At 33.0% G+C, this 53,025-nt stretch carries 49 protein-coding genes, 1 tRNA gene and 1 pseudogene (1 of these 51 cut by a window edge); 20 read left to right on the forward strand and 31 right to left on the reverse strand.

All coding sequences use genetic code 11. The features are described 5' to 3' along the window. The 5 genes in view from FNW38_RS08135 to FNW38_RS08155 are tightly spaced (at most 40 nt apart) and all read right to left on the reverse strand, a layout consistent with a single transcriptional unit that may run on beyond the window. On the reverse strand, nt 1–1,752 hold the 5' portion of the coding sequence (locus FNW38_RS08135; protein WP_143387381.1) for a chloride channel protein. Its footprint begins 33 nt before the window's first position; 1,752 of the gene's 1,785 nt are visible here — the first part of the coding sequence; its start codon is at nt 1,750–1,752; its stop codon lies beyond the left edge, outside the window. A gap of 37 nt (nt 1,753–1,789) precedes the next feature. Then, on the reverse strand, nt 1,790–2,464 hold the full coding sequence (locus tag FNW38_RS08140) for a DNA alkylation repair protein (protein WP_143387382.1): 675 nt from the start codon (nt 2,462–2,464) through the stop codon (nt 1,790–1,792). A gap of 40 nt (nt 2,465–2,504) precedes the next feature. Beyond that, entirely contained in the window at nt 2,505–4,190 is a 1,686-nt protein-coding gene (ggt, locus tag FNW38_RS08145; RefSeq protein WP_143387383.1) for a gamma-glutamyltransferase, read from the reverse strand. A gap of 33 nt (nt 4,191–4,223) precedes the next feature. Further along, nucleotides 4,224–5,909, reverse strand: a complete 1,686-nt coding sequence (gene ggt, locus FNW38_RS08150) for a gamma-glutamyltransferase (protein ID WP_143387384.1) — start codon at nt 5,907–5,909, stop codon at nt 4,224–4,226. After that, on the reverse strand, nt 5,906–6,490 hold the full coding sequence (locus tag FNW38_RS08155) for an acyl carrier protein phosphodiesterase (RefSeq protein WP_143387385.1): 585 nt from the start codon (nt 6,488–6,490) through the stop codon (nt 5,906–5,908). Before FNW38_RS08155 ends, ggt (FNW38_RS08150) begins: the two co-directional genes overlap by 4 nt. A 119-nt stretch (nt 6,491–6,609) precedes the next feature. On the opposite strand from FNW38_RS08155, the gene glmM reads away from it, so the two are divergent. Then, nucleotides 6,610–7,998: a phosphoglucosamine mutase gene (glmM, locus tag FNW38_RS08160; RefSeq protein WP_143387386.1), complete on the forward strand. Its 1,389-nt coding sequence runs from the start codon at nt 6,610–6,612 to the stop codon at nt 7,996–7,998. A gap of 115 nt (nt 7,999–8,113) precedes the next feature. On the opposite strand, the gene FNW38_RS08165 is transcribed toward glmM, so the two are convergent. The 5 genes from FNW38_RS08165 to FNW38_RS08185 all read right to left on the reverse strand — a co-directional run bounded on the left by FNW38_RS08165 (nt 8,114) and on the right by FNW38_RS08185 (nt 13,923). After that, nucleotides 8,114–8,518, reverse strand: a complete 405-nt coding sequence (locus FNW38_RS08165) for a cupin domain-containing protein (RefSeq protein WP_218043720.1) — start codon at nt 8,516–8,518, stop codon at nt 8,114–8,116. 355 nt (nt 8,519–8,873) lie between these two features. After that, nucleotides 8,874–9,173: a hypothetical protein gene (locus FNW38_RS08170; RefSeq protein ID WP_143387388.1), complete on the reverse strand. Its 300-nt coding sequence runs from the start codon at nt 9,171–9,173 to the stop codon at nt 8,874–8,876. 734 nt (nt 9,174–9,907) lie between these two features. Continuing rightward, entirely contained in the window at nt 9,908–12,445 is a 2,538-nt protein-coding gene (locus FNW38_RS08175; RefSeq protein WP_143387389.1) for a TonB-dependent receptor plug domain-containing protein, read from the reverse strand. Next, nucleotides 12,432–13,346, reverse strand: a complete 915-nt coding sequence (locus FNW38_RS08180) for a FecR family protein (RefSeq protein ID WP_143387390.1) — start codon at nt 13,344–13,346, stop codon at nt 12,432–12,434. Before FNW38_RS08180 ends, FNW38_RS08175 begins: the two co-directional genes overlap by 14 nt. 61 nt (nt 13,347–13,407) lie before the next feature. Next, nucleotides 13,408–13,923, reverse strand: coding sequence for an RNA polymerase sigma factor (locus tag FNW38_RS08185; protein ID WP_143387391.1), 516 nt, complete (start codon nt 13,921–13,923; stop codon nt 13,408–13,410). A gap of 258 nt (nt 13,924–14,181) precedes the next feature. Here FNW38_RS08185 and FNW38_RS08190 point away from each other — a divergent pair, with 258 nt between their 5' ends. The 3 genes from FNW38_RS08190 (at nt 14,182) to FNW38_RS08200 (ending at nt 16,835) form a co-directional block, all read left to right on the forward strand. Beyond that, the gene (locus FNW38_RS08190) at nt 14,182–15,225 is read left to right on the forward strand and encodes a hypothetical protein (RefSeq protein ID WP_143387392.1); all 1,044 of its coding nucleotides are present in this window, start codon (nt 14,182–14,184) and stop codon (nt 15,223–15,225) included. Nucleotides 15,226–15,319: 94 nt separating this feature from the next. Continuing rightward, the gene (locus tag FNW38_RS08195) at nt 15,320–16,090 is read left to right on the forward strand and encodes a membrane metalloprotease (RefSeq protein ID WP_143387393.1); all 771 of its coding nucleotides are present in this window, start codon (nt 15,320–15,322) and stop codon (nt 16,088–16,090) included. Nucleotides 16,091–16,244: 154 nt separating this feature from the next. After that, complete coding sequence (locus tag FNW38_RS08200; RefSeq protein WP_143387394.1) at nt 16,245–16,835, forward strand: porin family protein; 591 nt, start codon at nt 16,245–16,247, stop codon at nt 16,833–16,835. A 158-nt stretch (nt 16,836–16,993) separates the two neighbouring features. On the opposite strand, the gene FNW38_RS08205 is transcribed toward FNW38_RS08200, so the two are convergent. Next, nucleotides 16,994–17,593 carry a hypothetical protein gene (locus FNW38_RS08205; RefSeq protein WP_143387395.1) on the reverse strand — a complete coding sequence of 200 codons (600 nt, stop codon included), beginning with the start codon at nt 17,591–17,593 and terminating at the stop codon, nt 16,994–16,996. Between the two features lie 215 nt (nt 17,594–17,808). Here FNW38_RS08205 and FNW38_RS08210 point away from each other — a divergent pair, with 215 nt between their 5' ends. Next, entirely contained in the window at nt 17,809–19,296 is a 1,488-nt protein-coding gene (locus FNW38_RS08210) for an aminotransferase class V-fold PLP-dependent enzyme (protein WP_143387396.1), read from the forward strand. 103 nt (nt 19,297–19,399) lie between these two features. Here the strand turns inward: FNW38_RS08210 and FNW38_RS08215 are convergent, their stop codons facing one another. Continuing rightward, nucleotides 19,400–20,269: a lysophospholipid acyltransferase family protein gene (locus FNW38_RS08215; RefSeq protein WP_143387397.1), complete on the reverse strand. Its 870-nt coding sequence runs from the start codon at nt 20,267–20,269 to the stop codon at nt 19,400–19,402. 115 nt (nt 20,270–20,384) lie between these two features. On the opposite strand from FNW38_RS08215, the gene FNW38_RS08220 reads away from it, so the two are divergent. After that, complete coding sequence (locus tag FNW38_RS08220; protein ID WP_143387398.1) at nt 20,385–21,023, forward strand: rhomboid family intramembrane serine protease; 639 nt, start codon at nt 20,385–20,387, stop codon at nt 21,021–21,023. A gap of 54 nt (nt 21,024–21,077) precedes the next feature. Continuing rightward, nucleotides 21,078–21,770 (forward strand): SIMPL domain-containing protein, encoded by a 693-nt coding sequence (locus FNW38_RS08225; RefSeq protein ID WP_143387399.1) that lies wholly within the window; start codon nt 21,078–21,080, stop codon nt 21,768–21,770. A gap of 99 nt (nt 21,771–21,869) precedes the next feature. Here FNW38_RS08225 and FNW38_RS08230 read toward each other — a convergent pair. From FNW38_RS08230 to FNW38_RS08255, 6 genes and pseudogenes are all read right to left on the reverse strand, one after another. After that, nucleotides 21,870–21,950: transfer RNA gene (locus tag FNW38_RS08230), tRNA-Tyr, on the reverse strand. A gap of 173 nt (nt 21,951–22,123) precedes the next feature. Continuing rightward, nucleotides 22,124–22,510, reverse strand: a pseudogene (locus tag FNW38_RS08235) (TlpA family protein disulfide reductase); the annotation flags it as partial. A gap of 18 nt (nt 22,511–22,528) precedes the next feature. Beyond that, complete coding sequence (locus tag FNW38_RS08240) at nt 22,529–23,296, reverse strand: DUF4369 domain-containing protein (protein ID WP_143387401.1); 768 nt, start codon at nt 23,294–23,296, stop codon at nt 22,529–22,531. Nucleotides 23,297–23,490: 194 nt separating this feature from the next. Next, nucleotides 23,491–23,730, reverse strand: coding sequence for a hypothetical protein (locus FNW38_RS08245; RefSeq protein ID WP_143387402.1), 240 nt, complete (start codon nt 23,728–23,730; stop codon nt 23,491–23,493). Between the two features lie 181 nt (nt 23,731–23,911). After that, on the reverse strand, nt 23,912–24,352 hold the full coding sequence (locus tag FNW38_RS08250; protein WP_143387403.1) for a KTSC domain-containing protein: 441 nt from the start codon (nt 24,350–24,352) through the stop codon (nt 23,912–23,914). Between the two features lie 172 nt (nt 24,353–24,524). Then, the gene (locus tag FNW38_RS08255; RefSeq protein WP_143387404.1) at nt 24,525–24,770 is read right to left on the reverse strand and encodes a hypothetical protein; all 246 of its coding nucleotides are present in this window, start codon (nt 24,768–24,770) and stop codon (nt 24,525–24,527) included. A gap of 91 nt (nt 24,771–24,861) precedes the next feature. Between FNW38_RS08255 and FNW38_RS08260 the strand changes: the two genes are divergently transcribed. After that, the gene (locus tag FNW38_RS08260; RefSeq protein WP_143387405.1) at nt 24,862–25,428 is read left to right on the forward strand and encodes a hypothetical protein; all 567 of its coding nucleotides are present in this window, start codon (nt 24,862–24,864) and stop codon (nt 25,426–25,428) included. On the opposite strand, the gene FNW38_RS08265 is transcribed toward FNW38_RS08260, so the two are convergent. Together FNW38_RS08265 and FNW38_RS08270 are read right to left on the reverse strand one after the other, a co-directional pair. Continuing rightward, the gene (locus FNW38_RS08265) at nt 25,425–25,820 is read right to left on the reverse strand and encodes a response regulator (protein WP_143387406.1); all 396 of its coding nucleotides are present in this window, start codon (nt 25,818–25,820) and stop codon (nt 25,425–25,427) included. The genes FNW38_RS08260 and FNW38_RS08265 overlap by 4 nt on opposite strands. Further along, nucleotides 25,817–28,657, reverse strand: coding sequence for a PAS domain S-box protein (locus FNW38_RS08270; protein WP_143387407.1), 2,841 nt, complete (start codon nt 28,655–28,657; stop codon nt 25,817–25,819). Before FNW38_RS08270 ends, FNW38_RS08265 begins: the two co-directional genes overlap by 4 nt. A gap of 376 nt (nt 28,658–29,033) precedes the next feature. On the opposite strand from FNW38_RS08270, the gene FNW38_RS08275 reads away from it, so the two are divergent. From FNW38_RS08275 to FNW38_RS08305, 7 genes are all read left to right on the forward strand, one after another. Next, complete coding sequence (locus tag FNW38_RS08275) at nt 29,034–29,186, forward strand: hypothetical protein (RefSeq protein ID WP_143387408.1); 153 nt, start codon at nt 29,034–29,036, stop codon at nt 29,184–29,186. Nucleotides 29,187–29,196: 10 nt separating this feature from the next. Next, the gene (locus FNW38_RS08280) at nt 29,197–29,427 is read left to right on the forward strand and encodes a hypothetical protein (protein WP_143387409.1); all 231 of its coding nucleotides are present in this window, start codon (nt 29,197–29,199) and stop codon (nt 29,425–29,427) included. A gap of 30 nt (nt 29,428–29,457) precedes the next feature. Further along, complete coding sequence (locus tag FNW38_RS08285) at nt 29,458–29,841, forward strand: YchJ family protein (protein WP_143387410.1); 384 nt, start codon at nt 29,458–29,460, stop codon at nt 29,839–29,841. Nucleotides 29,842–29,949: 108 nt separating this feature from the next. Continuing rightward, nucleotides 29,950–31,068, forward strand: coding sequence for a vWA domain-containing protein (locus FNW38_RS08290; protein WP_143387411.1), 1,119 nt, complete (start codon nt 29,950–29,952; stop codon nt 31,066–31,068). A gap of 41 nt (nt 31,069–31,109) precedes the next feature. Beyond that, entirely contained in the window at nt 31,110–32,573 is a 1,464-nt protein-coding gene (locus FNW38_RS08295) for a sigma 54-interacting transcriptional regulator (RefSeq protein WP_143387412.1), read from the forward strand. Nucleotides 32,574–32,745: 172 nt separating this feature from the next. Further along, complete coding sequence (locus FNW38_RS08300) at nt 32,746–33,339, forward strand: 2OG-Fe(II) oxygenase (RefSeq protein ID WP_143387413.1); 594 nt, start codon at nt 32,746–32,748, stop codon at nt 33,337–33,339. Between the two features lie 201 nt (nt 33,340–33,540). Next, entirely contained in the window at nt 33,541–34,113 is a 573-nt protein-coding gene (locus FNW38_RS08305; RefSeq protein ID WP_143387414.1) for a DUF6642 family protein, read from the forward strand. 26 nt (nt 34,114–34,139) lie between these two features. Here FNW38_RS08305 and FNW38_RS08310 read toward each other — a convergent pair whose 3' ends face one another. Beyond that, nucleotides 34,140–34,700 (reverse strand): 2'-5' RNA ligase family protein, encoded by a 561-nt coding sequence (locus FNW38_RS08310; RefSeq protein ID WP_143387415.1) that lies wholly within the window; start codon nt 34,698–34,700, stop codon nt 34,140–34,142. Nucleotides 34,701–34,917: 217 nt separating this feature from the next. On the opposite strand from FNW38_RS08310, the gene FNW38_RS08315 reads away from it, so the two are divergent. Then, a complete protein-coding gene (locus FNW38_RS08315) occupies nt 34,918–35,772 on the forward strand; it encodes an EamA family transporter (RefSeq protein ID WP_143387416.1) in 855 nt (284 codons plus the stop codon). Between the two features lie 74 nt (nt 35,773–35,846). On the opposite strand, the gene FNW38_RS08320 is transcribed toward FNW38_RS08315, so the two are convergent. The 5 genes from FNW38_RS08320 to mnmE form a co-directional block, all read right to left on the reverse strand. Beyond that, the gene (locus FNW38_RS08320) at nt 35,847–36,989 is read right to left on the reverse strand and encodes a saccharopine dehydrogenase family protein (RefSeq protein WP_143387417.1); all 1,143 of its coding nucleotides are present in this window, start codon (nt 36,987–36,989) and stop codon (nt 35,847–35,849) included. A 272-nt stretch (nt 36,990–37,261) separates the two neighbouring features. Next, nucleotides 37,262–38,362: a Fic family protein gene (locus FNW38_RS08325; protein WP_143387418.1), complete on the reverse strand. Its 1,101-nt coding sequence runs from the start codon at nt 38,360–38,362 to the stop codon at nt 37,262–37,264. 250 nt (nt 38,363–38,612) lie between these two features. Continuing rightward, a complete protein-coding gene (rhuM, locus tag FNW38_RS08330) occupies nt 38,613–38,768 on the reverse strand; it encodes a RhuM family protein (RefSeq protein WP_235890174.1) in 156 nt (51 codons plus the stop codon). 342 nt (nt 38,769–39,110) lie between these two features. Further along, nucleotides 39,111–39,968, reverse strand: coding sequence for a glycoside hydrolase family 130 protein (locus FNW38_RS17755; RefSeq protein WP_235890175.1), 858 nt, complete (start codon nt 39,966–39,968; stop codon nt 39,111–39,113). Between the two features lie 1,127 nt (nt 39,969–41,095). Further along, nucleotides 41,096–42,490, reverse strand: coding sequence for a tRNA uridine-5-carboxymethylaminomethyl(34) synthesis GTPase MnmE (gene mnmE, locus FNW38_RS08340; protein ID WP_143387420.1), 1,395 nt, complete (start codon nt 42,488–42,490; stop codon nt 41,096–41,098). A gap of 179 nt (nt 42,491–42,669) precedes the next feature. On the opposite strand from mnmE, the gene FNW38_RS08345 reads away from it, so the two are divergent. The 3 genes from FNW38_RS08345 (at nt 42,670) to FNW38_RS08355 (ending at nt 46,486) form a co-directional block, all read left to right on the forward strand. Then, entirely contained in the window at nt 42,670–43,500 is an 831-nt protein-coding gene (locus tag FNW38_RS08345) for a universal stress protein (protein WP_143387421.1), read from the forward strand. A gap of 161 nt (nt 43,501–43,661) precedes the next feature. Further along, on the forward strand, nt 43,662–44,495 hold the full coding sequence (locus FNW38_RS08350; RefSeq protein ID WP_143387422.1) for a universal stress protein: 834 nt from the start codon (nt 43,662–43,664) through the stop codon (nt 44,493–44,495). Nucleotides 44,496–44,713: 218 nt separating this feature from the next. After that, nucleotides 44,714–46,486: a MutS-related protein gene (locus FNW38_RS08355; protein WP_143387423.1), complete on the forward strand. Its 1,773-nt coding sequence runs from the start codon at nt 44,714–44,716 to the stop codon at nt 46,484–46,486. A 306-nt stretch (nt 46,487–46,792) separates the two neighbouring features. Here the strand turns inward: FNW38_RS08355 and dnaN are convergent, their stop codons facing one another. The 5 genes from dnaN to FNW38_RS08380 all read right to left on the reverse strand — a co-directional run bounded on the left by dnaN (nt 46,793) and on the right by FNW38_RS08380 (nt 51,682). Continuing rightward, nucleotides 46,793–47,911 carry a DNA polymerase III subunit beta gene (gene dnaN / locus FNW38_RS08360; protein ID WP_099715409.1) on the reverse strand — a complete coding sequence of 373 codons (1,119 nt, stop codon included), beginning with the start codon at nt 47,909–47,911 and terminating at the stop codon, nt 46,793–46,795. Between the two features lie 103 nt (nt 47,912–48,014). Further along, on the reverse strand, nt 48,015–49,700 hold the full coding sequence (gldG, locus tag FNW38_RS08365) for a gliding motility-associated ABC transporter substrate-binding protein GldG (protein ID WP_143387424.1): 1,686 nt from the start codon (nt 49,698–49,700) through the stop codon (nt 48,015–48,017). After that, nucleotides 49,700–50,425, reverse strand: coding sequence for a gliding motility-associated ABC transporter permease subunit GldF (gldF, locus tag FNW38_RS08370; protein ID WP_143387425.1), 726 nt, complete (start codon nt 50,423–50,425; stop codon nt 49,700–49,702). The genes gldG and gldF overlap by 1 nt, the downstream gene beginning before the upstream one ends. A gap of 66 nt (nt 50,426–50,491) precedes the next feature. Continuing rightward, nucleotides 50,492–50,788: a putative quinol monooxygenase gene (locus FNW38_RS08375; RefSeq protein WP_143387426.1), complete on the reverse strand. Its 297-nt coding sequence runs from the start codon at nt 50,786–50,788 to the stop codon at nt 50,492–50,494. A 66-nt stretch (nt 50,789–50,854) separates the two neighbouring features. Beyond that, nucleotides 50,855–51,682, reverse strand: coding sequence for an SAM hydrolase/SAM-dependent halogenase family protein (locus tag FNW38_RS08380; RefSeq protein ID WP_143387427.1), 828 nt, complete (start codon nt 51,680–51,682; stop codon nt 50,855–50,857). A gap of 182 nt (nt 51,683–51,864) precedes the next feature. Between FNW38_RS08380 and FNW38_RS08385 the strand changes: the two genes are divergently transcribed. Further along, a complete protein-coding gene (locus FNW38_RS08385) occupies nt 51,865–52,815 on the forward strand; it encodes a PhoH family protein (RefSeq protein ID WP_143387428.1) in 951 nt (316 codons plus the stop codon). Nucleotides 52,816–53,025: the final 210 nt, after the last annotated feature.

Consider the following 53,025-nt stretch of genomic DNA (forward strand, 5'->3'; position numbering starts at 1 on the left):
GTAGGCTTCCAGCGCTATAGATTTAGAAATAAAACCGTAGTATTTCTCATCTTTGAGTACTGGTAGAAAAACAACTTTCGCCTTTTCAAATTTATTCATTACAGTTTCCATACTATCCTCTGGTGAAATTATTTCTATAGGCGGAATCATAATTTCTTTTATCAAAGTAAATTTTACCCGATAAGGATTGAAAATAATTTCTCTGATAGTATTAAAATGAACGATACCTACCATTTTTTTGTCTTTATCTACGACAGCAAAAATAACTTGATTTGAATGTGAAATTAAATCAACTAATTTCTCTAGATTTTCATCCGGAGAAACAGTTAAATAGTCAGTTTGAATGATGGCGTTAGTATCTAATGTTGAAAGTATATTTGTGTCTTTATTACTGGTAAAAGCATGTCCTTTTTTGGCTAAATTTTTCACGTCCATAGAATGCTTTTCAAATCGTTTTGAAATGGCAAAACTGATAGAGGAAACTATCATAAGAGGAATCATTAAGTTGTAACCTCCCGTAATTTCTGCTATTAGAAAAATGGCTGTTAATGGTGCATGAAACAATCCACTTAAAATTCCTGCCATTCCTACCATTGTAAAATTACTTATAGGTAATTTGGTAATCCCTGTTAGATTTAGAAATTTGGAAAAGAAAAAACCAACATAAGAACCCAAAAATAGGGAAGGAGCAAAGTTACCCCCGTTTCCCCCGCTACTTAAGGTTATTCCAGTTGCAAAAACCTTTATCATCATGGTGCAACCCACAAAAAGTAAAAGTGCCCAACTGTTATTTCTGAAACTGCTGAATAATGTGTTTTCAAGTAATTGCCCAGGATTATTTTCAGATAAGGTTTTAATACTTTCATAACCTTCTCCAAAAAGTGTTGGGAAAATAAAAATAAGAATGGCTAAAATGGAAGAACCAAACAGTGCTTTCTTGTAAGGACTGAGTTTTAGCCGAGCAAAAAAATGTTCTACCCTTTGAAAATTTCGAGAATAATAAACCGAAATAAATCCAGTAAATAATCCCAGAAGCACGTAAAAAGGGATATTATGATAGTTAAAAGTTTGTTGTTGTTTAAAAGATAATAAAATGGTCTCATCTAAAGCTATAACAGAAACTAAAGCACCAGTAGCTGCCGCAATCATAATGGGAGTAAATGCTGAAATGCTTACATCGACCAATAGGACTTCAATAGCAAACAATACTCCGGCAATAGGCGCATTAAAAGCTGCGGCAATTCCTGCGGCAACACCACAACCTATCAATAAAGTTCTGTCCTTATAACTTAGATTATATTTTTTGGCATAATTGGATCCAAAAGCGGCACCAGTAATTACAATAGGACTTTCTAAACCTGCCGAACCTCCTAATCCAACTGTTAGCGAACTGGTTACGATTTGGGCATACATTTGTTTTTTGGGAATAATACTCGCTTTTTTGGCAACAGCATATAAAATTTGTGAAGTTCCTTTTTGGATTGTTCCTCCCAAAACTCTTTTGACAACAAAAACGGTAAGCAAAATACCAATTATTGGCAAAATACTATTGATGAAACCCAATTTTAAAATTCCACTAACATAAGTAGCAAAAGAAAAAACCCAGTGCGCAAAAGTTTTTAAAACAATTACAGCAAACGCTGCAGAAATTCCAACTAAAACAGCAGATAAAAAGATAAACTGCTTTGGAGTTAATAAGGATTGCGCTAAAGCAATTACGGTTTCTAACTTGGATATATATTTTTTGAACATTATAATTTTTTAAAAGGGGTGCAAAACTACTACTATTTTAAGGGCAACAAATATTTTTCAAGGCTTCTTTTTTGCTTAATGGTTTTAAATTATTGTTAGCAACAAATTGCTTCACCGCTTCAGGATTTGACTTTGCATATTCCCGTAAGGCCCAGCCAATTGCTTTTTGAATAAAAAATTCCTTGGAATGCGTTTGTTTTAAGCATTCAGAAAATAAAAAATCGGAATTTGTTTTTTGTTTGTAATTCAATTGGAATAAAATAGCACTTCTATTCAACCACATATTTTCTGACTTTGAAAATCGTTCTAATGTGTTTTTGGTTTCCAATGGAAATTCTAATAAATATTCTCCTAAAATGTACTTTGCAATTGTATCCACACTGTCCCACCAAGAATTAGTGAGTATCAGTTTTTCAATCAGTTGAATATCCTCAAGGTTATAATTTCCTTTTAGTTCTTTTATCAAAATTTCAATAGCGCAATAATGAAATTCGCGTTCTTGTTTTGAATATAATGATAAAGCAATTTGTCTTGCGTTTGCCGCAACTTCTTGCTTATTTTCTTTCCAAATTTCTTTGAAAATGCGTCTTCGTTCCTCCGTTTTAATTCCAAAAAAAGGAAAATTATTTTTCATGTATTTTGCCATAGCAAAAGCATTTTCCGGATTTTTATTTGCTGCAAAAGCGTTTTCTAATGCTGTAATAAAATTCATAAATATTAAATTTGTCGTCATCCTGAGCGCAGTCGAAGGGCTAAAATCCTACGGCTTTATCATCTCCTCTAAAATCGGCTCCTCCTTCTAAAGTTTGATTTGGCAGAACCAAAATTGCATCTACTTTTCCTATTACGGGAGTTGTTTTTTCATTGATTTTATATCCTTTTGATTTTAAAATATCGAATGTTTTAGTGTCGAATGTATTGGGTTCAAAAGTAATTAAATCGGGTAACCATTGGTGATGAAAACGTGGCGCATTTACCGCTTCCTGCATGCTCAAACTGTATTCATAAACATTTAAGATGGTTTGTAATACCGATGTGATTATCGTAGAACCCCCTGGCGAACCAACCACCATAAATAATTTTTCGTTTTTCTCCACTATTGTGGGCGTCATAGAACTTAACATCCTTTTTTGAGGCGCAATACTATTGGCTTCATTTCCTACTAATCCAAACATATTAGGCTCACCAGGCTTAGTGCTAAAATCGTCCATTTCATTGTTTAGGAAAAAGCCCAATGCATCACAATAATATTTAGAACCATAACCTGCATTTAGCGTTGTTGTGGCTGCAATTGCGTTACCAAATTGATCCACAATAGAATAATGTGTAGTTTCGGTACTTTCATTATAATTTACATTCCCTTCTTTGATATCCGATGAAAGGGTGGCTTTATCAAAATTAAAATTAGCCATTCTTTGTTTTAAATAGTCATCAGCCATTAATGCTTTAAGTGGAATCTTTACAAAATCAGGATCGCCCAGAAAATAACTTCGGTCTGCATAGGCTCTTCTTTCGGCTTCAACAATAACTTGTATAGATTTGGATGAATTATGTCCCATTTTTTCTAAATCGTAAGGAGCAATCATTTTAAATATTTGAGCCAAACATATTCCGCCACTACTAGGTGGTGGCATCGAAATAATTTTTAGATCTTTATACTTAAAAGTAAGTGGTGTTCTCCATTTGGCTTCATATTTAGCCAAATCTTCCATAGTAATTATAGCTCCTTTTTCTTGAAGGTATTGGACTAATATTTTTGCGGTTTCTCCTTTGTAAAATTCATCTCTGCCATTTTTAGAAATTCGTCTTAATGTGGCTGCCAGAGCAGGGTATTTAATCGTATCATTTTCTTTAAAAACAGTTGACAGTAGTGAATTGACTCCGTTTATTTTTATAAGTTCATTTCGGTATTCATTCAGACGTTTTTCTTGTTTATTAGTAACAATAACTCCGCGTTCCGCTAATTCAATTACGGGTTTCAATATTTCTTCGATAGGCAAGGATCCTAATTTTTTATGTACTTCAAATACGCCTGCAATAGTTCCCGGTATTCCAATAGCGAGGGCTGTAGTTGTACTTTTTCCTTTAATAACATTTCCTTTATCGTCAAGAAACATGTCTTTTGTGGCTGCCAATGGCGCTTTTTCGCGATAATCCAAAGTTCCAGTTTCGCCATTTGCTTTTCGATATACCATAAAACCACCACCACCAAGATTTCCTGCGTATGGATAGGCTACAGCAAGAGCTAATTCAGTTGCAACCATTGCATCAAAAGCATTTCCTCCTTTATTCATGATTTCAACACCTATTTTTGAAGCTTCTTCACGAGCCGAAACTACCATTGCTTTATCAACAACAAGCCCGGTAGGCTTTACCATAACACTTTGAGTTTTACAACCAACACAAAAAACACTCAATAGAATAATAATTTTTTTCATTCGGATAGTATAAATTAAACAACAAATAGACTTTTAAAAACCAACGGCTTTATTGTCACCTCTTTTATCTGCGCCACCTTCAAGCTTACTATTTGGTAACACTAAAACTGCATCTACTTCACCAATTATTTCTTTGTTTTTTTCATTGATCAAGTATCCTTTTTTCTTTAAATTCTTTAATAATTCTTTATCGAATGAATTAGGTTCAAAAGTAATCTCATCTGGTAACCATTGATGATGAAAACGGGGTGCATTTACAGCTTCTTGCATGCTCATGCCAAATTCATACACATTCAATATCGTTTGTAAAACCGATGTGATTATAGTAGAACCTCCAGGTGTTCCAACAACCATAAAAAGTTTTCCGTTTTTTTCTACAATGGTTGGAGACATGGAGCTCAGCATTCTTTTTTCGGGAGCAATGCTATTGGCTTCAGTTCCTGTAAGTCCATATAAGTTTGGAACTCCTGGTTTGGCACTAAAATCATCCATTTGATTATTCAAAAAGAAACCCAATTCATCGCAATATATTTTAGAACCATAATTATCATTTAAAGTAGTCGTTGCCGAAACGGCATTTCCGTCGGTATCAACAATAGAATAATGAGTAGTTTGTTTGCTTTCATAACCTTTGATTTCTCCGTTAGCAATATCCGAAGATTTTGATGCTTTGTCGAATGAAAAATCACTCATTCTGCTCTTTAAATAAGTTGGGTCGACTAATTCTTTCATTGGAAGTTTAACAAAATCAGGATCTCCCAAGAAATAATTTCTGTCGGCATACGCTCTTCTTTCTGCTTCAGTAATCAGCTGAATCGCTTTTGGACTATTATGCCCCATTTGTGAAAGGTTGAAAGGCTCAATCATTTCCATGATTTGATTCAGACAAATACCGCCACTGCTCGGGGGAGACATCGATATAATCTTTAAATCTTTATATTCAAATGTTATTGGCGTTCTCCATTTGGCATCGTATTTATTTAAATCTTCAAATGTCATATTTCCTCCTTTTTTAGCAAGAAAAATAACTAACTTTTGAGCTGTTTCTCCTTTGTAAAATTCATCTCGACCGTTTTTGGCAATTCTTTTTAGTGTTGCTGCCAAAGCTGGATACTTTATAGTGTCATTTTCTTTGTATTCTTTTGAAAATAGGCTGTTTGGCCCATTACTTTTAATGAAAGAAGCTCTATAAGCAGCTAGGCTTTCGGCTTGAAATTTAGTTACTATAACTCCTTTTTCTGCCAAGGCAATTACAGGTTTTAGAATTTCGCTTATTGGTAAAGAACCATATTTTTTGTGTACTTCAAATATTCCTGCAATCGTACCCGGAATACCCGAAGCCAAAGCTGTTTCTCTACTTTTACCTTCTATTACATTTCCTTTTTCATCCAGAAACATATCTTTAGTAGCAGCCAGTGGCGCTTTTTCTCTATAATCTATAGCACCTGTTTCGCCATTGGCTTTTCTAAAGACCATAAAGCCACCACCGCCAATATTTCCTGCTTGTGGATAAGAAACTGCCAGAGCCAACTCTGTCGCTACCATCGCGTCAAAGGCATTTCCGCCTTCTTTCATGATTTCTACGCCTATTTTTGAAGCTTCTTCACGTGCCGAAACAATCATGGCTTTAGGAGTTACTAAACCTGTTGGTTCAACTATTTTTTCATTCGATTTGCAACCTAAAACGGCAAAAGCAAGAAGTAGTATTATTTTTTTCATAAAGTAATTATTTTATCATTTGAGTAAATTATTAATTCTTCAAAAAAATTGGTGAACTCATTTTCAAAATCCAAATAAAATTCAGAAAGTTCATTGGTAGCAAATCGCATTTTAGATTCGTTTTTGGTACGGTGATCCATTTGCGTCAAAATTCGATTAATTCCCTCCACTGTTTGATAACTCACCAACCAATTGTGTTGGATCATGTACGGCATTATTTCTTTGGTTCTGTCTGAAAGAATATTTTTATTATCGTGTAAAGATTGATAAAAGCGTTCTACAAATTTTTCTAGTTTTTCATCAGAATAGTTCTGCCAGTTTTTCGCCAAAAAATGGTCATAAAAAACATCCACAATTACACCGGCATAATGATGGTAATTTTCATGTAGGCGTTTGGTACTTTGTCTAAAAATGGGATGTGCATCTGTAAAAGTGTCAATGGCACGATGCAGAATGATTCCTTTTTGTATTTCTAAAGGATAACTTTCAAAATGTTTTCCACGAATTCCATCGGCCATGAAATTGCCAATTTTGATTAAATCATTGTCACCGGAAAGATAGATGTGTGCTAAAAAATTCATTCGCCTAATTTAGGAATTTAAATGATGAATTTTGAATTCTAAATGACTTTTATAAACCGTCAATTATTATATTTGTGAGCAAATTAAAATTTATAATTCAAAAATTAAAATAATAATCAATGACTTTAATAAAATCAATATCAGGAATTCGTGGAACAATAGGAGGTAAAGTAGGTGATAATCTGACACCTGTTGATGCAGTTAAATTTGCTTCGGCGTATGGAACTTGGTTGAAAAAATATATTGGAAAAGAAAAAATCACGGTTGTTGTAGGTCGTGACGCCCGTATTTCGGGACCAATGATTCACAATTTGGTGGTAAATACTTTAATTGGTTTAGGAATTGACGTGATTGATTTGGGGCTTTCGACAACGCCAACCGTTGAAGTGGCTGTTCCTCTTGAAAAAGCGGAAGGCGGAATTATCCTTACTGCTTCGCACAATCCAAAACAATGGAATGCCTTGAAATTATTGAATGAAAAAGGAGAATTCCTGAATGGTGCAGAAGGACTTAAAATTCTTGAAATTGCTGAAGCGGAAGCTTTCGATTTCTCGGATGTGGATGATTTAGGAGCCATTATGATTAACGATGCGTACATGGATATTCATATTGATGAAGTATTGAATTTACCATTGGTGGATATTGATGCAGTAAAAGCGGCTAAATTTAAAGTGGTTGTTGATGGCGTAAACTCTTCTGGAGGAATTATTATCCCAAGATTATTGGAATTAATGGGCGTTGAAGTGGTAGAATTATACTGTGAACCAAACGGACATTTTCCTCATAATCCGGAACCTTTAAAAGAGCATTTGACTGATATTTCAGAATTGGTTGTCAAAGAAAAAGCACATTTAGGAATCGTGGTTGATCCTGATGTTGATCGTTTGGCTTTCATTTGCGAAGATGGAGAAATGTTTGGGGAAGAATATACATTAGTGGCTTGTGCCGATTATGTTTTGAGTAAAACCACAGGAAATACAGTTTCTAATATGTCTTCTTCTCGTGCATTACGTGATGTGACTAACAAGCATAACGGAAACTACGAAGCCAGTGCAGTAGGTGAAGTGAATGTTGTAGAATTGATGAAGAAGAATAATGCCGTAATAGGCGGAGAAGGTAATGGCGGAATCATTTATCCTGAATCGCATTACGGTCGGGATAGTTTGGTGGGAGTAGCCTTATTTTTGACGCATTTGGCAAACAAAAAAATGACAGTTTCTGCTTTACGTGCTTCGTATCCGGAATATTATATGAGCAAAAACAAAATTGAATTGACACCTCAAATTGATGTTGATGCCATTCTTGTTGCCATGACGGAAAAATATAAAAACGAAGATATTACAACTATTGATGGTGTGAAAATTGATTTTGCTAACGAATGGGTACATTTAAGAAAATCGAACACGGAACCGATTATTCGTATTTATACCGAAGCGGCTTCACAAGAAAAAGCCGATACATTGGCGTTAAGGATTATTGATGAAATAAAAGCGGTGGCTGGAATTTAAAGCGACTATTTTTTAAATTAATGACCCTTTCAGAGTATCACCTTTGAAAGGGTTTTGTTTTTAATAAACAGTTATTTTCTAAGAAATGATTGCTTGTTCATTTTTGCAAATTAAATTATTTTTTATTCCTTGGGTCATCGGCAGGGTTAACGTAGATGATTCCCCAAGGCCCCATACCATGTAATTGAATGATAGATTCTTCCTTAGTGAAGGCATAATGACGAGTACCAGTTTTCATCATTGCAAATCCCCCATTCGGAATTTTATTCGCTGTTTTTTCATCAAATTTTTCCCCGAGTCCCATATATAAAGATCCTTCAAGAACAGTTACATGCTCGTCGGCGGGATGTGTATGTGGCATTATCATATAATTAGCCGGAATTTTAATGCGCATGGTGAATAATCCTATTGCCTTTGGATCACCATCTATCACTGCTGCTTTTGCTCCAGGCGGTAAAGAAGATGGAGCATCTGCCCACTTAATGTCATCGGGCATAACCATGATATGGTCGGCAGGCATTTTCATGTCTTGAGCCTGAACCTGTGTGACTACGCTGAAGGTACCCAATAATATCAAGACAGCTATTTTTTGTTTTACTTTCATTTTCGTTGTTATTTTTGGTATCGTTTTATTTTAAAAGAGGGATTCCGTAACGTCTTAGAGATCAAGAACTGGTCAAATGAAATTACGATGGTTCTTGTGTCTATCCATTCGCTATGTTGTAATTTTGATCTTGAAAAGAATCTAAAAATACAAAGGAAACCTTATGGATAGGTTTACATTTTTGTTAGACGATACAAATTCTAATAATTAGAGATGAACTGTCTTAATTGAGACAGTCCATCTCATTAGCCTTTAACTGTCTGATTGGAGTTCAATGAACTTGATTGCCGGAATATTCATAATGGAGCGGCGATACAATTGGTTGGGTTGGCGTAATCCCATTCTTAGCAAGAATAGGCATTAACGTTTGTCCAAATTCATTAAACTTATCTGCATTTTCCCAGACATCCACCACTTTCAGACCTTTATCAGTCTGAGCACTCACATGATGTATCAATCCTTTCGGATTTTCATGACCTGCTGCACGCAGATCTTGCCATACCTGATCGTATTGTTTTGACGTCATGTTAGGAAAGTCAAATTGAACCATTACTTTTTTCATGTTTTCCATTTTGTTATTTTTTTATTCTTCTACTCGTTTGGCTTTTCGATGACGCCCCGTTTTTTTAAGTGGCTTCTGGTCTCCACTTTTAAATGTTATAGTGCCAGCTTCGGAAGTCAAGAACTCACTAGACAATCTTGTGACTAGTTTTTATTTTTGTCTAGTTTTTAAATTTTCCCGTGACATCAGCGCTTAATTGCCTTATCATTCTATTTTGCATAACGAACCTAAAGTGAAGGTTTTTTGGAAGCAAAATATCGATTACATATACTGTTAAACACATTTTAAACCTAATGTTTTTCGATAATAAAAACCTAAACAAAAATACGATTATTTTATATTTAAGGTATTGATTAGTAGGTAAATATGTTATTTTTTATGATTTAATTGCTTTAAATAAAAAAAGCATTATTAAAACATTGTTAAGTAAAATGTTCCTGTGAAAGCAAACATAATTGACTGTAATAATGTGTTCTCAATTCAACAAAAAAATGAATTTGTCTCAGAATCAATTAATAATGACTACAGCCGAAACAGTATTATAACTTATAAAATCAAAGGTGGAATCTATACTGTAGCACTTATAAAACAACAAGTATATGATTTGGTTTAGCGAATAATTGAAGATTTAAAAGTTTCAGCAAGGATATAGAAAACAATATTCTTTTTAATAAATAACCCTTTCAGAGTGTAGCATTTTAAAAGGGTAGAATTATAAATCAGCTAAACATTAAGATGAAATATTAAAAATTCACTCTGAAACTTATATTTGGCGTTAAGCCTAATGATTTGTTATCTACTTGAATAGCATCATTCAAATCGTTTGGGTTCACTTTGTAATAACGATTGATAACATTATCTTGATTGGTGGCATTAATTACACCGGCAGTAAATGAAGCTTTAATAAATTGCGACAGATTGAAATTGTAATTTAAGGAAGCATCTAAACGCATGAAATTATCTAGATTTTCACTGTTTGGAGAATCGTAGCTGACCATAGTATTATTCCCGTTTTGTACCGTTTCATTACCTTCAATTGGTTTTGTGTAGGGTTGACCATTTCTCCAAATACCGCCTACAGATATTTTTAGATTTTTAAATATATCGTAATAAAAACCTAAAGATACTGAATGCCTTATATCTACATTATTAGGAAATGTAGAAGGGGTAAAAGTATTAAATTCATAGTCGTTTGTACTAAAAGTGTAACTTATCCAAACGCTATATTGATGAGCCGCTTTATTGGCTAAAAATTCCAAACCTTTAGCAGTGTAACTTCCATTAGCATTATTAAACTGAAAGCTGTTATAAAAACCCTGATTAGAAGCTGTAATACCATCTATAATTTTGTAAAAACTTGTAACCTCAATATTTAGTTTATTTTGGTTGAATTCTACACCAAAAGACCCTTGTTTACTTGTGGCAATGGGTATGTCTTTATCGGTGACTAAAACCCAACGCCTTTTTTCAACGCCTAAAAAATCATCTTCAAAATCTACAATTTGCGTAGTAGATTGATTCTTAAATTCGCCTTCTAATTTTAAAGCAAATTGATTTGATAATTTTTGTCTAATGTTTATTCTAGGTTCCACCAAAAATTTTTCAAATTTTTGGAAATAATTCAAACGCAATCCAACTCTCAAATAAGTGTTGTTTTTATTGTATTCAACTTCAGAAAATAAGGCGTGATTCAATAAAACATCTTTTTTAGTGCTGGAGTAGAATGGATTACTAACGGTAGTTTGGTTTAACATTCCAGTCTCATTAAATTGATAGCCAAACAAGAAATTTAGGTTATCATTAGTTTTGTAATACGTATTTAGTTTTGCTCCTGTTTCCAGAACTTCATTAGCTTCCGTTAAGCGCTGGTCTGTTTCCACTCTGTAATCGGTAGCGTCAATGTTATATCTGGAAAAGTAAGTAACGAAGTTTGTACTTAATTTGGGATTCCATTGTGCTTTCCAATTTCCTCCATAACCAATATTTTTTTGGGATAAATTGCTGGTTTTAGATTCGGTTTCATTTGAGTTTACGGTTAAACGTTCCGAATAATCTAAAGCGTTATTGATACCAATAATGTTGGCTCTGAATTGATGTTTTTCATTTAAATCGAAAAGTAATTTAGCGGTATAATCATAAAAGTAAAAATCAGATGAGGTATCATTTTTATCACTATCCGCATTGATGTCGCTATCTTGAAAACTTCGTTCAAAATATTTGGTGTAGGTAGGTGATTTAAACAAATCGGTAATAGAACGACGTCCTGAAATATGAAGTTCTAATTTTTCAGTTATTGGGATTTCTAAAAATGCATCAGCACTAATTAAGTTAATTCCTCCGCCACCAGAAAATGTATTGGTTACAGCATCTTTAGTATGCATGTTTATAGTACTGGAAACACCATCACTGTATTCAGCACTTGTTCCATTTTTACTAACAATAACTTTGTTGGTTAGATTGGGGTTGTAAGCAGATATTAATCCGAAGAAATGACCGGAATGGTACATTTTAATATTATCCCAAATCACTAAATTTTGATCGTTAGTTCCTCCACGCACATTGATATTAGCAATACTTTCATTAGTACTTTCAACGCCAGGAAGTGCTTGTATGGATTGTAAAATATCTGGTTCTATTAATCCGGGAAGAATCCCAAATTTTTTAGTATTTAAAACAGTACTTCCATCTAAATATTTTTGTAATCCAGGAGTTAAATAGACACTTATTAAAACCTGATTCAATTCTTCATTTTTTGTAGAAAGAACAATTTCTTTGCAATTATTTTGTGTTGAAAACAACTCATTTGCTGAAAATTGTCTGGATTGAAAACCCAAATAGGAAACTGTTAGTGTTGCATTTATAGGCACATTCTGTAAATTGAACTTACCATTTTCATTCGTAATTGAACTTATTGCAATGTTATCTACAACTACTGAAGCGCCAATGAGAGGAATTTTTTTTTCGTCGGATAAAACAATTCCACAAACGGATATTGTTTTGTTTATCACTGAAACGGTAACATATCGATTATCTAAGGCTTTGAAATTTAAAAGTGTTTTCGAGTTTAGATAATCTATTGTTTCTTGTAATGTAAATGAAGTATTTGGTTTTGTAATTGCAATAGCAGCTACATCTTCAACGGCATACGAAAACTTAATATTAAATTGTTTTTCGATGGAAACAATAACCTCAGTTAAAGGTATTTTTTTAGCTGTATTTTGTCCATAACAAATACTTCCAAAGCAAAGTAACAGAGGAATCAGCCATCTATTTAACATCATAGTTGTAAAATATAACGGTTTTACCTTCAATTTTGTAACTTAATTTAAGCGGAATCGTAACAGCTTGAAGCGCTATTTCTTTATTAGTATGTGTAAAACTTCCTGTAAACAGCTTTGAAGTATCTACATCTTCTACTTTAATTTTCAGATCATATTGACGCTCCAGTTCTGCTATAACCTGATCTAATGGAATTCTATTAAAACTCGATTCTTGTTGTATCCACGAAGGATTTTTGGTATTAAAATCTTCAACATTTTCAATAGTGCCATTTATAACTCGGAATGTTTTACCAGGAGGTAATTTAACGGTTTCATTATTGTAAGTCACACTTACCAAACCTTCATAACAATTAACTTCAAAATAGTTTTTGCGTTCTTTTACATTAAACTGCGTTCCTAAAACTTTAACGACTCCGGCAGTTGTATTTACACTAAAAGTTTGTCCTTTCTTTACTTTAAAAAAGGCTTCTCCTTCTAACGTTAAATCTCTTTTATCAGACCATTTTTTTTTATTAAAAGTTAATTTTGAAGCCGAGTTTAATATCACTTCAGAATTATCCGGTAGCGTAAACGTTTTTGTTTGTGCTATTTGAGTTTCAAAAGATTTGGTGTTATTATAAAACAAAAAATACGCTGAGGTTAACAAAACAACCAGAACAGCAGCAACTCTATAGAATGTCTTAAAGTTTAGTGTTCTAACTTTTGTTTTCTTTTTAGAATGGTTTCGGGCCTTAAAAGCTTCTAAGGCAGCGTGGGCATCTACTTTTGGAGTTTCCAATTGTGATGCATAATGAGCAATTTTTTCAAGTGTTTCAAAATCTTCAGATTGTTTTAAATCTTCAATTTCTTTGCTTGAAAGCTCATTATTTAACCATTTTAATATCTCTTTTTCGTTTTTCATTTTATATCTCTATGTTTATAAGACAACTAACTTTTAAATTACCCTACAGCTAAAGGACTAATTATATATTCTCTATTTGGGCTTTTAATAGTTGCAGTGCTCCAGACATTCTTTTTTCTACGGTTTTTTGAGAAATATCTAGTAAGTCAGCTATTTCTCTGTACTTTTTTCCATCTATTCGATTCAATAAAAAGACTTCCCGCTGCACTTCACTTAATGATGCGATAGCTTTTGTAAGTTTTTGTTTGAATTCTTCTTCTTCGAATAAATATTCGGGGCTTTGATTATTGGTGTCTAAATTAGGAGCTTCTTTAGCATACCTTAATACGACTTTTTGATGCTTTATGTTATTTAGAAATAAATTATTAATGCTGGTGAACAAATAGGTTTTTACTTTACTAAAGTCAATTTTGGAACAATTTTCCCAAATTTTAGTAAATGCATCTTGCACTAAATCTAATGCGGTTTCGTCATCACCACATTTGTAATAAGCAAAATTATTTGCTGATTGCACATGCTTTAGGTAAAAATCTCTAAAGTGATTTTCGTCGCAAAGTTTACTGTTTTCGTCGCTCATTTAGTATTAATTCATTTTTTGTAGGTTGTAAAAGTAAATTATTTTTTCAAAAAGCGGTTGGGTTAATTATAATTGCTTTTTTTTTAAAATTATTTTAAATAGTAATTTATTGATTTGTAGGTTTTTGTGAATTTATTTGTAAAATTTTATATTTTTTTTAAAATTTAAGGAGGGTAAAAAGAAAGGTAGTTGTCTTACTAACAGAAAGGCGTTAAAAACATCGCTTGCAAATATAAAAATACATTAAATTTGAAAATTATGAAAAAATTAAAAATTATTACTGGAATTGCATTGATGGCTATCTTAGGATTTACATCATGCCAAAGTGAAATTGATGACGTACAAGGAGAAAATCCAAATACAAATTCTGCCAACTCAACTACTGCTAGCAATCTAAAACGTACTTCGATGTACGATGGTTCATTTGATGATTTCTTGGATGGAGCATCATGTTCTTCAATTTTATTGCCGGTTACCGGTAAAGTAAATGGTGTTCAGGTTTCCATTTTAACCCAAGCAGATTACTTACAGGTTATTTCTATTTTGGGACAGTTTAACAATGACCAGGATACCGTAGTGTTACAATTTCCTTTAAGAGTTAGATTAAGTAATTATACAGAGACCACTGTTAATAGCCAAACAGAATATAATGCTATACTTAATGCGTGTACATCAGCAGAAACTTCTGGTCAAGATGCCATTTCTTCTGTAAATATTAGCTTCCCAATTACAATTTTAACGTATAACTTGAGTTTACTACAAACAGGAAGTGTTGTCATTACATCCGAACAACAGTTATATACGTATATGTCTAATGTAAGTAGCACGGAATTATTTTCAGTAAACTACCCCATTTCAGTGACGATTAGTGATGGAACGAAAATAACGGTTTCAAGTGATGCTGAATTGCAATCAACTATTACTGCATCTCTAAAAACAGAAGCAGCGATGGCAGAAGCAGTTCAAAATTCAAAAAAAATAGAAACTATTTTAGTTAATGGAAAGTTTAAGGTGGATTCATTTGTAAGCGCAGGAGTTAATTCTGCAACTAGCTATAAAGATTTTACGATAGATTTCGCAAATAATTTATCAATAACAGCCATAAATCTATTGAGTACAACTGTAAATGGTACTTATGCGGTAAGCTCACAATTAGATGTTTTTCTAAAACTAAATTTTTCGGGGAATGCTACTTTTAACTTATTGAATAATAATTGGAAAGTAACAAGTTTTACTGCTACAACAATCTCATTGCAAAGTACAACTAATACAGCAGTTACATTAGTATTAAAACAAATATAGGCTAGATCTTAGTTGGTGCTTTTTATAAAAGAACAGCTACATCATGTTAAGTAGCTGTTCTTTTAAAAATAAACTTATAATATAAAAAATCATAATGAAAAAAGTAATTGCTGCACTAACAATAGGTTTGTTCCTATTAGTATCCTGTTCAAAAGATGACGCTATTGATAATAGTGAAACTATAAATCCTGTTACTAATAAACAAACAACCGGAAGTTCTTCGAACGATTTATTATCCGATAAAAAGTTTACGAGTATGGTTATTGAAGTAGTTTATGTAGTAGGATTTGAGCCATCAGCAACAGCGATTAACAATTTTGTATCTTTTCTTGATACAAGAACTTATAAACCCAATGGAATAAGTATCGTAAAAAGAGCAATTCCATCGCCAGGAAAAGCAACTTTTACCGATCAGGAAATTGTAGCAATTGAAGATGCTAACAGAACAAAATACAATACATCAAATCAAATAGCAGTTTGGGTCTTTTTTTCAGATGGAAAATCATCAAGCGACACAAGTACATCAGTTATTTTAGGTACGGCTTATAGAAATACCTCTTTAGTTATTTATGAGCAAACAGTTCAAGGATTGAGTGACAGTCCATTTGAACCCAACAGAAGTTTATTAGAAACAACAGTCATTACGCATGAATTAGGTCATATTTTGGGACTTACCAATTTAGGAACAGCTTTACAAAGTAATCATGAAGATACAACCCATCCAAAACATTGCAATGTAGAAAGTTGCTTAATGTATTGGTCATCAGAAACAGGAAAGGGTATTGAAAATATGGTTTCCGGAGGTTCAGCACCCCAACTGGATGCACAATGTATTGCAGATCTTCGTGCCAATGGAGGAAAATAAAATTTAATTTAAATAATAGTATAATATGAAATCGCCATGATTCAAAATAACAATTGAAAATCATCGAATACCAAAATAAAATGGCATCAATGAGATAAACAATAATGAAGAATGGCGATACCATATTCCAATAAAAAACAAATATTATCTACATATGAAACAGACAAAGACAAAATTTTTAACAATAGCTTTATTCATTGGATTAGCCTCAACAATAAATGCACAGGAGAATACTACCAATAAGTCGAATGGTGGGATAAAAGGAGGATATAATTTAGCAGCTGTAAGTTTTGATGGTGATGGAGAAACAGAACAACGACATAGTTTTCATGTAGGTGTTTATGGCGAGTCATTTATTAGCGAAAGCTTTTCTATTCAACCTGAATTAATGTACTCTCAACAAGGATATGTAATTACAAATAGCAACGGTACTTTTACCCAAAAGCTTAATTATATTAATTTACCAATAATGCTTAAAGCCTATCCTTCTAAAAATTTCTTTTTGGAAGCAGGACCACAAATTGGATTGGCTGTTTCGCATAAAGAAGAATATGACGGACTTTTTAGTGGTTCACAAGAGTACGATCCTAATAGTTTTGATTGGGGATTAAACTTTGGTGGTGGTTTTAAAACAGATTCTGGTATAAGTTTAGGCGTGCGTTACCATTTAGGTTTAGGTGATTTGTATGATGAAGGAAAAGCACAAAATAGAGTTTGGCAATTTTCTATAGGTTTTGATTTATAAACTTGAACGCAATACAATAAAGGCGTCAGCTGAATAAACCCACTTTTTTAATTAATAACCCTTTCAGAGAGCAATACTTTGAAAGGGTTTTGTTTTTGACATGTAGTTTTAGGAAAACTTTTATAATGTATGAGTTACCAAGCTTTTCATTGATGTTTTTATAGTTCGGATTTTATTTTGGGAATGTTTTTAATACTCTCTAAATAGAATTCAATGTTAATTTTTAATTTATTGATACGAGAATAGTCATTTCTGTTAAAAGCGATGTAAAGTCCGGTAAATATTGCTATTAAAAAAATAATTATACTTGATGTTGTGAAAAGATTAAAGGATACTATAGCGATAACAATACAGAATAGTAACCCAAATATTTTTATTGAATTTTCAGGATTAGACTGGGCTGTGTTAATTTCAATAATTTTAGGTAATTGTCGTAATAATGAATTAATATCAGGTTCATAAATTTCATTTTTTTTCAAATCAGCAATCAAATCTTCAACAGTTTTTATTTTCTTATTTTTAGAATAGAGGTAAGGGAATATCTCATTAATAAAATTTTGATTTCTTAAATCTTGAATATTTCCAATCAACATTTTAACTTCATTAGGCAAATCTTTTCTGATGGCGATTTCCTTTTTCAAGGCACTAAAGGATATTGTTGTTAAAGAATCAACATTTTTATAAATATATTGAGTTAATTCTTCTTCAGAGAAGGAATGTAATTTTTCTTCCAGAATGATACTATTACTATTATCCATGATGTGATGTGGTATTAATTTATTTAAAATAGTTAAATATTTCTATTTCTTTTTACAAAAGTATTTCCTTTGTTTAGCATTACTTTACGGGAAACCTCAATAGCAATAAAAATTATTGGAAATTCATAGAAAAAACAAGTGGCACTCAGAAATAACAAACCGCTAAATTCTCAATTTCATAAAATAATAATATCTTTGAGTCAAATTAAATTGCAATGACTACAATCGAAACGCCACCACAATTAGAACTTTACTTCCAAAAGTTCCGTCAGAATATAATAGGAATTAACCAAGAGTTTCAATCACCTTACGGAAAAAAACAAATTATTTATACGGATTGGACAGCAAGTGGTCGTTTGTATCGTCCTATTGAGGAAAAGTTGATGAATGAGTTTGGTCCTTTTGTGGCCAATACCCATACTGAAACTACGGTTTCTGGAACAGCAATGACCAAAGCTTACCATCAGGCTAGACACATTATTAAACATCATGTAAATGCCAATAGCGACGATGTTTTAATTACTGATGGGACTGGAATGACGGGTGTTGTCAATAAATTCCAACGAATTTTGGGATTAAAAGTGCCAGAAAACCTAAAAGATTTTATTAATATTCCTGCCGAAAAGAAACCGATTGTGTTTATTTCGCACATGGAACATCATTCCAATCAGACTTCTTGGTTGGAAACCATTGCTGATGTTGAAGTTATACCGTCAAGTGAAGATGGATTGTTTAGCATAGAAAATCTGGAACTTTTATTAGAAAAATATAAAGAGAGAAGTTTAAAAATCGCTTCAATCACTTCTTGTTCAAATGTTACCGGAATCCAAACACCTTACCATGAGGTTGCTAAAATTATGCATCAAAATAAAGGTCTTTGTTTTGTAGATTTTGCCTGTTCTGGTCCGTATGTAAAAATAAATATGCACCCGGAAGATTCGGAAAGTTATCTGGATGCAATTTTCTTTTCACCTCACAAATTTCTTGGAGGACCAGGAACTTCGGGTGTTTTGGTTTTTAATAAAAAATTGTATCAAAACTTGATTCCCGATAATCCAGGAGGAGGAACGGTAAGTTGGACGAATCCTTGGGGCGAACACAAATACATTGATAATATTGAAGACAGGGAAGATGGTGGAACACCAGGGTTTCTTCAGGTGATAAAAACGGCATTGGCGATTCAGTTGAAGGAGCAAATGGGAATTGAAAACATTTTGAAAAGGGAACATGAAATCGTTGATTTTGTTTTCGAATCTCTTGGAAATATTCCAAATATTAAAATTCTTGCCGGTCAGCATCGAGATAGGTTAGGAGTGATTTCTTTTTTTATTGAAGACTTACATTTCAATTTGGGTGTTAAGTTATTGAATGATAAATTCGGAATTCAAACACGTGGTGGTTGCAGTTGTGCCGGTACTTACGGTCATTTTTTATTGCACGTGGATCAAGAAACTTCTCATAAATTGATTGATGAAATTACTCTGGGAGATTTAATCAGAAAACCAGGTTGGATCAGAATGTCTATTCATCCTACAACCACAAATGCCGAAATTGAATTTGTTTGTAATGGAATAAAAGCATTGGCGGAAAACCATAAAATATGGGCTTTGGATTATAATTATAATCCATCAACAAATGAGTTTGTACACAAACAAGCGCAGCCTTTAGAAGATGAATTGGTAAAAGATTGGTTTTCTTTGTAAAAGCTAAGGTTTTAAAGGAATTAAAAAAATCACTTATCATAAACAATATTGTTTATGATAAGTGATTTTTTTTAACCGAATACTGTTAACTGAGTACTGAGAACTACCTCCTGTGTTTCCATCTTTTATGTGTCCAAAAATAATATTCCGGAGCTTCGAGAATTTGCTTTTCAACTTCCTGAATGAAAGTATGTGTGATTTCAAAATCAGGGATGGATTTGGGATTATCGGTGATAGGAACGAAGGTTGCTTCATAATACCCTCTTTTTACTTTTTTTACTTTTATAAAAACGACACACAAATCGTATTTTTTTGCAATCATTTCGGCTCCCGTATGTACAGGAACTTCAACGCCCATGAAGGTATCCCAATGAAATATTCTATCTAATTTTGGAGATTGATCACTGGCTAATCCATAAATGCATAAAATTCCTTCTTTTTGGTTTTTTGCTATTAAAGGAATAGTTTCTCTGGTTACAACTAATTCAGCATCATATTTTGACCGAATATCTCTTATAAGTTTATCAAAATATTTATTGGCTATTTTTTTATATACTCCAATTCCTCGGAATGATGTTTTATCATTAAGTGTTATCAACCATTCCCAACTTGCATAATGGGAGGCTAATAATACAATACTTTTTCCTTTTTTTTCATATTCTTTTATAAGATCAATATTTGTTATTACAAATCTCTTGTTCATTTCTTCAGAAGATATGGTCATGGTTTTAATCATTTCCAGAAACATATCACATAAATGGTGATAAGACTTTTTTTCGATAACAAGACGTTCTTCAGGACTAAGATAAGGTAATGCTAAAGCTAAATTTTCTCTAACAGTTTTCTTTCGGTAGCCCACTATGTTATAAACTATAAAACACACTGCATCAGATAACCAATAAAATAGGTGAAAAGGAAGAATAGAAACAATCCAAAGAAACGGATAGGCTATAATAAAAATAAGAAATTGCATGCAGATTTTTTTTTTGCAAATATAAGTCAAAAATGAACATCGATATAAATTTTGGCCACTTACTGTGTCGGCATTTGAGAATGACTATATTTACAATTCACAATAAACAGACTTTATGAATACCATTTTAATAGCAATAATTGTTGTAAATGTTTTAATTAGTTACAAGGGTTTTAATGATCTTTCCTTTTTTAGAAAATATGAATTTCATGTTGGAAGTATTCGAGCAGGTGAACATATAAGAATGGTGTCTTCTGGTTTTCTTCATGCTGATATGACCCATTTGATTTTTAATATGTTGACTTTTTATTTTTTTGCACCTGTAGTAATTAGTTATTTAGGCGATTTTTCGTTTGGATTGGTTTATTTTGGAAGTTTAGTTTTTGGAAGCTTATTGACAATGATTTTTCACAAAAATCAATATAATTACAGAGCGGTTGGTGCATCGGGCGCGGTAACAGGAGTTTTGTATTCTGCAATACTATTGCAGCCAGACATGATGTTGGGAATCTTCTTTATCATCCCAATGCCTGCATATATTTTTGGAATCCTTTATTTATTGTATTCTATTTATGGTATGAAAGCCAAGAATGATAATATTGGTCACACAGCCCATTTTGGCGGTGCTGTTGGCGGTTATTTGATTACACTTATCAAAGAGCCTCAATTATTGGTAGATCACACTTTGATGGTCGTATTATTAGCCATTCCAATAGTTATTCTTTTTGTTATGGAAAAAATGGGTAAACTATAATGGCACAACTTTTGAAAGATAATTACAACAAAAAATAATTAAATAAGTATTAAGATGAAAAAAGCACTACTAATTCTATCTATTATGTTTATGACTATGTCTTATGCACAAGAAATTAAACAAGTTCCTCAAATTAGTGTAAACGGGGAAGGCAAAGTAAAGGTTGTTCCGGATCAAGTGACAATATTGGCTACTATTGAAACAAAAGGGAATAATGCCAAAGATGTTAAAAAACAAAATGACGAAAAGATGGAAGCGGTTTTAAGGTTTATAAAAAAAATGAACTTAGATCCGGCGGATTATAAAACCCAACGTGTTTCTCTAAATCCACAGTACGATTATGAAAAAAAGAAACATAATTATAATGCTACGCAAACTATCGAAATTCTATTGAAAGATTTATCAAAATATGATGAACTGATGGAAGGATTGGTAGACGAAGGAATCAACAGAATTGATAATGTAATATTTCAATCTTCAAAATTAGAGCAATATCAATCAGAGGCTAGAAAATTAGCTATGAAAGAGGCTAAATTAAAAGCAGAGGATTATGTTTCTGTTTTAGGACAAAAAGTGGGTCGTGCCATGACAATCTCTGATAATTCACAAACGTATTATCCGCAACCGATTCGATATGCTGCTATGAAAACAATGGAAGTTAGTGATGCCACAGCTCCGAGAGAAACGCTTGCAGTTGGAGAAATCAATATTACATCTAACGTAAGTGTGAGTTTTATTTTAGAATAGAAATCACAATAAAAATAAAAAAGTCCCGTCTCGTTTTTTAGAATGTGACGGGACTTTTTCTATATAAAAAAAACTCTTCAATTGCTTGAAGAGTTTTTGTGGGGAGAGCAGGATTCGAACCTGCGAAGTTTACACAGCAGATTTACAGTCTGCCCTCGTTGGCCGCTTGAGTATCTCCCCAAGGCTCAACAAGCATTGCTTATTGTGCTAACCGGGTGCAAATATATAAACTGTTTTGAAGTTTCCAAACTATATTTAAACTTAATTTTAGTATTATTTTTAAAGTATTGGTATTGAATAAAATAAAAAAATCTCCACTAGGGAGATTTTTTGTTTTATTCGATTGAAGCAACTTATTTTGCTAAAAGCGCTATAATTTTTGCTCTTAATTCGTCGCCTCTTAAATCTTTTGCTACTATATTTCCTGATGCATCAAGAATAAAAGTAGCAGGAATAGATTGAACTTTATATTGTGCAGCTATTGGCTCATCCCAAAATTTTAAATTTGAAACATGGTTCCAAGTCAATTTGTCTTTTGCAATTGCTTCTTTCCATGCTTTAGCATCTTTATCTAAAGATACGCCAACAATGTTAAGTCCTTTAGCATGTAATTCTTTGTAAATAGCTACTACATTTGGATTTTCTCTGCGACAAGGACCACACCAAGAAGCCCAAAAATCAACTATTGTAACTTTTCCTAAACATTCTTTCAGAGAAATTACTTTCCCTTCAGGATTAGGACCTGAAAAATCTGCTCTTCATTTTGCTTCAGCAGTTGGAGCTGGAGCTGGTGCTGGAGGTGTAGCTCCTACAGCTGGCGATTTCATTTCAGTAAGTCTAGCTTTTATGGCTTTACCTGGTTTTGTATTTTTTAATGATTCCTCTAAACTGTTGTATAATTTTTCAGATTTTTTTACATCAGCAGTTGGGTCATTAAGCATTCCTTGAATGATTAAAGCAGAAATGAATGATTTTGGGTGTGATTCAGCATAAGTTACATATTTAGCTTTTGAAGCCGTACCTACTTCTTCTTGAATTTTAGAAAACTCTTTCATCAATCCATTGATAACAACAGTATCTTTGGTTTGTTGAGCAGTATTCATCGCTTGCATATTTTTGGTCTGAAAATCGATTAATTTCTTTTGAACTTTAGTGATTTCTTCATTGAAAGTAACGTATTCGTCATTATTATAAGTTCCAGCTATTTTTGATTTTTGTATGCTGTCTTTGTTTACAATTATGGTAATATCTCCATTTTCTAATATAAAAGGTATTTTTCCTTGTACTCCTTCTACTTGTATTGTGTGAAAAGAAGGTTCTATAGCTTTTCCTTTAATTTCAAATTTACCATTTTCAATTTTTACGGTATCAATTGCAGTTAAACCACTACCATTTTCATTTGGGGTTTCTAGAATTACTGTTTTTCCATTTTCAAATCCAGTTGCAGTTCCAGAAATGGTGTATTTATCTTTGGTACAAGAAGTCAGCATCACAACAGCCGAAAGTAATAAAATTATTTTTTTCATTATTAGTTAATTAAGTTAAGTGTGCAAAAGTATTTAAAATTATAAATTATAAATAATTTTACACCCTAAATTTTTGTTATAATTTTTCATTCTTAATTAGGTATTGTAGTATGTTTTATTTCTACCCATTTTATTCAATAGTTTGAATAAGGTAAATTCATTTATTGAATACATGATTTTTAAAAGGTAAGGAATTATTTTTTGAAAGTAATTTGATTCGATTCGCATTTAAGAATATCAGATTCTGCATGCTCTATTTCATTAATGGTGATTTTAATATCTAGATTTATTCTCCTTAATTCTTTGTGCAAATTAGAACAAATAGGATCAGATTTTAGATTATTATCTATTTGAGACTTTTGTTCTTCTAGAATATCAAGCGTCTCTTTTGCCTTATTATATTGGGATTTGTATAAAATGCAAGGGTCTTTCATGAAATATATTTAAAACAAACTTTTTTTTTAGGATTGCTAAAATACTAAAAACAAGTTGATTATACAATAGTTATTTGTTTATTGTTTTATAATTTGTAAGAAAATCCATTTATTAAACGGTTTAAAATAAAAAAGCACCCTTTTGAAGGATGCTTAAGTATTTTTTATTCTTTTGAAAAAACTAATCTTGATTGATTGTTTTTCTCCATGTGAAAGAATTAAGTATGTGTCTTTTTGCAAATCTACCAGGAGAATCAGCATTTACCATTTTTACGTAAGTTGCTTTAGGAACACTAATGTATTCGTAAACGCTTCCGTTTGAAAAATTGATAATCAATCTGCCTTCAACGAATTTGTAATCTGAAATTGTTGCAGTTGCTATTGTTTCAGTATATTCAGGTAAGTTTTGTTTAAGCGTTTCAGGATTGATACTTACCAAAAAGTGATAAGCTTCAATAATTTTTTTACTGTTTTCCTCTGCCGCTTTTAATCCTTCATCATTTCCTTGAAATTTGTCAGGATGCGCTTCTTTCATCGCATTACGATAAATCGTTTTTAATTCTTTAAGCTCAGCAGTTTTGTCTACATTTAGTAGTTTGCGGTATTCAACTATTTTTTTCATAAATAAGGTAACTACTTGTCTTTTAATATAAAATCAATATAATTTGATTTCAAAATCGACAAATTTTTTGCAAAGGTACACTTTTTTTTAAATTTTTAGTTTGTGACAAAAAAATATTCAAAAAAAAGAATTTGAATTCTGTTTTTTTGTTGAAAAATAATCTGAAAATGTACTATTGTTGTGGTTTATTATTGGCTTTGTCGAAATTTTTAGACTTTTTTGGATATTTGTTATAACTGATATCGCTTGGGTTTTCAATTATTGATTTTATTGTAATCCAATCGCCAACAGTGTGTTTTAAGGCCATTTTATAGTCTAAAAGATATTCACCACAAAAAAAGTTATTGTTTTCATCTTTTTCCATAATTCCGGTGTAAACACCTTTTTGTAACATTCTTTCTTCGGAAGCTTTGGTCATAATCAATTTATTTATAATAATTCTAGTTGGCAAAGTTAATCAAATATTACTTGTCTTGCTATGTTTTAGACTTTCTGATTACCTTTGTTTAATGGAAAAAATATTTCGTCCCAACCCCAATTCCTTCAAAAATACTTTTTGTGTCTTTCATGAAGAGTCTTTAGATAGCATAAATGGATTAGAACTTCAATATGACAGTAAATCGGGAAGCAAATATTTTTATACTAAAGTAGGAATGTATCGTTTGTCGAATCACTGGGGGAGATTGGCCAATAGTAAATGGCGTTTAGAACCTTTGGAATCCGAAATAGATGGCGCTGAATCTCGCAATGACAGTAAAACAAAATTGGGTTTTGCCCCTTGGACTAATTTTTACCCTGATAATTCAGTTGAGGAATTGTATTATTTAGAAGTAAATTATATAAAAAATACAGTCAATTATCAACATAAAAATAATCCGAAATATGATAATAAAGCTATACTTCGGACGAGTTTTGAAACCACTAAACGAATCAAACAAATTCGAAATTTACTTAATTTGACTTCATGGGCTAAGTATTTTGATTATGATGATTTGGATGTTTTACGCCAACAAATAATAAACGAACTCATTTTTACCAATAAAACTTTAGAAGAGATAAAAAGAAAAATTGTTTAATCATTTGAGGCAATCAATATTAAATCATCGGTCGTGATAGGTTTTGATAAATAGCCCAAAATATCGGGATATGTTTTTGATTTATTTTTATCTTCAATAGCAATAGATGAACTTACTATATAAATAATAATTTGTTTGCTCATTTTAGATTTTATCAATTCCATTTCTTCCATGAATTCCCAACCATCCATTATTGGCATATTAATGTCTAATAAAATTATATCAGGGAGCAATTCATTGTTTTCTAATGAATTATGTAAGATGTCAATAGCATCCTTTCCATTTTTGAAAGAGGAAATTGCTGAAAACATTTCGGATCTTTGAATGATTTTATTAACGATGATTTGGTAAATAGCATCATCGTCTACTACCCAGATTACTTTTTTTGTCATTGAATATAGATTTTAAATGTAGTTCCTATATTAGGTTCACTTTCCACGGTTATATTTCCACCCATGGCATCAATTTGATTTTTTGTAATAAATAGACCAATTCCTTTTGAATCTACATTGTTACTAAATGTTTTGTACATCCCGAAAATCTTATCTGCATTTCTCACAAGGTCAATCCCAACTCCATTGTCAGAAATTTGAAGCACTTTCATATCGTTTTCCACAGACCATTTTATTATTATAATTGGTTTACGTTCCGGATGGCTGTATCGAATAGAATTAGAAATAATATTGTAAAGTATACTCTCCAGATAGGCTGGATTATAATTTATGATTACATCCTTTGGCATGATCGTAGAAATAGAAACCTCTTTAGAGGTTATTTGTTCGTTAAGTACATTTTGGACTGTATTTATATAGTGTTGCAAGTTTAAAGGTTCGGAAACTAAACCAATATTATTGCGAATATTGATGACTTCGTTCAAATGAAACATTGTTTCATTAAGTGAATTAGAGACAGATTTCAATAATTGCATCATCTGTTCTTTTTCTTCTGCCGATTCAGAAGATTCAATCAAAGCCATGATAGATGCAATATTACTGGTATGTGATCTTAAATTATGGGAAACAATATAGGAAAAATTAAGGAGTCTTTTATTTTGTTCCGTGACTAAATTGAAGGAATTATTCAAATCTTTTTCGGCTTCTTTTGTTTTGGTGATATCAATCATAATACCACGTAAACTCTCTGCTTTACCATTTTCAAAAACAACATTTACAATATCTCTTAGCCAAATAACAGCTCCGTTCTTAGCAACCATTCGATATTCAAAATCATGATTTAAATTGGCATTAGTTTTTGACTTACAATAATTTTGAACCCATTCTCTGTCTTCAGGATAAATATGGTCTGCCCAAAAAGTAGTATTTGCCAACCATTCCTCTGGGGTATACCCCAATATGTTTTCTACTTTTTTACTGATAAAAGAAAAACTAAAGGTTTTAATATCACATTCCCAAACAATTCCGTCAATGGTATTAATCAGTGATTCTACTCTTTGTTTTGTATTGAGTATCATTTTTTCGGTAGCCCTGCGCTCCGTAATATCCTCTGTAGAAACGATAATCCGTTCGAATGTTTTTCTATAGCCTCGAATTACATTCCATCTTAAATTAACATCACGATATTCTCCTTCAGCATTTTTTATTTTGGAGTTTATTATAAATTGTTTTTTACCTTGAGTAACTGCGATTAAATGTTTAATGAAATCATCCGCAGATTTGAAATCAAGTAGTTTAGATTTGTTTTCAATTAATTCTTCTTTGGTTTTGACCTTATGAAGCTTAAGACATGCATTATTGACATCAATTACTTTAACTAAAGAACTGCATTTATTTACCACATCTGGATGGCTGTAAAAGTAGTTAGAAACGATTTCTTTATTTTTATTTATTAGATCCAACTCCTCCAGATAATTTTTAACTTCAGAGAAATCTTCTTCTCTTAAAGGAAGGGGTGAGTCATCAAATAAACTTTTAAACCGTGTTTCAGTTTTTTTGATTAATTCTTTGGCTTCTTTTTTTAACGAAATGTCTTCGACAATTGCGATATGAGAGGTTACCTTTTCATTTATTTTCCAAAGCGGTGACACAGTAAGATTTATCCAGACAACATTGCCTAATTTTGTCACATATCGTTTTTCCATAGAATACGATCTAATTTGTCCTTTTCTTAGTTTTTCTAAATTTATTAAATCTTCTTCTAAATCATCGGGGTATGTTATGGATTGAAAATTTTTCCCTTTCATTTCCTGATGTGAATATCCTAACAAGTGGCAATATTGTTTATTAATCTCAATAAAATTACCGGAATAGGAATCTATATAGGCGATTCCCACAGCTGCCTGATCAAAAATGGCCTCAAACTTTATCTCTGAATTCAAAAGTTTTGTTGCCTGCGTATTTACTAAAGACTGTAATTCTTCCGGTATTTTTAAAAGAGTGTATATCAAAACACCAAAAAGAGCAGCTAAAATAAGTCCGATAAGTCCAGGAATTAAAATTTGGTAGTAAAGATAATTTTGGTGTTTCGATATTAGATACAATTTCCAGTCACCATCTGGAATAAATGTAGAGATGTTATATTTTTTAGAAAAATCACTTTTATTAGGTAAGTAAAAAATTTCCTTTTGATTAGCCGTATTTTTCTTTGAAAACTGAAAGTAGTATTTTGAATCGTCGACCTTGTTAATCCCTGAAGATTTCAATAAGGTTTCTAATTTAATGATAACAGCTGAAAAGCCCCAAAAATTATTATTCCTAAAAACGGGAAATCTGCCCACAATTCCCATTCCGCCTTGTTTTAATTTTAACGGACCGGCAAAATACATCTTTTGAGTTTCAATAGATTTTAAAGCTTCTTTTTTGAGATAAGGAGCCGTTAAAATATTTAAATTTAGTGCTGCTTCATTTCCTTCCTTTGGATAAATATACTTTATCACTCCATTAGGTACCAATTGAACTGCACTAATACTGGTATTTGATTCCATCAGTTTTTTACCTACATAATCAAAATTTTCCGGAACGCCTTTGTCATCAATTGTTAGTGCAAGTGTTAGCGTGGTGGTATAACAGTTTTTAAGTGATTGCTCAATGTTTTGATGAACAACATGAAGGATATTATTCATTTCTCGTTGCTCATCTTCTTTTATGAGTTGATACTGCTGCGAGACAATAAAACCTGCAATATAGCTTAGTAATAGGAACGTAAAGAACCCTGTAGTTTTTGGTTTGTTTAAGAACCAACTGATGAATTTAGGGTATTTTTTGTTATCCATTTATGCTATTTGGAAAGATTGAATAAGGTTAGTTCTTTAAAAAATAAATGTATAAAAAAAATAGTATAAGTGCATAGTATTTTTTTTATTATAGTTATATTCTTAATTTTTAACCTGTTAAAATGTTTTTTTAGGATAAACAATACTTATTGGAATATCATATTTGAGATAAAAACTAATAATTGCAAAAAAAAGTATCTCGACTTGTAATGAATTTCAAATAAAATTAGAAGCAATACTGTGCCAAATTAAATTGACTATTATTTAAAAGAAATAAATTATCAAATTAAAAACAATTTGAATTTCAATAAATAACCCGAACTTTGCATAAGTTTTTGAATCAGCTAATTGATTTGATAATTAAAAGAAAAAGACAATGAGTAGAAATAACGAAAGAAACATAAAAAAGCACAACGATAAATTGCATAAAGCGCAGGATAAAGTAAAACAAGCTGAAATGCTGCGAAAGGAAAAATTAAAGCAAATTGTAAAGAAGTTCAATGAAAACAAACCATTAGGGAATAATTAAACGACACATCATGGAAAAAAATAAATTCAGCGAACTAAAAAATGGTGTTCAGGAAATAATAAATTTCATAGCCAGTAAAAATGCTAGAGAAGCTAACAATAAATTAGTAGAAGTTAGTGAGCAATTAGATGAGTTACTGGATTTTGCCGAAGAGGATGATGACCTTATCGAGATTAGCAAATATCAAGTTTTATTGAATCAATTACAACAAAGAATAATTGCGCTTGACGGACAATTATAGCTGACGCAAATTATTAGATTTTTATATAAAATGGTTCCGAAAAAATGCTATTGCGGTTCTCTGAAAAACTTTGACGAGTGTTGTGAGCCTTTTATTAATAAAACAAAAATTGCACCAACAGCTTTAGAATTAATGCGTTCGCGTTATTCAGCTTATGCAACTCATAAAGTAGATTATTTGTTAGCTACAACACATATTTATCAAAGAGGATACTATTCTAAAAACGAAATTTTAAAATGGGCAACTTCAAATCAATGGTTGCAATTAGAAATTATAAATGCTACCGAGAATACGGTGGAATTTAAAGCCTATTTTTTAGATAGTAATTCTCAAAAACAAATTCATCACGAACTTTCTACTTTCAAACTCGAAAATGGAAGTTGGTTTTATGTGGATGGAAAATTTTTTAATTAGTTTCCTCTTTTAATAAAAACCTCCTAAATCTTGTCTCCATAGTTTTTAACTAAAAATTAATAAACGTTTGTCTAGAGTGCATTTTAAAATGATGTAATTTTAAAGTCTATGAAAAATGACAATAAAAAAGGATTTTATTTCAAGCAATACGAAGCCCCATTTCAGTCTCCGTTTGATAAACTCTTTGCGGTTTTCAAAGAATTAATCACGCATACTTCGGGAGATTTTGATGAAGCAATCGACTGGTTGCGAGAATTGGACAAAGAATATAAACTCACCGATGAACATTATACCATTGATGATTTTATTGAAGATTTAAAGAAAAAAGGCTACATCCGCGATGAACTCAAAGACGATGGAACTTCAGGAATTGGAATTACTGCCAAAACGGAGCGTGCCATTCGACAACAGGCTTTAGATACTATTTTTGGTGACTTAAAACGTTCCGGAAGCGGCAATCACAAAACCAAACATTCCGGAAACGGTGACGAACATACCGGTGAATTTAGGGAATTTCATTTTGGTGATGGATTAGAACGAATTTCCTTGACAGAAAGTTTGCGTAATGCCCAAATCAATAATGGTGTGGATGGTTTTATGCTAACTGAAAATGATTTGGTTGTCGAAGAAACGCAGTACAAATCCCAAATGAGTACGGTTTTAATGATTGACATCAGCCACAGTATGATTTTGTATGGGGAAGACCGGATTACTCCTGCTAAAAAAGTGGCAATGGCTCTGGTAGAATTGATTACAACGCGTTACCCAAAAGATACTTTAGATATTTTGGTTTTCGGGAATGATGCCTGGACGATAGCCATTAGGGATTTACCGTATTTAAAAGTAGGGCCATATCACACCAATACTGTGGCCGGATTACAATTGGCTATGGATATACTTCGCAGAAAACGAAACACCAACAAACAGATTTTCATGATTACCGATGGAAAGCCAAGTTGTGTTCGGGAGAAAGACGGTTCCTATTATATGAATAGCAACGGTCTGGACGAATATATTGTTGATAAATGTTACAATCAGGCGCAACAAGCCCGAAAATTACATATTCCCATAACCACTTTTATGATTGCCAATGATCCGTATTTGCAGCAATTTGTCAACCGTTTTACCGAAGCAAATCAGGGAAAAGCGTTTTATACCGGATTGAAAGGACTTGGAGAAATGATTTTTGAAGATTATGAAACGAATCGTAAAAAAAGAATAAAATAAAGGACTAAAGAAAAGATACAAGAAGAAAGACAATTTGCAACATGAAAATAGAAAATATAAAAACACTTGGAGAATTAAAAAAATCAGGTTACGAAAGCAAAAGCATTAAGGATGAATTGCGTTCCAACCTTAGAGAAAAAATAAAATCAGGGAAATCTACTTTTGAAGGTGTTCATGGATTTGAGAATACCGTAATTCCAGAATTGGAACGAGCCATTTTATCGCGTCACAACATCAATTTGTTAGGTCTTCGCGGTCAAGCCAAAACTAGATTAGCACGTAAAATGATTGAATTGCTGGACGAATACATTCCGTTTGTTAGCGGTTCAGAAATTAATGATGATCCGCTGCAGCCAATTTCGCGTTACGCAAAAGATGTAATTGCTGCCAAAGGGGATGAAACACCAATTTCCTGGCTACACAGAAGCGACCGTTTTTTCGAAAAATTAGCCACGCCGGATGTTACCGTTGCCGATTTGATAGGTGATGTGGATCCCATAAAAGCAGCCAATTTGAAATTGTCGTATGCGGATGATCGAGTGATTCATTTTGGGATGATTCCAAGAGCGAATCGTTCTATTTTTGTAATTAATGAATTACCCGATTTACAGGCACGAATTCAAGTGGCTTTGTTTAATATTCTACAAGAAGGCGATATCCAAATTCGAGGTTTCAAATTGCGAATGCCACTCGATATGCAATTTGTGTTCACCGCAAACCCTGAAGATTATACGAATCGTGGAAGTATTGTAACGCCATTAAAAGATAGAATTGGTTCCCAAATTTTGACGCATTACCCCGAAACCATTAAAATCGCAAGAACCATTACAGAACAGGAAGCAAAATTAGATCCAGCACAAAGTGATATGGTTTACGTGCCTTCGCTAGCGAGAGATTTATTGGAACAAATTAGTTTTGAAGCAAGAGAAAGTGAATACATTGATAACAAAAGTGGCGTAAGTGCCAGATTGAGTATTACCGCTTTAGAGAATTTATTAAGTACAGCGGAGCGTCGTGCATTGAAGTCCGGAGAAGACAAAACCACCTTACGATTATCTGATTTTATGGGGATTATTCCTGCTATTACCGGAAAAGTGGAATTAGTTTATGAAGGAGAGCAGGAGGGAGCAGCCGTTGTGGCACAATATTTATTAGGTGATGCGATTCATACTTTCTTCCCTGCCTATTTTCCAAAAATTGAAAAACTACAAAAACAAGACGAGAAAACGCCTTATACGGATATCGTCGAATGGTTTTTTGCCGAAAGTGGTTTCGAATTATTAGACGATTGTTCTGATGAAGAATATGAAAGAATCCTGGGAAGCATTGTTCCGCTTGAAGTTTTAATCAAGAAATACCAACCGCAACTGGAAAAAGAAGATAAATTCTTCATGAAAGAATTTATTCTTTGGGGCTTGGTGGAATACAAAAAACTGAGCAAAGACCGCTTTTCCGAAGGCTATCAGTTTAAGGATATTTACGGTAGCTTTATCAGTAAATTATAAAGTATTAAAAGGGTTTGGAATTGATTTCTAAGCCCTTTTTAAATTTGGATTATCTTTTTCAAAACACAAAAATTAGAAAGAAATAATTTTATTTATTTCATAATGAGGTAGTAACGGTTTTATTTAGTCTACCTTGTCCCGTTGGCAGTCTATGCAGTCAATGAAAACAGACATGAAAAATAGCTTTGAAGCTTTGATTGCTACTTATATTGAAAATAAGGTAGGCATATCCGAACATTTTTTGAGCACCGATTTGGCTAACAATTTAAAACAAAACCTACTTACTTTGAATCAGGACAGCTTATTGATGGCTGCAGGAATCGGGAATTCTGAGAAACTTTCTTATGATGGTGCGATACGTAGCGATTCAATTTATTGGCTTGACAAAAAACACAACAACGCATTCGAAAATGAATTCTTTGCTCAAATAGAAGAATTTATTCTTTATCTGAATCAAAGTTGTTACGCGGGAATAACGGGCTATGAATTTCATTATTCGTTGTATGAATCAGGTGATTTTTATCTAAAACATTTGGATCAATTCAAGAATAATCCCAGCCGAAAATACTCTATGATTAGTTATTTAAACAGTAATTGGAAAGAAAGTGACGGTGGCGAATTGCTAATTCATCAATTGAATAATAATCAGAAAATTTCGCCTACTCAGGGTAAAACCGTTTTCTTCAAGAGTGACGAATTAGTTCATGAAGTTTTGGTAACTCAAAATACCAGAATGAGCATTACGGGATGGTTGAAGAGTGATTAATTCATTATTTCAATTAGAATTTGGATAAAAACACGTACTTCATAACTATTTTATAAAATAATTCAAGTTTTTGATTTTTAGTTACTTAAAAATAGTGAGCTTTGTATCTAGTTTGCAGACTTAGCAATTTAAGAAATAGATTTCCAGTATTAAATTATGGTGTTGTAACGGTGTTAAATAGTAATTTAAACAGTTATCAAAATGTCAATAGCTAATTTGTATGATAAAAATATCTTTTGTCTAGAGGGCGATTGGGAATCTGATTTGCGTAAAAAAAGTTCGGTGCAAAGTGCCTTGCAATTATTGGAGGCGAACCTCGAGATTGCCACCATTTATAAAACCTGTTCCACCTACGAAGAATTTTGTAACCGCTTGTTTACACTCACTAGAGATAAAAGAATCTATAAGAAATATTCCATTATTTATTTGGCATTTCATGGCAGAAAAAACAAAATCCAAATTGGCGATGACCATTATACATTGGATCAGATAGGAAACCAATTTGAAAATGTATTACAAGATAAAATTCTTCATTTTGGAAGTTGCAAAACATTATTTATCGAGGAAAAAAAAGCAATGGAATTTTTACATAAAACAGGCGCTTTGGCCATTTCGGGATATGCAAAAAATATAGATTTTATTTCCAGTACCGTGTTTGATGTTTTGTATTTTGAGATGTGTCAAAATTATGTAGAGATGGAAGCTATTGAAAGAAACATGCTCAAGAACTATAAAGAGCTTTGCGAAGCATTGGATTTTAAGATTTATTATTGAGACAAAATTAAAAGCCATGTTAAGGGTTAAAAAAGCGTTCCCTGTATAAGTTCTGGTTGTGGATTGTTGTTGAATTTAAACGTATCGATTACAACAAACTGTTTTATATTCTCATCAAACTTTCGCAAAACAATACTGTCACACAAAAAATCTACGTCTATTGTGGTAAATAAAGCCTTAGCTCTTTCAAGGTTTTCCGGAGTTAATCTTCGCGCAATGGACAGATGTGGATCATCATTTTTTTTCATATTTCGGACACGAAGCGATTCTTGGATACGCTTCATTATGGGTTTCAAACTGTTTTTAGAAACCGCGTTAGGGGATATGAAAAATGCACCATTTGGATAGGAACCAAAGCCATTTAAAGTTACTTCAACTGGTTGCAAAGTATCACACAATCTGTCTAGTTGATTTTTAATAATTTCAATTTCCGTATCAGTTGCTTTGAATTCACAGATGGTAATATGGCCAACAGAATTTTTACTGTGAAACCAACCTACTTCCTTTGCTAATTGTTCTTTCATGGATTTAACCAATGAAATAATTGCTTCCGAAGGGTATATCGCAACAGAATAATCCTTTTCCATATTTTAATGATTTAAGCTTTAAGCTTTATGCAAAAGTAAGGAAATAGATATTGTCACATTCTGTACATTATATAAATCTAGGTATTGCATTCCTTTAATCCAGAATGTTTTTTATTTTAACGAGATGATTATTTCTATTAAAAAAGCTTTTCTTTAATTTAATAAAAGAGCAATATAGAAAACATAAAATAGTAATTTTACAATCAAAATATTGTCTATGTTATTTCTAATTCTAAGCATTATATGCAGTGTAACTGTAGGTGTACTATTTAAATTTTCACGCAATTATAATGTAAGTAATACACAAATCGTAGCTTCAAATTATGTATTTGCTCTTGTACTTTGTTATTTGTTCTTCAGTCCAGATCTTAACGCTGTAGGAACGACAGTACCTTGGGGTATTTACATAACGATTGGTGTTTTGTTGCCGTCAATATTTCTTTTTCTGGCTGCATCCATAAAACACATGGGTATTGTAAAAACCGATGCTGCTCAACGACTTTCATTGTTTATACCTATTTTGGCTGCTTGGTTAATCTTCAAAGAAAATTTCAATATGTTAAAAATTGCTGCGCTTTTGGTAGGATTTCCAGCATTATTGCTCATTCTCGCTAAGCCCTCCCAAAATACAGAAAATAAATGGGTTTATCCTTTAGCAGTTTTGCTTGGCTTTGGGCTAATAGACATACTTTTTAAGCAAATTGCTTTAAATACAAGGCTGCCTTATACAACCTCATTATTTGTGGTTTTTGGGATAGCACTGCTAATTATGGTTGCGGCTGTTATCTATGAATTGACAATCAGTAAAGTACCATTAAATATCAGAAACATTCTTTTTGGCGGTTTGGTAGGTATTTTCAACTTTGGAAATATTCTTTTCTATTTAAAAGCACATCAAGCATTTGTTCAAAATCCGTCAACTGTTTTTGCAGGGATGAATATGGGCGTAATCATTATTGGCAGCCTTGTTGGGATTTTAATTTTTAAGGAAAAATTGACCAAAATGAATTTTGCAGGTCTTTTTTTAGCTTTGATAGCAATAATTTTAATTGTAATCTCACAGACAATTTAAAGATGCCCAAACGATATATCTTCATTAACTAGTTATGTAATGAAGATGTATCATTGCATTTGGTATTACTGTGTTTACACTTTGCCGTAAACACGTACGATATAATTTCCGTTTAAAAATTGTTTTGGATCAATTTGGCTTTGCAAGACAACTCCGCGATAAGGAGTTTCGAGCAATAGTTGAGCTGCTTGCGCTAGAGGCGCTGCCGTAGTTGTTTGGATGGCTCTCAATTGATGTTTTCCTACTTTTTGAGGAAGTATGCATTTCGCAATCTCTCGTCTGCGCAAAATTCCTGCAGCATCTTTACCCTCTACCGCAGCATACAAAATAATTTGGTCGTCTTCAATATGAGGGATAACCGTTTCCATTTTTTCTTGTAGGCTTTTAATTGCGTTAGATGTCTTTTCCAAATTAGTAAGTTGCTCTTGCACCCAAGTATAATGTCCAGGATGGCGCAAGGTTTTGTAGTCAAGCGAACGTACCTTTCCTAATAATGCATCAGGCAAATCCGCTGCACCGCCAGAAGTGAGATCCTCTTCATATGCAATGCCATCAATAATAATAGTAGCTCTTTCCGACAATGGTGGCAGAGTAGTTTTTTTAAAATCCCTTAAGACTATGGTTTCTTTCAGATATTCTGTAGCTACTCCCACCGGACTCCAAGTAAATCCATAATAATGTGGAGCAACAGCATGATTGGTCAGAGCACCAACTTTAAACTCAAGCTTGTCCACTTTATCTACTTCAAAGTCAATGCAAAACTGTTGAAAAAGTCCATTGGCTAGCAAGTCTATGTAACCGGGAGCCAGACCAGTTTGAAGTACAAAACCAGTTTTGGCATCTTTTGCCAATGCCATTATTTCTTCGGTTTCTGAAACATATTCTGTGAGGTTAGCGTAATGCAGATTAAAATCTTTGGCGAATTGAGCTATCCTTGGTGCTTGGCTACCCGGTAGGCAGTCGAGAATAATATCTCCTTGACGCAAGATTATTGCCATTTCATCCGTTAGGCCTTTTTCAGCAAGATGAAAGTCCTTAATGAAACAGGGTTTCGTTGTTCCTTCTTCAATCCAATTAGCTACTTTTTTTGCTTTTGAATGGGTTCTGTCTCCAATAAAAAGTGTAGGGGTTACTTCACTCCATTCCATCAATAACAAACCGATAGCTTCGGCAATTCCACCGGCTCCGGCAATAATAATATTGTGATGCTTTTTCATATACTAAAGTTACTGTTTTTTCTTGATTTAGTATTTGAAATCATTTAGTAATTTGTTGATTATGCAAACTAGGTTCCTGTCAAGGATAGCAACGAAAAGCACCTTCCTGCGGACTTGTAGTGAATAGCATGCTCGGACAGTCTTATAGTACTTATTATTTATTGATATTTCTTATTGAAAAATTTATTTCACTGTTACTAAATCAATAGATTAAAATTAAATTCATGTAAATCAGTTGTTTAGTATGAAACGAGGCACGATTTTTAGTCTTTTTACACAAAAATGCGATAAGACGAGCTTCTTCCTCCTCCATCGTCTTTTGTCAAAATGCCTTTCGAAATTAAATCTTGAATATCTCGCAGAGCTGTATCAGGAGAGCATTTTGCGATTTTTGCCCATTTTGTAGAGGTAAGTTTGCCTTCAAAGCCTTCAAGCATTTTATTGAGAAGTAATTTTTGTCTTTCGTTCAAGAGTATATGAGTTTGTTTCTCCCAAAAACTAGCTTTTAATAGTACTTGTTCCAAAGTAGTATTCGTTGCATTTAAGGCAGCTAAGAGATTCTCAAAAAACCATTGTAACCAATTTGTAATATCTAATGTTCCTTTCTGTATTTGTTCCAAAATAGAGTAGTACCCGTTGCGTTGCAAAAGAATTTGTGCAGACATACTGTAAAATCGTTTAGAACTGCCATCTGCTTTACACAATTGCATATCTGTAATAGCACGAGCTATTCTGCCATTTCCATCATCAAAAGGGTGAAGGGTAATAAACCATAAATGAGCAATTCCAGCTTTCATTACAGGATCTAAAGTGTTTTCGTTAGAAAACCATTCTAAAAATTGGTTTATTTCTTTTTCTAAAAGTATAGCATCAGGAGCCTGAAAATGTATTTTCTCTCTGCCAAAACCACCTGAAACGACCTGCATTGGGCCATTATCATCTGTTCTCCATTGCCCAACATTAATTTTATACATACCGCTTCTTCCTGTTGGGAATAAGCAGTTATGCCATCCAAATAATCGGTTTGCTGTTAGCGGAGTAGTATAATTTTGAGTAGCATCCAACATCATTTCTACAACTCCGTCTACATTTCTATCGGAAGGAACAAGTCCGGCAATATCCATTCCCAGATGTCTTGCGATGGAAGAACGTACCTGATCTGTCTTCAGGATTTCTCCTTCAATCTCAGATGATTTTAGAATATCTATGGTCAATGTGTCTAACAGGGCTTGTTCTTGCAATGCAAATCTCATAGCTTCCATTTTTCCCATGAGTTTGCCTTGCTTGTTTCTTAGGTCTCCCAATAGCGATTGTAAAACGTTTGAATCCCAAGTAAAGGAGGGCCAATTGTCATTTTGATAGATATATTTCATTATTCTCCGCATTATTTGCGGTAAATATAATATTTATTCTTCACATATTGTTTTATTCTCCGCAAAATATGCGGTGATTAAGGTGTTTAATTACCGCTGCTTAGTATATTCGGCAATGATTTTTCAAAAATATTCAGTTGTCGCAAATTTTGCACATACTGAAGATAGTGCATAAAAAAATCGGTTTAGAAAGTTCTAGGCACTATTTCTTAAAGTGTGCAAGTATCTTTTGCCCAATCGTTTTGGTTTTCTAAATCGCTATTTTTATCTTTTGATGGTAATCTTTACCAAAACTTTTGCCTTGTTTTAGTCGCGCATTATCTAATGTGAATCCTTTGATGATAAATTCCTTTAAGGTCTTGATTACCCAAATACGGAATTGAGTTGCCTGAGTATTGAAGTACAAATAAGGTATAATTTTAGACAAGAAAGAAATAAATAAGCGTACAAAATTTATTCTGAGCAAAGAATAAAAAACAAAAAGGGTGGCAAAAGATTATTGCTGGACAATGCTTTTTTGCGGAACAATCTTATATGAATAATTTAAGGGGTAAACAGTATAAAAAATGAACTGGTTAAATGAAAAAATGCAGCTTTTTTATCTCTTTATATCTGGTTCCATTTATTCGTATTTTAAACCCGCGTATTGGCAAAACTCTTCTACATTAATAAGTTGTTTTGTGGATTGTTTAGGTCTTCCCTAATCTTTTGGCATAATCTTGTGCTTTGGTAGGTTGTATTCAAACCATCATTTACTATTCTTCAAAGCCTCCATTAATTCTACCATATCTACCACACCGTAAGTAGATGAATAGTCTGATACGGCATAAGGCAATATAAGGCTGTTGTTGTGAATAATCGAACCGCAAGAATACACTACATTAGGTACATAACCTTCCCGTTCATCTTCCAGTGGTGAAAGCAAGGGCTCTTTAAGTCTTCCAATTTCCTTCGAAGGATCATCAAGATCAAACAGCGAAGCACCTATGCAATATCGTCTCATGGCACCTACACCATGCGTAATAACCAACCAGCCTTCTTCGGTCCAAAGTGGCGATCCACAATTTCCAATTTGTGTAAATTCCCATGTATAACGCGGCTCTTGGAGGATAACGGGATTATTCCATTGCGTAGGCCTATCGGAATACATAAGGTAATTGTTAACACCGTCAATTCTGGATAGCATAGCATATTTGCCCTTGATTTTTCTAGGGAATAATGCCAGATTTTTATTTTGAGCACCGGCTCCATATAAGGGCATTACACGGAACGTATAAAAGTCTTCAGTAGAAATAAGTTTTGGAAGAATGACATGACCATTATAAGCCGTATAAGTAGCCATTACTCGATCTGATTTATCATCATCCACAAAGCGTACAAAACGGGCATCTTCAATACCACGACTTTCAGAATCTGATATCGGAAATATAACACGTTCGGTGATATCGGAATCGTGCTTGAATTGCAAATCATAAAATGAATCCGCCAACCAGATCACTTCTTCGAGTGCAGTTCTCCTCTCCTGGCGAATCAGTGGATCGCTTAATGCTTTATTTACCACATTTTTTAATACGGCATAATCAAATTCGTCCGGCAGGTCTTGCATAATACGGGTTGAGTATTTGTCCGAAGTATGCATTTCTGCCAATTTCATCAGAAATCGTTCTTTGTTGTATAACGTTTTGTGTACAATCTCTGCTTTATCAATGTTATTACCGATTTTCATCACCTGGAGATTGTTATTCTTATCCAGGATTCCCCTTCTAAAAACAATTGATGAGATATGACCTTCGCCGGTGGCACGGAAAGAAATAATGACACGCTTTTCTCCCTTTTCGAGACCCGACTGATCGAAATCTTCCACAATGGAAGGGTTGAAAATGGCTGTGGATTCTATAGCATACTCCATTGTACAGTAGGAACCGATGAGCATTTTTCGTTCCTGTGACAGGCCGTCATAGTTGATTTGCATCCCTTCAATTATGCCCCTGATTTTTTCGCAATGCCTAAAAAATATGCTTGAAATATTTCGATGTCGTCTGGCAAACTCACGAAGTGTATGTTCCAAAGTGTCTATGACTTGTTTATCATCCAACATCATTATGCGGCTCACCATTTTTTGGGTCCGTTGATCGCCATTCATAAAATACCGGGCAACAACCCTCCTGGAATCAGGGGTGAATATTATATTTTTTCGGATTACAGGAACTCGCATAGCTTTATTTTTAAATTATAATAAAATAAGTGCGCTTTTTATGTAGGGATAAAAAGTCGTTTAGGTATGTTACCTCATAGCTCGTTCTTGTTTTAGATGATCCACAAGGGTATCTGTTTGGAGCGCATCCATTCCTACTCCGAGTTACTTCTATCTCTAAACCTGTCCAAAGAGTGTTGATACTCAAGCCAAGTGGTTGATGAAGAAGATTAAATTATTGAAATGCTAACGCAAAAAAACTTTATTTTTTTGTTCTGGAGTCATTTTGTTGACGTTTTAAGTCTCAATCTATTTCAGGACGAATCACTTAAGAAGTTGGGAATTTTGGAAGCTCAAACTTAAATTAAGTGATGATTTCAAAATTACAAAAAAATAATAAAATAAGTATTAATATTTGGGTTACAGTGTAAATGCTTTTTTTAAGACCTAATGATTGACGGGAATTGAATTTTAAATATTGATCTCGATTAGTGATTTAACGTTTATTTTGATATGGTATTTTGTGTTGCTTTATGCTGTTATTTTCCGATACAGAAATTAGCAAAAATATTTCCCAGCAATTCATCGTTAGTAACCTGTCCGGTAATCATCCCAAAATGATACAAGGCTTCCTTAATATCTAATGCCATCAAGTCGCTTGATAAGTTAGTTTCAAGGCCAAATTTCACTTTTTGTATTTCGTCTAACGCTTTTAGTAAGGAATCGTAATGTCTTGTGTTAGTTACGATTGTTTCATTATTTCTTAATGCACCAGTATTGACAAAGGATAATAATTGATTTTTGAGTTCGTCCACGCCCAGTTTTTCTTTAGCAGAAATTAGCAAGATAGTTGGAATTTCAGATTTGATGTTTTGTATTTCAGTTTCGGTTAATTTATCGGCTTTGTTACCGATAATGACAAGAGGTTTCAAAGGAAACTGATTCTTGATTTTTTCTAATTCAATCTGAATTTGTTTAAAACTGCCATCTGTCATTTGCGAACTGCTGTCTAATAAATAAACGACAACTTGTGCTTGTTCAATTTTTTCAAAAGTCTTACGAATCCCAATACTTTCCACGATATCCTCAGTTTCCCGAATTCCAGCCGTATCTATGAATCTAAAACCGATTCCACCAATCACTAATTCGTCTTCTATTGTATCACGTGTAGTTCCCGCAATCTCTGAAACGATGGCGCGTTCTTCATTTAATAAAGCATTCAGCAGCGTCGATTTTCCCACATTGGGTTCACCCACAATAGCCACGGGAATTCCGTTTTTTATGACATTTCCTACGGCAAACGAATCGATTAAACGTTTTAGGACAAATTCTATTCTATTCAATAATTCATGAAATTGGGTTCTGTCGGCAAATTCCACATCTTCCTCGGCAAAGTCGAGTTCGAGTTCAATTAGCGAAGCAAAATTCAACAGTTCTTCACGCAGTTTGGCTATTTCATTAGAGAAACCACCACGCATTTGCTGCATCGCAATTTGATGAGAAGCTTCATTATCTGATGAAATTAAATCGGCAACGGCTTCAGCTTGGGATAAATCGAGTTTTCCATTTAGAAAAGCTCGTAGTGTAAATTCACCAGGATCAGCCATGCGACACCCTTTGCGGAGCAATAACTGAATAATTTGCTGTTGGATATAAGTAGAACCGTGACAAGAAATTTCAATGGTGTTCTCGCCTGTATAGGAGTTCGGCCCTTTGAAAATAGAGACTAATACCTGATCCAAAGTTTTGGTATTATCCATAATGTGGCCTAAATGTAATGTATGTGTTTTTTGTTTTGTTAAATCTTTATTTTTAATGGATCGAAAAACAGAATTACCAATAGCAATGGCATCTTTACCGGAAATTCGAATTACGGCTATTGCTCCGGCTCCCGAAGGAGTTGCCAGTGCTACTATGGAATCGTGAGGTATCATATTTTTATTTCAATTTTATGCAAAAGTAAGTAAAATTGACAACGCAACAAGACCAGCTTATTAAACCATTAACTTTATTTTTTGTTAAAAATTAGCCAAACTGATAATAATCATACTATTTTGTGTTTTCTTTTGTAATTTTATATAGATTATTGATTTGCAATAAATTGAGATGTATTATGAAAAAAATTCTATTTCCTACCGACTTTTCTGATGTATCTAATAATGCATTCATTTACGCATTAAAATTGGCGGATTCCATAAATGCCGAAATTATTACGATGCACGTCTATCAATTGCCGCAAGCCAATTATATTAATGTATCGGAATATTTACATGAAATTTATGATGTCACTGAGTTAAGTAATTTTGAGAATTACAAAGATGAAGTTCCTCTTTTAAGAAGCATTGCCGAAGAAAATAATTTGGACCATATCAAAATAAGCCATGTATTGATTTTGGGTTATTTGGTTCCTGAAATCCAAAAAATAACTAAGGAGGAAAACATTGATTTTGTGGTCATGGGAACTAAAGGCGCTACGGGATTAAAAGAAACTTTTTTAGGTACGGTTGCAACAAAAGTGATGAATGATGTCAAAGCAGTTGTTTTGGCAATACCTGAACATTGTCAATACCAACCCATAAAAAAAATACTTTTTGTCACGCAATTTAGACCCGAAGACCTTGAAGTATTAAAGAAAGTTATGGCTCTAGCCAAAGTATTTCAGGCACATATCGATTGTTTACGTGTACTCGCATCCCCTCAAACGGATAAGAATGACTATATGGAAGAATGGAAGCTAATAGTTAAAAATCATGACATCTTATTACATTCCATTATAAGCAATGATGTGGAAGGTATTATATTGGATTTTATTGATTTGCATAAAATTGATATGATTGCTATGCATGTGTACCATAGAAATTTCTTTGAAAAATTATTTAAAATCAGTCTTTCAAAAAAATTAGCTTTTCATGTCAATGTGCCTATTCTTGCTATTCATGAATAAAAACAATTTGGATATCAATTTGAATAATAAAATTTAAACTGAGTTTGGATTAACAGCTTGAATTCGAATGTTGTTTTGTTTATAAATATCTGATAGTTATTGTGTTAAATGTTAATTTATAATTAACTTTGATAGGTGAACCGTTCTAAATACTTAACAAAATGAAAAAAATTCTATTTCCAACAGATTTTTCTGAAGTGGCCACTAATGCCTTTGTACATGCTTTAGAATTTGCAAAAATAGTTCAAGGTGAACTCGTTTTATTGCACACATTTGAATTGCCCGTATTTGATAATCAGTTTTTTCCTGAAAATTATGCCGTGATTTATGATTCATTGGAGTTATCCCAATTCGACATGTTTAAAGAGGAGATTCCAAAGCTTCGAGCCATAGCCGAAGAACGCCACCTCGATAAAATTAAGATGACTCACAGGCTCATGGATGGTGATTTATTAACGAATATCAAAAGAGCAATTAAAGAAGATCAAATAGATTTTGTTGTAATGGGGACTTCTGGGGTTACTGGATGGGATGCGTTTTTTGTAGGAAGTAATGCGGGTTCTGCTATAATAGGGATAGATGTTCCTATGTTGTGTGTCCCATTGGAAGCAAAATTCAAAAAAATTGAGACTATTGGTTTCACGACCCGTTTTAGACCTAAAGATAAAAAAGCGCTTAAAACAGTATTGGATATCGCAAAAAAAACAAAAGCAAAAGTGAAATGTCTTTATGTGAAAACCAGTACTTCTGATGTATCAAAAGAAACAATAGAAAAATGGGAAACCGAGTTTATGCAGGAACCCATTGAGTTTTTTGTCATTACCAGTGATGAAATAAAAGAAACTATTTTGGATTTCATTTTATATAAAGACATCGATGTGTTAACAATGCTTACTTATAAAAGAGGCTTTTTTGAAGGATTGTTTAAACCAAGTTTTACAAAAAAATTAGCGACTAATTTTGACATACCAATCTTAGCCATTCATATTGATTAATTTTGAGTGTTGCTATTGAAAATAACTGTTGAACGTTTTTATGTATGATTTTCCAGTATTTTTAAAAATTAAAAAATTTCGAAAAATTAGGAAGTGTCTTGGAATTGAAAAATGCATAGAAGACCTTTTTATGGTATAAATATAGTTACGTATTCCTTGTTCTCTAATGAATGAATTGTCGATGGAAGCACTATATTTGTAGTTCATCAAAATGAATTATGGAAGTATACAAAGCAAAAAAGGAAAGCTTTTTAACAGCATTAAATAAAATCAATAAAAAGTACAATAGTATTAGCTTTTTTCGGCTACTCACTATTGTTTTTTTTTTAGCGTCCATCTATTATTATATTAAAACAAACGGTGCTGTTTTTATTGCTTTGGCGGTGTTCCTTTTTGGATTATTTATAGTTTTGATGCGTTTTCATTCCAAATTAGTTTTTCAGAAGCAAATAAAACAAGCACTATTGGAAATTAATGAAAATGAAATAGCCTATCTGGAAAGAAATAAAATTCCTTTCGAAAACGGACAGGAATTCAATGATTTTCATCATCCATATGTGTATGATTTGGATATTTTCGGAGCGCATTCTTTGTTTCAAAATCTGAATAGAACCGCTACATTTATTGGAAAAAAAACATTGGCAAAACAACTTTTGACACTTTTACCAAATGATGAAATTGTTAGAAATCATAAAGCCACAAAAGAATTAGCTGAAAAATTAGATTGGCGTCAGGAGTTTTTGGCTTTTGCCAAAATAAGTCAGGACACACAATTGAGTTATGACACTTTGCTTAAGTGGAGCACATTCAACAGCACGCCTTTGTCCAAAGCTAGTATTTTTGTTTCCTATTGTTCGCCAATTCTTTTTCTGGGGCTTTTTATCACTTATTTAGTGACTTCTAATGCCATTTATGCTTCTCTTTTATCCTATGTTTTCGTTTTCAATTTAATTATTTTGGGTAGGTTTATGAAGCGAATTCAAGTTGAAATTGCAAATTCCTCCAATATTGATAAAATCATCAATCAGTATAGTTTGTTGTTACAGAAAATTGAAGAAGAATCTTTTCAGTCCGAAAAACTAATGGATTTACAACAAAAACTAACCTTCAAAAAAGAAAATGCCAGTATTCATCTGAAACAATTGGCGGGCTTATTTTCAAAAATGGACAGCATCGGAAATTTCGTAACAGCTATCGTATTCAACGGAACATTTCTTTTTAATCTGCATGTTTTAAAATCATTAATTCAATGGAAAAAGGATCATGCCGAAGTGCTCGAAGACTGGATGGAAGTTATTGGAGAATTCGAGATGCTGAACAGTTTGGCAAATCTTTCCTATAATAATCCCGAGTTTGTGTATCCAACATTAAACACCAATTTTGAAATTGATTTCTCTAATTTAAATCATCCGTTACTAAATAAAAAAACTAGAGTAGGGAATTCCGTGAGTTTTCATCCCGAATCGTTTATGATTTTGACCGGTTCTAATATGTCGGGAAAAAGTACGTTTCTGAGAAGTTTAGGAATAAATATGGTTTTGTCAGGAATGGGTTCGCCGGTTTGTGCCAGTCAGGCTAATGTTCATCCTTTACCGGTTTTGGTTTCCATGCGATTATCCGATTCTTTATCAGATAGTGAATCGTATTTCTTCGCCGAAATAAAGCGCTTAAAGCAAATTATGGACGAATTGGAAAACAGACCTGCATTTGTTTTACTTGATGAAATATTGCGCGGAACCAATTCAGATGATAAACGAAACGGAACGATTGAAGTGGTCAAAAAAGTGATTGGTAAAAAAGCGATTGGAGCCATTGCTACGCATGATATAGAAGTTTGTCTGACTACGAATGAGTATCCGAATGTGCTAACCAATAAATGTTTTGAAGTGGAGATTATCAATAATGATTTACATTTCGATTATAAACTCAGAGACGGCATTTGTAAAAATCGAAGTGCTACGTTCCTGATGAAAAAAATGGGAGTTATTTAGAAAGAGTATTCAGTTTTCAGGGGGCAGATTTCAAAAAGCAGGCTTTAGACTTCATATTTTTAAATTTAATAATTGTTTCAGGAAATACTTTGTCAAGTCGAACACAGTCGAGACTCAGCGTATTGAGTCTCGACTGTGTTCGACTTGACAAAAAGTAAACATTAGAAAACAAAAAACCGCAATTTCAAAAGAAGTTGCGGTTTTTTAAATATAAAAATGGTTTGGTTAATAGCGTATCTGTTATACAATGGTAAGTATTATATTTGAATTCCAAAAATTAAAATATAACAAAATCAAAATATAATGTTAACTGTTCAGCATTACCGGCATAACAAGCATGGTAACTGTTTCACCTTCTTCTAATCCATCAACAGGAGTAAGGATTCCGGCTCTGTTTGGTAATGACATTTCAAGCATAATCATATCGGATTGCAAATTAGTCAACATTTCAGTTAAGAAACGAGAATTGTAACCTATTTGCATATCATCACCTTGGTAATCACATGTCAATCTTTCTTCTGCTTTATTTGAGTAATCAATATCTTCGGCAGAAACATTTAATTCAGCACCAGCGATTTTCAAACGAATCTGGTGTGTAGTTTTATTCGAAAAGATAGCAACACGACGAACTGAACTCAAAAATTGAGAACGATCGATCATTAATTTATTTGGATTTTCTTTTGGGATTACCGCTTCGTAATTTGGATATTTTCCATCAATCAAACGACACATTAAAACATAATTATCGAAAGAAAAAGTAGCATTCGAATCGTTATATTCAATTTTCACTTCAGCATCTGAAGTACCAAGAATATTTTTTAAGATGTTCAAAGGTTTCTTTGGCATAATAAAATCAGCTACTTGAGAAGCAGTAACATCTGTACGGGCATATTTCACTAATTTGTGTGCATCAGTTGCTACAAAAGTCAATCCTTGTGGCGAAAACTGAAAGAATACACCGGACATTACCGGACGTAAATCATCATTTCCCGCAGCAAAAATAGTTTTGCTAATTGCTGTAGCTAAAACATCAGCAGGAACAAGTGTTACAGAAGGATCATCTAAGTTAACCGATTTTGGAAATTCATCTCCAGGGGCATAAGCCAAGGCATATTTTCCAGAATTAGAGCTGATTTCAATCGTACTGTTTTCTTCAACGGTGAAAGTTAATGGTTGTTCCGGAAATGTTTTAAGGATTTCCAAAAGTAATTTTGCAGGAACAGCAACACTTCCTTTGCTTTCAGAATCAATTCCTAAAGTAGCAGACATTGTGGTCTCTAAATCAGAAGCAGAAACCGTTAACACATTGTGATCTAAATCAAATAGGAAATTATCTAAAATAGGCAAAGTATTACTGCTGTTGATAACGTTACCTAAAACTTGTAATTGTTTCAATAAGTACGAACTCGATACTATAAATTTCATCTGTTTTGTTTTATTTTTTAAGGTATTTCTTTAAATACGAAATACGATACATTTTACAAATATATCGTAAACTATTCTAGTTTGGAAACTTTTTTATTAACATCTATTTACTGTATTTTCTTTTTCGGAGGAATGTAAACAGAACACCAAAAAGTAATAAAATAAGAATTGGTAGCCCGATAGTTATGAATTGTGTACGAGTATAGTTTTCGTAAACTTTTTCTTTATCCAATAATGGCAAATCAAGATCCTTGCTTCGAATGTTAATAAGTCCGTTATCATCCAGCAGATAATTGATACAATTTATGAGAAAATCTTTATTGTCATACAAATTCCCGGATCTTTGGTCGTAGCCCAATTCAACGGGTTGGAAGTTCTTGTCCAATTGATTTTTTATCAAATCTCCATCCCCAATCACAATCATTTTATTGTCTTTTCCTGTAGCTTGAAATGTTTTTTGGTCAAAAGGCAAAACCCGATTTTCAAATATAGAATGAAACGAACCTTCCAGTAAAACCGAAAGCGGAATATTTCCTTTATTCAGGTAATCGTTTGGCGAAGTTTCTTCGGCAACACTATTCAGATTTATCTCCGTTGGAGTTCCTATTTTTTTCGAATATTGAGACGATTGCAACAGAATGGTTTTGTTAATTCCGTTTTTCAACGTATCAATAGGGTTGGCAAAATCAAATTTGATTCCGCCTAAATTTTTCACAATTGGATGCAAGCTATTTGGATAAACCTGAGGCGCAAATTTCCAGTTGAATTCCTGAAATTGAGTCGCGCTTCCTTGTTCACCAGTAGCCAATTTTATTGGACTTCCTTGTTCGTCTTTTACTAAATCAGGATTGATTCGGATGCCGTATTTGAAGAACATGTCATTCAGATTCAAATCTCTTGGATAGGCCAAAGTGGCTCCAGATGCATTGTACAAACTATCCATTTCTGCTGAAACTTGGTCAATCAGCCACAATGTTTTCCCACCATTGATAATAAATTGATCCAAAACTTGTTTCTCAGCATCTGTAAATGTTTCGGTAGGTTTAGCGATAACAGCCAAGTCATATTTTTCCAAAGCTTCTAGACTCCCTATTGGGTTTTTTGCAACTGAATCTAAAGTAAAAGGTCCGATATGATAACTTTCGCGTACCTGTAAAAGAAATTTAGCCATTACGATATCCTGAAGTTCTCCATTACCCTTGATTACGGCAATTTTCTTTTGTTTTGCTTTGGTGATTTTATTCAAACCTTCAGCAATCGAATATTCCAGATGCTGAACGGAACCAATCACTTTTTGGGTAGTTGAAGCGCCCATAATGTTTTTCAATAATGGAATATTAACTTCCTTATTGTCGTATACTGCAATTGCCCAAGGAAAAACCATCGATTGGGATTGCTTTCCTTTATCGTCAACGGCTATATTTATTGGCGTAAGCCCTTTTCGATACAACTCTTTAATATTATCCATACTTTCGTCTTTGTTCTCCAATGGATCTACAAATTCAAAAATAATATTCTTGTTGTACGCCTGAAATTCTTCCAGTAATTGCTTCGTTTCTTGCTGTAACCTTTTGAATTCAGCCGGTAAATCACCTTGCATATATACTTTTATAGACAAAGGATTTTTCACTTGTTTGATAATATTCAAAGAAGTTGTTGAAAGGGTGTATCTTTTATCTTTTGTCAAATCAAAACGATGAAAAAAGGAACTTCCAATTATATTCAAAAGCAATAAAACAGCAATGGTAATCAGTACCGATTTTAGGTTTTTTTTCTTAGAAGTTGTCATTACGATTTGAAAGATTTTAGATTATAAACAGTAAACGAAAGAAATAATACTGTTATGCTTGTAAAATAAAGAATATCTCTTGTGTCTAGTACGCCTCGGCTCATACTTTTGAAATGATCCTGCATTCCAAAAGAGGCAATTATTAAAGACATATTTGGAACAACAGAAGCCAAACCTTCGAAACCAAAATAGAAAAAGAAACATAAAAATACGGCAACAATGAAAGCCACAATTTGATTGTCAGATAATGTTGATGTAAATATTCCAATGGCTGAATACCCTGCAATAAGAAATAACAAGCCAAAATAAGAACTTATCGTGCTTCCCATATCGATATTTCCCTCGGGCATTCCTAAATTAGAAATAACTGCTACATAAATAAATGTTGGAATAATGGCCATTACAATTAAAAGCAAAGCTCCAAGAAATTTTCCATTTACGATTTGCCAAATACTCAACGGTTTCGTCAGCAATAATTCTAACGTTCCCTGTTTTTTTTCGTCCGAAAAACTGCGCATCGTTACCGCAGGAATCAAGAATATTAAAATCCAAGGTGCTAATGTGAAAAACGGGGTTAAGTCAGCAAAACCGGTATTTAAAATATTATATTCCCCTTCGAAAATCCAAAGAAACAATCCGTTGATAATTAGAAAAATGGCAATAACCAAGTAGCCGATGGGCGAACCGAAAAAGGATTTTATCTCTCGTAATACTATTGATTTCATTTGTTTTTTGTTTAAAAAGTTTAAGGTTTAAGGTTCAAAGTTGCTCAACTTTAAACTAAAAAAACTTTAAACCAAAGTAACTATTTTATCCACGCTCCAAGCTTCCGGTTTGTCGTTGAATAATTTCTTGGTGAATGTCCAAACATCATAAAAAAGTTCGGAATTTCTGTAATTTTCCAAATCGGCTTCGGTTTCCCAATAGCTATAGGTAAAGAAAATGCTCTTATTGTTTTTATCCTGATACAGTTCTAAGAAACGATTTCCGGGAGCATTTCGTATTTTATCTTTCATTAACTCAAAGTTTTCTAAAAAAGCAGGAATATGTTCCTCGTGAAAACTCAATTTTACAATTCGTACAAACATTGGGATTTATGATTTAAGATTGAGGATTAACGATTTTAGATTTTTTAAACTGATTACTGACCACTGCTAACGGAATACTATATTTATAATGTCTCTATAATTCAACCCCAATAAACTATTAGCTGATCCTACTTTGGAAGGATTGCTCCTAAAAATGGCAATCTCCAGAAAACCAGCTTCATTGAAAATGGCTAATTTTTCTCCTTCATAATATTTAATCGGATATTTATCAGAACTCGCAATTGCTGAATAATTGGGTAGAATCGTTTTAATATTTTTAGTTTTCAATACAATTTCATAAGGTCGTCCTTTGGCAACCTCAATAAAATATTTTTTAGAAATATTGGTCACCACATTCCCAAAATGATCAATATAAATAACATGACCTTTTAATGAATTGCCATCATCAGAGATAGTCGCTTGTAAGTTGGTTACTTGCTTGATATTTTTTATTTCTTTACCAATGACGTTCATCAAACCACCTTTGGCAATATGGCAAGCCACTTTTACGAAAACATCAAGATCAGTAGCTTCGCTGGGCAAACGGTCATGAATATTGATAGCCACCATTTTTTGAGGAACAATCTTTTGCGAAAGCATACTTAAAATGCCATTATCAGCGGCAATAAAATAATGATCATTCCATTGCATGACGATATGTTGATTTTCTTTATTTGATTCCATATCCACTCCAATAAGATGTACAGTGCCTTTTGGAAAGCTCGCAAACGAAGCTCCAAGAATATAACTTGCTTCTACAGTGTTGAATGGGTCAATATGATGCGAAATATCAATAACGGATGCCTCGGAATACTCGGATAAAATTTTCCCTTTCAGTGCGCCTACAAAGTGGTCTTTCAAGCCGTAATCGGTAGTAAGGGTAATTATTGACATAAATTTGTTTATAACTATTGGTGTTATGTAAACCTAATTTTATTAAATTTGAGAAGTGCAAAGCTAATAATAGTAAACACAAAAAACGAAAAACAAAAAACAAATTCTATTTAAAAACAAGAAATATACCCGACAACCAATTGATTTATAAAAAAATTAATTTTAATTTAAAACTACCTCATTTGAACGAAAGAATAATCGAGCTCATAGACATCGCTCCAAAAGACTTTTGGGGCGCTCAAGACACTCATCTTGAAACAATTAAAAAGTACTACCCAAAATTAAAGATTGTAGCTCGGGGAACAACCTTAAAAGCTTTTGGAGAAAAAGAGGTTCTGGACGAGTTCGAAAAACGTTTTCAACGGCTAATGCTTCATTTTACTCGTTACAATACTATCGATGATAATGTCATAGAACGCGTTATTTTAAGCGACGGCCAAGAAGAAAGAAAAGCTTTTGGGCATGACAAAATTTTGGTGCATGGAGTAGGTGGGAAGATCATAAAACCAATGACGCCCAATCAACAATTGTTGGTGGATACCATGGAAAAGAATGATATGGTTTTTGCCGTTGGACCTGCAGGAACAGGAAAAACATACACGGGGGTCGCTATGGCTATTAAGGCGTTGAAAGAAAGACAAGTCAAGCGTATTATACTCACGCGTCCCGCAGTAGAAGCAGGGGAGAATCTTGGTTTTCTTCCTGGTGACATGAAGGAAAAACTGGATCCTTACATGCAACCTCTTTACGATGCTTTGCGGGATATGTTACCCAATGAAAAACTGGAGGATTATATTCTAAAGGGAATTATCCAAATTGCCCCTTTAGCATTCATGCGCGGTAGGACTTTGGATAATGCTTTTGTAATCTTGGATGAAGCGCAAAACACGACACATTCCCAAATGAAAATGTTTCTGACCCGTATGGGGAAAAGCGCCAAATTCATGATTACAGGTGATCCTGGCCAGGTCGATTTGCCAAGAAGAACCATTTCCGGACTTAAAGAAGCCTTGTTGGTTTTGAAAGATGTCGATGGAATTGGGATTATTTATCTTGATGATAAAGATATTGTAAGACATCGATTAGTTAAAAAAGTGATTGATGCATATAAGATGATTGAGAATACTGATTAGATAATAGATAAGTTCATTTTTTGGAGCGAGAGGTTCGGGAATTTGTCTGCTGAGATTCTTCCCGTTTTTCGCTTCAAATTAAATTAACTTGAATTAAAAAAATAAATTAGTGAAGTAATCTTAAAAAAGAGATTAGGTATAGGCGTTTAGGTCGCAATTTATTATTTTTGCCTGATGGCAGATAGAAATATTTTTAGAGGAGTGAATTCA

It is taken from the genome of Flavobacterium gawalongense, assembly GCF_007097265.1.
GTDB lineage: Bacteria > Bacteroidota > Bacteroidia > Flavobacteriales > Flavobacteriaceae > Flavobacterium > Flavobacterium gawalongense.

What these genes read in the sequence shown, in the direction of transcription:
- FNW38_RS08260 (WP_143387405.1), top strand. Translation starts at nt 24,862, where the DNA reads ATGGAAAAAATATTTCGTCCCAACCCCAATTCCTTCAAAAATACTTTT.
- FNW38_RS08205 (WP_143387395.1), bottom strand. Translation starts at nt 17,593, where the DNA reads ATGGATAATAGTAATAGTATCATTCTGGAAGAAAAATTACATTCCTTC.
- FNW38_RS08355 (WP_143387423.1), top strand. Translation starts at nt 44,714, where the DNA reads ATGGAAGTATACAAAGCAAAAAAGGAAAGCTTTTTAACAGCATTAAAT.
- FNW38_RS08265 (WP_143387406.1), bottom strand. Translation starts at nt 25,820, where the DNA reads ATGACAAAAAAAGTAATCTGGGTAGTAGACGATGATGCTATTTACCAA.
- FNW38_RS08170 (WP_143387388.1), bottom strand. Translation starts at nt 9,173, where the DNA reads ATGGAAAACATGAAAAAAGTAATGGTTCAATTTGACTTTCCTAACATG.
- FNW38_RS08190 (WP_143387392.1), top strand. Translation starts at nt 14,182, where the DNA reads ATGAAAAAATTAAAAATTATTACTGGAATTGCATTGATGGCTATCTTA.
- FNW38_RS08310 (WP_143387415.1), bottom strand. Translation starts at nt 34,700, where the DNA reads ATGGAAAAGGATTATTCTGTTGCGATATACCCTTCGGAAGCAATTATT.
- dnaN (WP_099715409.1), bottom strand. Translation starts at nt 47,911, where the DNA reads ATGAAATTTATAGTATCGAGTTCGTACTTATTGAAACAATTACAAGTT.
- FNW38_RS17755 (WP_235890175.1), bottom strand. Translation starts at nt 39,968, where the DNA reads ATGCAAGACCTGCCGGACGAATTTGATTATGCCGTATTAAAAAATGTG.
- FNW38_RS08200 (WP_143387394.1), top strand. Translation starts at nt 16,245, where the DNA reads ATGAAACAGACAAAGACAAAATTTTTAACAATAGCTTTATTCATTGGA.
- FNW38_RS08240 (WP_143387401.1), bottom strand. Translation starts at nt 23,296, where the DNA reads ATGAAAAAAATAATTTTATTACTTTCGGCTGTTGTGATGCTGACTTCT.
- FNW38_RS08250 (WP_143387403.1), bottom strand. Translation starts at nt 24,352, where the DNA reads ATGAAAAAAATAGTTGAATACCGCAAACTACTAAATGTAGACAAAACT.
- FNW38_RS08380 (WP_143387427.1), bottom strand. Translation starts at nt 51,682, where the DNA reads ATGTCAATAATTACCCTTACTACCGATTACGGCTTGAAAGACCACTTT.
- mnmE (WP_143387420.1), bottom strand. Translation starts at nt 42,490, where the DNA reads ATGATACCTCACGATTCCATAGTAGCACTGGCAACTCCTTCGGGAGCC.
- FNW38_RS08215 (WP_143387397.1), bottom strand. Translation starts at nt 20,269, where the DNA reads ATGCAATTTCTTATTTTTATTATAGCCTATCCGTTTCTTTGGATTGTT.
- FNW38_RS08285 (WP_143387410.1), top strand. Translation starts at nt 29,458, where the DNA reads ATGGTTCCGAAAAAATGCTATTGCGGTTCTCTGAAAAACTTTGACGAG.
- FNW38_RS08185 (WP_143387391.1), bottom strand. Translation starts at nt 13,923, where the DNA reads ATGAGCGACGAAAACAGTAAACTTTGCGACGAAAATCACTTTAGAGAT.
- FNW38_RS08325 (WP_143387418.1), bottom strand. Translation starts at nt 38,362, where the DNA reads ATGAAATATATCTATCAAAATGACAATTGGCCCTCCTTTACTTGGGAT.
- FNW38_RS08180 (WP_143387390.1), bottom strand. Translation starts at nt 13,346, where the DNA reads ATGAAAAACGAAAAAGAGATATTAAAATGGTTAAATAATGAGCTTTCA.
- FNW38_RS08290 (WP_143387411.1), top strand. Translation starts at nt 29,950, where the DNA reads ATGAAAAATGACAATAAAAAAGGATTTTATTTCAAGCAATACGAAGCC.
- FNW38_RS08225 (WP_143387399.1), top strand. Translation starts at nt 21,078, where the DNA reads ATGAAAAAAGCACTACTAATTCTATCTATTATGTTTATGACTATGTCT.
- FNW38_RS08220 (WP_143387398.1), top strand. Translation starts at nt 20,385, where the DNA reads ATGAATACCATTTTAATAGCAATAATTGTTGTAAATGTTTTAATTAGT.
- FNW38_RS08300 (WP_143387413.1), top strand. Translation starts at nt 32,746, where the DNA reads ATGAAAAATAGCTTTGAAGCTTTGATTGCTACTTATATTGAAAATAAG.
- FNW38_RS08175 (WP_143387389.1), bottom strand. Translation starts at nt 12,445, where the DNA reads ATGATGTTAAATAGATGGCTGATTCCTCTGTTACTTTGCTTTGGAAGT.
- FNW38_RS08320 (WP_143387417.1), bottom strand. Translation starts at nt 36,989, where the DNA reads ATGAAAAAGCATCACAATATTATTATTGCCGGAGCCGGTGGAATTGCC.
- FNW38_RS08255 (WP_143387404.1), bottom strand. Translation starts at nt 24,770, where the DNA reads ATGACCAAAGCTTCCGAAGAAAGAATGTTACAAAAAGGTGTTTACACC.
- FNW38_RS08375 (WP_143387426.1), bottom strand. Translation starts at nt 50,788, where the DNA reads ATGTTTGTACGAATTGTAAAATTGAGTTTTCACGAGGAACATATTCCT.
- glmM (WP_143387386.1), top strand. Translation starts at nt 6,610, where the DNA reads ATGACTTTAATAAAATCAATATCAGGAATTCGTGGAACAATAGGAGGT.
- FNW38_RS08350 (WP_143387422.1), top strand. Translation starts at nt 43,662, where the DNA reads ATGAAAAAAATTCTATTTCCAACAGATTTTTCTGAAGTGGCCACTAAT.
- FNW38_RS08155 (WP_143387385.1), bottom strand. Translation starts at nt 6,490, where the DNA reads ATGAATTTTTTAGCACACATCTATCTTTCCGGTGACAATGATTTAATC.
- FNW38_RS08280 (WP_143387409.1), top strand. Translation starts at nt 29,197, where the DNA reads ATGGAAAAAAATAAATTCAGCGAACTAAAAAATGGTGTTCAGGAAATA.
- ggt (WP_143387383.1), bottom strand. Translation starts at nt 4,190, where the DNA reads ATGAAAAAAATTATTATTCTATTGAGTGTTTTTTGTGTTGGTTGTAAA.
- FNW38_RS08295 (WP_143387412.1), top strand. Translation starts at nt 31,110, where the DNA reads ATGAAAATAGAAAATATAAAAACACTTGGAGAATTAAAAAAATCAGGT.
- ggt (WP_143387384.1), bottom strand. Translation starts at nt 5,909, where the DNA reads ATGAAAAAAATAATACTACTTCTTGCTTTTGCCGTTTTAGGTTGCAAA.
- FNW38_RS08305 (WP_143387414.1), top strand. Translation starts at nt 33,541, where the DNA reads ATGTCAATAGCTAATTTGTATGATAAAAATATCTTTTGTCTAGAGGGC.
- FNW38_RS08315 (WP_143387416.1), top strand. Translation starts at nt 34,918, where the DNA reads ATGTTATTTCTAATTCTAAGCATTATATGCAGTGTAACTGTAGGTGTA.
- gldG (WP_143387424.1), bottom strand. Translation starts at nt 49,700, where the DNA reads ATGACAACTTCTAAGAAAAAAAACCTAAAATCGGTACTGATTACCATT.
- FNW38_RS08165 (WP_218043720.1), bottom strand. Translation starts at nt 8,518, where the DNA reads ATGCCTGCCGACCATATCATGGTTATGCCCGATGACATTAAGTGGGCA.
- gldF (WP_143387425.1), bottom strand. Translation starts at nt 50,425, where the DNA reads ATGAAATCAATAGTATTACGAGAGATAAAATCCTTTTTCGGTTCGCCC.
- FNW38_RS08140 (WP_143387382.1), bottom strand. Translation starts at nt 2,464, where the DNA reads ATGAATTTTATTACAGCATTAGAAAACGCTTTTGCAGCAAATAAAAAT.
- FNW38_RS08195 (WP_143387393.1), top strand. Translation starts at nt 15,320, where the DNA reads ATGAAAAAAGTAATTGCTGCACTAACAATAGGTTTGTTCCTATTAGTA.
- FNW38_RS08210 (WP_143387396.1), top strand. Translation starts at nt 17,809, where the DNA reads ATGACTACAATCGAAACGCCACCACAATTAGAACTTTACTTCCAAAAG.
- FNW38_RS08345 (WP_143387421.1), top strand. Translation starts at nt 42,670, where the DNA reads ATGAAAAAAATTCTATTTCCTACCGACTTTTCTGATGTATCTAATAAT.
- FNW38_RS08270 (WP_143387407.1), bottom strand. Translation starts at nt 28,657, where the DNA reads ATGGATAACAAAAAATACCCTAAATTCATCAGTTGGTTCTTAAACAAA.
- FNW38_RS08245 (WP_143387402.1), bottom strand. Translation starts at nt 23,730, where the DNA reads ATGAAAGACCCTTGCATTTTATACAAATCCCAATATAATAAGGCAAAA.
- FNW38_RS08275 (WP_143387408.1), top strand. Translation starts at nt 29,034, where the DNA reads ATGAGTAGAAATAACGAAAGAAACATAAAAAAGCACAACGATAAATTG.